Annotated in this window: 55 protein-coding genes (2 of these 55 running past the window's edge); 27 read left to right on the top strand and 28 right to left on the bottom strand. The window is 49.9% G+C overall.

Annotated features, from left to right (window positions below; translation table 11 throughout):
- On the bottom strand, positions 1-205 hold the start of the coding sequence (locus QWY82_RS17105) for an aminopeptidase P family protein (protein WP_290264820.1). It extends 1598 nt beyond the left edge of the window; the window shows 205 of its 1803 coding nt (coding positions 1-205); it begins with the start codon at positions 203-205; its stop codon lies off the left edge, out of view.
- Positions 206-363: 158 nt separating this feature from the next.
- On the opposite strand from QWY82_RS17105, the gene argS reads away from it, so the two are divergent.
- Positions 364-2097: an arginine--tRNA ligase gene (argS, locus tag QWY82_RS17110; protein WP_290264821.1), complete on the top strand. Its 1734-nt coding sequence runs from the start codon at positions 364-366 to the stop codon at positions 2095-2097.
- Positions 2098-2111: 14 nt separating this feature from the next.
- Here the strand turns inward: argS and QWY82_RS17115 are convergent, their stop codons facing one another.
- From QWY82_RS17115 to QWY82_RS17125, 3 genes are all read right to left on the bottom strand, one after another.
- Positions 2112-5465: an EAL domain-containing protein gene (locus tag QWY82_RS17115; protein WP_290264822.1), complete on the bottom strand. Its 3354-nt coding sequence runs from the start codon at positions 5463-5465 to the stop codon at positions 2112-2114.
- Between the two features lie 171 nt (positions 5466-5636).
- Positions 5637-5867, bottom strand: coding sequence for a SlyX family protein (locus QWY82_RS17120; RefSeq protein ID WP_290264823.1), 231 nt, complete (start codon positions 5865-5867; stop codon positions 5637-5639).
- Positions 5864-7036, bottom strand: a complete 1173-nt coding sequence (locus QWY82_RS17125) for a serine hydrolase domain-containing protein (RefSeq protein ID WP_290264824.1) — start codon at positions 7034-7036, stop codon at positions 5864-5866. Before QWY82_RS17125 ends, QWY82_RS17120 begins: the two co-directional genes overlap by 4 nt.
- Positions 7037-7118: 82 nt before the next feature.
- On the opposite strand from QWY82_RS17125, the gene QWY82_RS17130 reads away from it, so the two are divergent.
- Positions 7119-7739 carry a LysE family translocator gene (locus tag QWY82_RS17130; protein WP_290264825.1) on the top strand — a complete coding sequence of 207 codons (621 nt, stop codon included), beginning with the start codon at positions 7119-7121 and terminating at the stop codon, positions 7737-7739.
- A gap of 9 nt (positions 7740-7748) precedes the next feature.
- Here the strand turns inward: QWY82_RS17130 and QWY82_RS17135 are convergent, their stop codons facing one another.
- The gene (locus QWY82_RS17135; protein ID WP_290264826.1) at positions 7749-8594 is read right to left on the bottom strand and encodes an ion transporter; all 846 of its coding nucleotides are present in this window, start codon (positions 8592-8594) and stop codon (positions 7749-7751) included.
- 122 nt (positions 8595-8716) lie between these two features.
- On the opposite strand from QWY82_RS17135, the gene QWY82_RS17140 reads away from it, so the two are divergent.
- From QWY82_RS17140 to QWY82_RS17155, 4 genes are all read left to right on the top strand, one after another.
- Entirely contained in the window at positions 8717-9061 is a 345-nt protein-coding gene (locus tag QWY82_RS17140; protein ID WP_290264827.1) for a hypothetical protein, read from the top strand.
- Positions 9048-9371 carry a stress response translation initiation inhibitor YciH gene (gene yciH / locus QWY82_RS17145; RefSeq protein ID WP_290264828.1) on the top strand — a complete coding sequence of 108 codons (324 nt, stop codon included), beginning with the start codon at positions 9048-9050 and terminating at the stop codon, positions 9369-9371. The genes QWY82_RS17140 and yciH overlap by 14 nt, the downstream gene beginning before the upstream one ends.
- Positions 9372-9376: 5 nt before the next feature.
- On the top strand, positions 9377-9625 hold the full coding sequence (locus QWY82_RS17150; protein ID WP_290264829.1) for a DUF3820 family protein: 249 nt from the start codon (positions 9377-9379) through the stop codon (positions 9623-9625).
- Between the two features lie 117 nt (positions 9626-9742).
- Positions 9743-10285, top strand: a complete 543-nt coding sequence (locus tag QWY82_RS17155; RefSeq protein ID WP_290264830.1) for an energy transducer TonB — start codon at positions 9743-9745, stop codon at positions 10283-10285.
- Between the two features lie 122 nt (positions 10286-10407).
- Here QWY82_RS17155 and QWY82_RS17160 read toward each other — a convergent pair whose 3' ends face one another.
- Positions 10408-11667, bottom strand: coding sequence for a glycosyltransferase (locus QWY82_RS17160; RefSeq protein WP_290264831.1), 1260 nt, complete (start codon positions 11665-11667; stop codon positions 10408-10410).
- Positions 11668-11945: 278 nt separating this feature from the next.
- Between QWY82_RS17160 and QWY82_RS17165 the strand changes: the two genes are divergently transcribed.
- The 5 genes from QWY82_RS17165 (at position 11946) to QWY82_RS17185 (ending at position 17532) form a co-directional block, all read left to right on the top strand.
- Entirely contained in the window at positions 11946-12428 is a 483-nt protein-coding gene (locus QWY82_RS17165; protein ID WP_290264832.1) for an asparaginase domain-containing protein, read from the top strand.
- A gap of 339 nt (positions 12429-12767) precedes the next feature.
- Positions 12768-13694: a zeta toxin family protein gene (locus tag QWY82_RS17170; RefSeq protein ID WP_290264833.1), complete on the top strand. Its 927-nt coding sequence runs from the start codon at positions 12768-12770 to the stop codon at positions 13692-13694.
- Complete coding sequence (locus QWY82_RS17175; protein WP_290264834.1) at positions 13663-14523, top strand: HAD-IIB family hydrolase; 861 nt, start codon at positions 13663-13665, stop codon at positions 14521-14523. The genes QWY82_RS17170 and QWY82_RS17175 overlap by 32 nt, the downstream gene beginning before the upstream one ends.
- Positions 14524-14549: 26 nt before the next feature.
- Entirely contained in the window at positions 14550-15773 is a 1224-nt protein-coding gene (locus tag QWY82_RS17180) for a glycosyltransferase family protein (protein ID WP_290264835.1), read from the top strand.
- A gap of 16 nt (positions 15774-15789) precedes the next feature.
- Positions 15790-17532, top strand: a complete 1743-nt coding sequence (locus QWY82_RS17185) for an alpha-amylase family glycosyl hydrolase (protein ID WP_290264837.1) — start codon at positions 15790-15792, stop codon at positions 17530-17532.
- An 81-nt stretch (positions 17533-17613) separates the two neighbouring features.
- Here QWY82_RS17185 and QWY82_RS17190 read toward each other — a convergent pair whose 3' ends face one another.
- Complete coding sequence (locus QWY82_RS17190) at positions 17614-18393, bottom strand: hydratase (protein WP_290264838.1); 780 nt, start codon at positions 18391-18393, stop codon at positions 17614-17616.
- A 75-nt stretch (positions 18394-18468) separates the two neighbouring features.
- The gene (gene tal, locus QWY82_RS17195) at positions 18469-19401 is read right to left on the bottom strand and encodes a transaldolase (RefSeq protein WP_290264839.1); all 933 of its coding nucleotides are present in this window, start codon (positions 19399-19401) and stop codon (positions 18469-18471) included.
- 249 nt (positions 19402-19650) lie between these two features.
- Here tal and glpK point away from each other — a divergent pair, with 249 nt between their 5' ends.
- Positions 19651-21153 carry a glycerol kinase GlpK gene (gene glpK / locus QWY82_RS17200; protein ID WP_290264840.1) on the top strand — a complete coding sequence of 501 codons (1503 nt, stop codon included), beginning with the start codon at positions 19651-19653 and terminating at the stop codon, positions 21151-21153.
- 1 nt (position 21154) lies between these two features.
- Here the strand turns inward: glpK and QWY82_RS17205 are convergent, their stop codons facing one another.
- On the bottom strand, positions 21155-24382 hold the full coding sequence (locus QWY82_RS17205; RefSeq protein WP_290264841.1) for a hybrid sensor histidine kinase/response regulator: 3228 nt from the start codon (positions 24380-24382) through the stop codon (positions 21155-21157).
- Positions 24383-24614: 232 nt separating this feature from the next.
- On the opposite strand from QWY82_RS17205, the gene QWY82_RS17210 reads away from it, so the two are divergent.
- Together QWY82_RS17210 and QWY82_RS17215 are read left to right on the top strand one after the other, a co-directional pair.
- Positions 24615-26951, top strand: coding sequence for a TonB-dependent receptor plug domain-containing protein (locus QWY82_RS17210; protein WP_290264842.1), 2337 nt, complete (start codon positions 24615-24617; stop codon positions 26949-26951).
- Between the two features lie 2 nt (positions 26952-26953).
- Positions 26954-27475 carry a YfiR family protein gene (locus QWY82_RS17215; RefSeq protein ID WP_290264843.1) on the top strand — a complete coding sequence of 174 codons (522 nt, stop codon included), beginning with the start codon at positions 26954-26956 and terminating at the stop codon, positions 27473-27475.
- A 12-nt stretch (positions 27476-27487) separates the two neighbouring features.
- Here the strand turns inward: QWY82_RS17215 and QWY82_RS17220 are convergent, their stop codons facing one another.
- The 11 genes from QWY82_RS17220 to QWY82_RS17270 form a co-directional block, all read right to left on the bottom strand.
- The gene (locus QWY82_RS17220; protein ID WP_290264844.1) at positions 27488-28246 is read right to left on the bottom strand and encodes an RES family NAD+ phosphorylase; all 759 of its coding nucleotides are present in this window, start codon (positions 28244-28246) and stop codon (positions 27488-27490) included.
- Complete coding sequence (locus QWY82_RS17225) at positions 28246-28617, bottom strand: MbcA/ParS/Xre antitoxin family protein (protein ID WP_290264845.1); 372 nt, start codon at positions 28615-28617, stop codon at positions 28246-28248. Before QWY82_RS17225 ends, QWY82_RS17220 begins: the two co-directional genes overlap by 1 nt.
- A gap of 101 nt (positions 28618-28718) precedes the next feature.
- Entirely contained in the window at positions 28719-30017 is a 1299-nt protein-coding gene (locus tag QWY82_RS17230) for a M20/M25/M40 family metallo-hydrolase (RefSeq protein WP_290264846.1), read from the bottom strand.
- Between the two features lie 59 nt (positions 30018-30076).
- Entirely contained in the window at positions 30077-30526 is a 450-nt protein-coding gene (locus tag QWY82_RS17235) for a DUF4442 domain-containing protein (protein ID WP_290264847.1), read from the bottom strand.
- 59 nt (positions 30527-30585) lie between these two features.
- Complete coding sequence (locus QWY82_RS17240) at positions 30586-32148, bottom strand: SulP family inorganic anion transporter (RefSeq protein ID WP_290264848.1); 1563 nt, start codon at positions 32146-32148, stop codon at positions 30586-30588.
- 232 nt (positions 32149-32380) lie between these two features.
- Positions 32381-32920 carry a cyclic nucleotide-binding domain-containing protein gene (locus tag QWY82_RS17245; protein WP_290264849.1) on the bottom strand — a complete coding sequence of 180 codons (540 nt, stop codon included), beginning with the start codon at positions 32918-32920 and terminating at the stop codon, positions 32381-32383.
- A 140-nt stretch (positions 32921-33060) separates the two neighbouring features.
- Entirely contained in the window at positions 33061-33444 is a 384-nt protein-coding gene (gloA, locus tag QWY82_RS17250) for a lactoylglutathione lyase (protein WP_290264850.1), read from the bottom strand.
- A gap of 13 nt (positions 33445-33457) precedes the next feature.
- Positions 33458-34684 (bottom strand): glycosyltransferase family 9 protein, encoded by a 1227-nt coding sequence (locus QWY82_RS17255; protein ID WP_290264851.1) that lies wholly within the window; start codon positions 34682-34684, stop codon positions 33458-33460.
- Positions 34684-35979 carry a phosphatase PAP2 family protein gene (locus QWY82_RS17260; protein ID WP_290264852.1) on the bottom strand — a complete coding sequence of 432 codons (1296 nt, stop codon included), beginning with the start codon at positions 35977-35979 and terminating at the stop codon, positions 34684-34686. Before QWY82_RS17260 ends, QWY82_RS17255 begins: the two co-directional genes overlap by 1 nt.
- A gap of 22 nt (positions 35980-36001) precedes the next feature.
- Positions 36002-37441: a glycosyltransferase family 39 protein gene (locus QWY82_RS17265; protein ID WP_290264853.1), complete on the bottom strand. Its 1440-nt coding sequence runs from the start codon at positions 37439-37441 to the stop codon at positions 36002-36004.
- Positions 37442-37621: 180 nt separating this feature from the next.
- Entirely contained in the window at positions 37622-38044 is a 423-nt protein-coding gene (locus tag QWY82_RS17270) for a GNAT family N-acetyltransferase (protein WP_290264854.1), read from the bottom strand.
- A 219-nt stretch (positions 38045-38263) separates the two neighbouring features.
- Here QWY82_RS17270 and QWY82_RS17275 point away from each other — a divergent pair, with 219 nt between their 5' ends.
- The 10 genes from QWY82_RS17275 (at position 38264) to QWY82_RS17320 (ending at position 47537) form a co-directional block, all read left to right on the top strand.
- The gene (locus tag QWY82_RS17275; RefSeq protein WP_290264855.1) at positions 38264-38584 is read left to right on the top strand and encodes a hypothetical protein; all 321 of its coding nucleotides are present in this window, start codon (positions 38264-38266) and stop codon (positions 38582-38584) included.
- A 116-nt stretch (positions 38585-38700) separates the two neighbouring features.
- The gene (locus tag QWY82_RS17280; protein ID WP_290264856.1) at positions 38701-40671 is read left to right on the top strand and encodes a coiled-coil domain-containing protein; all 1971 of its coding nucleotides are present in this window, start codon (positions 38701-38703) and stop codon (positions 40669-40671) included.
- 306 nt (positions 40672-40977) lie between these two features.
- On the top strand, positions 40978-41310 hold the full coding sequence (locus QWY82_RS17285) for a hypothetical protein (RefSeq protein ID WP_290264857.1): 333 nt from the start codon (positions 40978-40980) through the stop codon (positions 41308-41310).
- 28 nt (positions 41311-41338) lie between these two features.
- Positions 41339-42259, top strand: a complete 921-nt coding sequence (locus tag QWY82_RS17290; RefSeq protein ID WP_290264858.1) for a GIN domain-containing protein — start codon at positions 41339-41341, stop codon at positions 42257-42259.
- A 36-nt stretch (positions 42260-42295) separates the two neighbouring features.
- Positions 42296-42667 carry a GntR family transcriptional regulator gene (locus QWY82_RS17295; RefSeq protein ID WP_290264860.1) on the top strand — a complete coding sequence of 124 codons (372 nt, stop codon included), beginning with the start codon at positions 42296-42298 and terminating at the stop codon, positions 42665-42667.
- Complete coding sequence (locus QWY82_RS17300) at positions 42667-43539, top strand: ABC transporter ATP-binding protein (protein WP_290264862.1); 873 nt, start codon at positions 42667-42669, stop codon at positions 43537-43539. Before QWY82_RS17295 ends, QWY82_RS17300 begins: the two co-directional genes overlap by 1 nt.
- Positions 43536-44909 carry a hypothetical protein gene (locus tag QWY82_RS17305; RefSeq protein ID WP_290264864.1) on the top strand — a complete coding sequence of 458 codons (1374 nt, stop codon included), beginning with the start codon at positions 43536-43538 and terminating at the stop codon, positions 44907-44909. The genes QWY82_RS17300 and QWY82_RS17305 overlap by 4 nt, the downstream gene beginning before the upstream one ends.
- Positions 44910-44949: 40 nt before the next feature.
- On the top strand, positions 44950-45798 hold the full coding sequence (locus tag QWY82_RS17310; protein ID WP_290264866.1) for a GIN domain-containing protein: 849 nt from the start codon (positions 44950-44952) through the stop codon (positions 45796-45798).
- 417 nt (positions 45799-46215) lie between these two features.
- Complete coding sequence (locus QWY82_RS17315) at positions 46216-46584, top strand: PadR family transcriptional regulator (protein ID WP_290264868.1); 369 nt, start codon at positions 46216-46218, stop codon at positions 46582-46584.
- Complete coding sequence (locus tag QWY82_RS17320; RefSeq protein ID WP_290264870.1) at positions 46581-47537, top strand: HAAS signaling domain-containing protein; 957 nt, start codon at positions 46581-46583, stop codon at positions 47535-47537. Before QWY82_RS17315 ends, QWY82_RS17320 begins: the two co-directional genes overlap by 4 nt.
- A gap of 258 nt (positions 47538-47795) precedes the next feature.
- Here the strand turns inward: QWY82_RS17320 and QWY82_RS17325 are convergent, their stop codons facing one another.
- Positions 47796-48116 (bottom strand): antibiotic biosynthesis monooxygenase family protein, encoded by a 321-nt coding sequence (locus tag QWY82_RS17325; protein ID WP_290264872.1) that lies wholly within the window; start codon positions 48114-48116, stop codon positions 47796-47798.
- A gap of 181 nt (positions 48117-48297) precedes the next feature.
- Between QWY82_RS17325 and QWY82_RS17330 the strand changes: the two genes are divergently transcribed.
- From QWY82_RS17330 to QWY82_RS17340, 3 genes are read left to right on the top strand one after another with little or no spacing between them, the layout of a single operon-like run.
- Positions 48298-49353, top strand: a complete 1056-nt coding sequence (locus QWY82_RS17330) for an efflux RND transporter periplasmic adaptor subunit (RefSeq protein ID WP_290264874.1) — start codon at positions 48298-48300, stop codon at positions 49351-49353.
- A complete protein-coding gene (locus QWY82_RS17335) occupies positions 49353-52475 on the top strand; it encodes an efflux RND transporter permease subunit (RefSeq protein ID WP_290264875.1) in 3123 nt (1040 codons plus the stop codon). Before QWY82_RS17330 ends, QWY82_RS17335 begins: the two co-directional genes overlap by 1 nt.
- Positions 52465-53412, top strand: a complete 948-nt coding sequence (locus QWY82_RS17340; RefSeq protein ID WP_290264877.1) for a patatin-like phospholipase family protein — start codon at positions 52465-52467, stop codon at positions 53410-53412. Before QWY82_RS17335 ends, QWY82_RS17340 begins: the two co-directional genes overlap by 11 nt.
- On the opposite strand, the gene QWY82_RS17345 is transcribed toward QWY82_RS17340, so the two are convergent.
- The 7 genes from QWY82_RS17345 to fabV form a co-directional block, all read right to left on the bottom strand.
- Positions 53396-53998 carry a glutathione S-transferase family protein gene (locus QWY82_RS17345; protein ID WP_290264879.1) on the bottom strand — a complete coding sequence of 201 codons (603 nt, stop codon included), beginning with the start codon at positions 53996-53998 and terminating at the stop codon, positions 53396-53398. The genes QWY82_RS17340 and QWY82_RS17345 overlap by 17 nt on opposite strands.
- Before the next feature lies 1 nt (position 53999).
- Positions 54000-54395, bottom strand: coding sequence for a hypothetical protein (locus QWY82_RS17350; RefSeq protein ID WP_290264881.1), 396 nt, complete (start codon positions 54393-54395; stop codon positions 54000-54002).
- Positions 54396-54448: 53 nt separating this feature from the next.
- Entirely contained in the window at positions 54449-54973 is a 525-nt protein-coding gene (locus QWY82_RS17355) for an outer membrane beta-barrel protein (protein ID WP_290264883.1), read from the bottom strand.
- 40 nt (positions 54974-55013) lie between these two features.
- Positions 55014-56057, bottom strand: a complete 1044-nt coding sequence (locus QWY82_RS17360; protein WP_290265728.1) for an NADP(H)-dependent aldo-keto reductase — start codon at positions 56055-56057, stop codon at positions 55014-55016.
- A gap of 27 nt (positions 56058-56084) precedes the next feature.
- Positions 56085-56993, bottom strand: a complete 909-nt coding sequence (locus QWY82_RS17365) for an MBL fold metallo-hydrolase (RefSeq protein WP_290264885.1) — start codon at positions 56991-56993, stop codon at positions 56085-56087.
- A 146-nt stretch (positions 56994-57139) separates the two neighbouring features.
- A complete protein-coding gene (locus QWY82_RS17370; protein ID WP_290264887.1) occupies positions 57140-57487 on the bottom strand; it encodes a hypothetical protein in 348 nt (115 codons plus the stop codon).
- A 60-nt stretch (positions 57488-57547) separates the two neighbouring features.
- Positions 57548-57671, bottom strand: the end of a protein-coding gene (fabV, locus tag QWY82_RS17375; RefSeq protein ID WP_290265733.1) for an enoyl-ACP reductase FabV. The gene runs 1067 nt beyond the window's last position; the window shows 124 of its 1191 coding nt (coding positions 1068-1191); its start codon lies beyond the right edge, outside the window; the stop codon is at positions 57548-57550.

Here is a 57671-nt window from a genome sequence, read left to right on the forward strand (position 1 = left end):
ATATCGCCGCCTTTTCGAGGCCCACCAAGGCAAATCCCGCTGAGCCGGTGAAACCGGTTAACCACCACAGGCGCTCGTTGTGTTCGGGCACGTACTCGCCCAAGTATTCATCGGCTCTGGGCTGAATAAACGCCTGCACACCTAGATCCTTCAAACATTGGCGCAGTGCGGTTAAACGAGACTCGGTGGCTAATAGCTGTGACATAATGACTCCAAAATACGGTCTAAGGCGTGCAGTGTAACCAACTGGGCAGGCCTTTACACAGCCAGACGCGAACATTGTGCCTTGCAACTGGGCCACAGGCCGTTAAAATCCGCAACCTTTGTAGTCACAACGAATCAGGCCCAAGAGCCACATACCCTATGAATATCCGTCAATTACTCACCGAAAAAGCCGAGGCCGCCATGCTGGCCGCTGGCATTCCCGCCGGCGCTAACGCCAGCGTCGCACCATCGAAAAAAGCCGGCTTCGGCGACTACCAAATTAACGGCGCCATGGCCGCAGCCAAGCAGCTAAAAACCAATCCGCGGGAACTGGCAGCGCGCATTGTTGAGTATTTGGATTTAACGGATATTGCCACCAAGGTAGAAGTGGCTGGGCCTGGCTTTATCAATATCGACCTCAACCCCGCCTGGCTAAGCGACCAGGTGACCCATCTATTGCACGACGCGCGTCTGGCTTTAGATAAAGTGGCCGAGCCGCTCAAGGTGGTGATCGATTACTCGGCGCCCAACCTCGCCAAAGAAATGCACGTGGGCCATATTCGCTCAACCATTATTGGCGACTCGCTGGCGCGCTTGCTGGAATTCCAGGGCCATAAGGTTATTCGGCAAAATCACGTGGGCGACTGGGGCACTCAGTTTGGAATGTTGATTGCGGAATTGGAAGAACATTTGGCGGGCAACGAGAGCGCCAATATCGCACTCAAAGATTTAGAAAAATTTTACCAACAATCTAAACAGCATTTTGATCAAGACGAAAATTTTGCCCAGAAAGCGCGCGACTATGTGGTAAAACTTCAAGGCGGCGACGCTAGAATTTTGGAGCTGTGGCAAGAATTTAAATCCATCTCCTTAGCGCACGGCGAAGAAAATTACCGCAAGCTCAATGTAACCCTTACGCCCAAAGATGTAATGGGCGAAAGTGCCTACAACGATGACCTCCCAGTTTTGGTTGCCGATCTGGTCAACAAAGGTATTGCGGTCGAGGACCAAGGCGCGAAAGTGGCATTCCTCGACGAAATGAAAGACAAGGAAGGCAACCCATCGGTGGTCATCATCCAGAAACAAGGCGGCGGTTTCCTCTATGCCACGACCGATTTAGCGGCGATGCGCCATCGCGTCAACACCCTCGGCGCCAACCGCATTATGTATTTCATCGATGCCCGTCAATCGCTGCACATGCAACAGGTATTCACCCTCGGCCGTAAAGCTGGCTACGCTGGCGACGCGGTTAGCCTCGAGCACCATGCCTTCGGCACCATGATGGGCACAGACGGAAAGCCCTTCAAAACCCGCTCTGGCGGTACGGTAAAACTGGCAGAACTATTAGATGAAGCCGTTGAGCGCGCGACTAAGGTCGTGGCCGAGAAAAACACCGAGCTTTCTAGCCAAGAGGTTAGCGAGATTGGCCGAAAAGTGGGCATTGGCGCGGTAAAATACGCAGACTTATCGAAAACCCGCACCAATGATTACGTGTTTAATTGGGACGCCATGCTGGCATTTGAAGGCAACACCGGGCCCTATTTGCAATACGCTTACACGCGCATTCAAAGCATTTTTCGCAAAGCCGGCGGCTTACCAACCACTGCCGTCATTAGCTTAGAGACCGAACAAGAAAAAGCACTGGCACTGCGCCTTTTACAATTAGCCGAAGCCTTCGAGCAAATGAGCACCGAGGCACTGCCCCACGTCTTGTGTAATTATTTATACGAATTGGCCAGTTTATACATGAGCTTTTACGAAGCCTGCCCCATGTTAAAAGAGGGTATAGATGAGCAGGTAAAAAATAGTCGCCTGATGTTAAGCCAGGCAACCGCTAAAACCCTAGCGCTGGGCTTAGATATGTTAGGCATTGAAGTGAGTGAAAAAATGTAAGCCGGCGTTGAGGTCTAATCCTTAGACAGCGAGGGGGGTATTTCATCCCCCTCTTGATCAATCAACCAATCCGTACTCGCATACCACTCGGCAATAGATGCTTCAGGCATAGGCCTACCTAAGAAATAACCCTGAGCTTGATTGCACCCCATCGCCTCCAAGCACGATAGTGTCTCTTGATTTTCTACCCCTTCGGCAACCACATGCAAACCCAAGTTGTGCGCCAAGTTTATGGTAGAGCGCACGATAATTTCGTCTTGCTTATCTTGCAACATATTTAGCACAAAAGAATAATCAATTTTCAGCGCCTGCACCGGCAGCTTTTTCAAATACGCCAACGACGAATAACCCGTACCGAAATCGTCAATGGACAACTTAATGCCCATCTCGCTCAGCTGCTGCAGAATTAACAAAGCGCGGGTTGGATCGCTCATAATCGCGCTTTCAGTAATTTCTAACTCCAGCGCCGTAGGCGGCAAGCCCGCATCGGCCAACAAACTGGCAATTTTACGCGGCAATTTTTCATCCATGAGATTTCGCGTTGACAAGTTAATCGCCACGCTAACAAAGAAATTTCGATCGTGCCAAAGTCGACACTGCTCGATTGATTGCTTTAGCACCCACTCCGTCAGCGGGTGAATTATATCTGTGGCCTCGGCCATGGGAATGAATTCCGCCGGCGAGACAAAACCCAAGGTTGGGTGATCCCAGCGCAACAAGGCCTCAAAACCGTGCAAGCGTTGGGTCGACAACTCAATCTTGGGTTGAAAATGTAAAAACAATTCATCTTCGCGAATCGCCCGGCGCAACTCACTCATCAGCGAAAACCGCTTGGGCGAATGCGGGTCTATGTCAGAACTGTATACGGATATGCCAGAGTACTGAGCCTTGGCGTTATACATAGCCACATCGGCGTAGCGCATCAGGGTACTAACGTCATTGGCCTTTTCCGAGCGGATAGAAATACCAATAGCCGCGCCTATTTCACTGTGGAAGCCATCCAAGTTATAAGGTTCTCGGATGGCATCTAAAACCCGGTGAGCCACAACAACGGCCTGCTGGGCATTGCGAATAGAGGGCAGAAAGACAGCGAATTCATCGCCACCAAGGCGCGCCACGGTAGAGTCGATATAAGACAGCTCATCTAATAAGCGCGGGCCAATTTGCTTGAGTAATTTATCACCGGTTTGATGGCCTAAGGTATCGTTGAGGTCTTTAAATCGATTCAAGTCGATGATCAATAAAGCCACCAGTTGATCCAATGATTTGGCACTCAACACTTTTTTGATCTTCTTATACAAGAAGTTTCTGTTGGGTAACCCGGTCAAAGCATCGTGGTTTGCCTGATACTCCATTTTGGCTAGATAACGGTGCCTCTCGGTAACATCTCGGGTAATACCCCACACATGGCATAAAAATCCATTATCGACGATACCTAAAGTACTCACAGTAAACTCTAAGCGCTCGCCGTTATTCTTATCGCGAAACGTTGGAATATCCAAAAGCCTATAGCCTGCAGCGATAAAACGTCTCATACCCTCGCGATGCGCTTCAATACCCCGATCAAACATTGGCACGCCGAGCATCGATTCAGGGCTTGCACAGTCTCGAAAATCGGCCATCACTTGGTTGCACTCGGAAAAAAGCGCTCGCTCGCCCAACTGATCCACTTGCTGCTCTACCGGTAAGCTTACATCGATGGGGGGCTCCAACCGGCAACACCAAATGCCATCCATACAATTGCTGATAAACGCGCGATAACGGCCTTCACTATCGAGCAGTTCTTGCTCAATAATTTTTTGCTTGGTGACGTCGTGTAAAACCAACATAACACCATCAACTTGACCACTGTCGCTGGAGGTTGGCACCTTATCCACTTCAAACCAGTACTGGCGATCGCCAAACCAAAGGCTTTCTGTAATACCTACCTCGGAGTAGTTTGTCCTCACCACCTGCATTATTTCACGCTGTAACTGCGGAATTTGCGGGCAATCCACAAATACTTCCACCAAGGTCAAACCATTCAAAGATTTGCCGTGAAAGAAGGCATCGGCACTGGCATTGCTATTTTTAACTCGGCCCCAGCGGTCCAGATATAAAATCATATCTTGAACGTTATCGAGCAGCAGGCGCAGCTCCTTGCGCTGCTTATTAATAACTTGTTGCTGCTGATGAATATGTGAAATATCGGTAAATATGTGGCCAACGGCAAAAATATTGCTGTTCTCGTCGCGCACGGGAAAACACGACCAAACATAATCTTTAGCTTGTTCCGCCATGAGCGGCAGCGATTGTTCTTCGGTAATAGTATCTTCCCGATTAATCGCCTCCTGCTCCCTTCGATGCAATAACGACACCGTCGACGCCTCGAGTAAATGCTCGTCGCGCAATCCGATAATATTGACGGGTTTAGTGAAAAAAAGATTTTGGTAGCGGTCATTGGCGAGAAGATAGGTGCCCTTTACATCCTTTACCGCTATCGGCGGAGCACCGCGATGGCTCAGTACACCGCTCATCAGATTGGTATTTCTAGCCAGGGCATTCCGAGCTTGAAGCTCGGCAGATCGATCTTCGTACTGCACAAGAATAAAACGCAAGCGCTTCTGCTCGTCCAACATCGGCGACATGCGAGCACGCAACTGCAATACCTGCGCCTCGCTAGGTTGGACACCCAACAAGTGACCGAGGTTACAGGCCAAGTTTAAAGTTAACGCTTTGCCGTCATTGAACGAGGCCATCATTTCGTGGTGTGTTAACGGCGCCTCGGAAAAAATGGAATCGGCGAGTAGATTGCTGCCATTATATCGCGTCAGCAGCGAGCCGGGCGTTAACTGAAATAGATGCTCGCAGGCGGCATTGGCCCGCAACATAGCGCCTTCGGCGGTCAATAACGCCGTGGCGACTTGGCTTGAGTCAAATAGGCCATCAAACAGCTGGCGGTTGGTCTCTAAACTCTCCGTGGTGCTACGATTGACCACGGAATTTGTCACAAAGCCAACCACCTCACGCGCGTTGTGCTCACAACCACCTAGGAAGTAAATCCAAACACCGTTGTTTAATTGAATATCACAGCCAAAGCGCACGCGCCGGTGTTTTACCGCACGCCCCACGGTACGCAACAATTTCTCTTGCTGCGCCGAAGAGAGCAAACCGAGTAACTGATCAAAACTATCGACGGGACAGGCGGGATCTAATTGCGAAAACGCGTAGAACTGCGAGGAGAGATACAAGCGGCCGGCCTTCATATCCCAGCGCCAAAGTGCTACATCCGTGAGATTTAATGCCTTCCAAAATAGGCCAACAGACACATCTGTGTCTATTGCAGGCCACTCCATAGGCAATAGTAAGTTCGTTTGAGATCCAATCATCCAGTGGTCGCCGGTGGCAGAGTTAGCAACTAGAGCCTGTTCAAGTCTAGTTGAGTTATAGGCAAAAGGAGTATTAGGCGACAAATGAGCGGCGACATACTAAGAAATAGGTACTTTAGAACCAACTAAAGGCGAAACCCTCCACTAAAAAGTGACACTCAGGCATCCAACTTAATAATGCGGCGGACGATCATTGGATACTTCGCCTCCTTGATCGATACGATACTGTAAATCCAAATGCTTGTCTGACAAGCTCCGCACTTGCGCAATCAACTTTAAAATTTCCGCGTCTTGACGCGCTAAAATTGCGTTTAATTCTGTGAGCGTATCCTCTTGAAATGCTTGTCGCATTTCCAGTTCATCTATTCGCCCTTGCAGCTGCTCGACCAATTCATCACTCATTTTTTTGCTTCCGTTTCAAGACAAGAATACACAGCATCAATTAAGCGCTGACCACGACTATCGATAAGTAAACTTTGCGCCATTTGATTCGAAACAAACCCGAAACCAATACCGTACTCGGGATCGGCGAAACCTAAACAACCACCAGCGCCGGCATGGCCAAAGGCCTTATCGCCTCGCCCCAAGCGACGATCCGCACCGGCTTGGGTCAACATGAAACCCAGCGAAAACCGCATCTCGGTTTGCAGAATACGATCCACAGCTCGGCTTTGTTGCTGCCAACACAGCGCTTTATGCGCTTGAGCCAATAAGCGCTCATCGCCAACCAGAGAGCTATACACCAAGGCCAAATCCCGGGCACTTGAAACCCCGTTCGCAGCCGGTATTTCCGCGCTACGCCAGGCCTCGCCGTTGGTGCCCACCATTAAACTCATGGGGTTGGTGAACGCTTTATTCACAACACCAGCTGGCTCGTCTTTCATCGCTCGCCCCAAGGCCAACACACTCGGTTCCGGTTTAGCGCCGCGCATGGCGCCAACCTCGGCCAAACTCGCTTGCTCCGCCGGCGCCAAACCAAAACTGATGGCTAGCCCCAAAGGCTGCGCAACGTGGCGTTGAAAATATTCGTTAAAACTGGCAGCGCCGCTCGCCCGTCGCACTATCTCAGCGAGAATCCAGCCATAGAGAATGGGCGAATAGCCCTGTTCGGTATCGGGTTGCCACCAGGGGGCTTCCTGTTCGATCAGCGCTAACACTTGTTGACCATCAAAAATCGCGTTATCGGCAACCTTGTGGTGAAAAGCATTCACACCAGAGCGATGACTCAACACCTGGCGCAGTGTAATAGCCGCTTTGCCCTCGGCGCCGAAGCCTGGCCAAATGTCGGCGATAGGTTGATCGAGCGACAACTTTCCCTGCGCCACTAATTGCAATACTGCCACTGCCACGAGCGCTTTGCCCGCTGAAAAAATATTCACCCGAGTATCGGCCTGCCAAGCAAGGCTTGCGGCCTTATCGCGCGCTCCGCCCCAGACATTAACTACCGGCTGCCCATGCCAATACACTGCAAGCGCGGCACCTTGTGGCGCCTCGGCGAGTAGGTCATTAAATACTTGAGCCACTGGCTCGAAACCCGACGCAACGGCACCGGCTGAGGGAAAAGCAGACATGGGCAGTCCTGTATGGGAGCAAAGCTGGCAATTGTACCTCGAAATATGCACACTCCACCGAACACTTTTTCTGAGGTTTGCTATGTTGCTGAGTAGTTGGCTGTCGGTTGCGGGTATTTGCGCCCTGGGCGCCATGTCGCCCGGGCCAAGTTTGGCAGTGGTCATGAACAACACCGTCAATCACGGTCGCAAGGCAGGCATTTTAACTGCCGTTGGCCACGGTTTGGGCGTCACAGCTTACGCGGCCGCCACGGCTTTGGGGTTAGCCGTCGTCATTGCCCAATCAGCGCTGATTTTTGATGTTATTCGCTACCTAGGCGCGGCCTTTTTGTTATTTATCGCCTACAAAACCTGGGTCAGCACTCAACAGGTCAAGCAACAGAGCGAGCCTTCAGCCGATCAAGACAAAGCAATTAAGACCCCAGGGTTTATCAGTGGGCTAATGATTGCCGCGCTCAACCCGAAAATGGCAATCTTTTTTTTAGCGCTGTTCAGTCAATTCGTGCAACTGGATGCAGGGCTGGGCGACAAACTGATTTTAGCCCTTACCGCAGGCACCATAGATACGCTCTGGTATCTTCTCGTGGCCTGGGGCTTAGCAACGCCGAAAGTTTTAAATTGGCTGAGCCTGCATCAGAAAAAAATCAACCAACTGTTTGCCTTGGTGATAGCGCTGCTGGCGGCAACCATTGTATTCAAGTAGGTGTCTTGGTCACTTGTGCTCTATCGCTTCCGGTAGGGCCGCACCGCAGGCGCGGCAATAGTCCGCGTCCACCTCATGATTGTTTTTCTGGCAATTGCTGCACTGCACATCCATGCGCTGACGGCTAACCTGCTGCACCAGTTCCGCGGTAAATATACCCGTTGGAATAGCGATAATGGAGTAGCCCGTCAGCATTACCAACGCCGCCAATACCTGCCCTAAGGGCGTGTGTGGGGTTATGTCGCCGTAGCCCACGGTGGTAATGCTCACGATGGCCCAATAAATACTTTTTGGGATACTGGTAAATCCATTGTGCGGGCCTTCTACCACATACATCAGTGAACCAAACACCGTGGTGAGCACCAACACTGAACTAAAAAACACCAATATTTTTCGCCTTGCCATAAGCATAGAGCGCACTAACACGTTAGCCTCTTGCAGATAGCGCGCTAGCTTTAGAATACGGAAGATTCTCAGTACCCGTAACAACCGGATGATCAACAGATAATTCAAGTCGCCAAAAAACAGCCCCAAATAAGAGGGCAGAATAGATAGCAAATCAACTAGACCGTAAAAACTTTTGATATAGGCCCAGCGGTTGGGCGCCACATAAACTCGCGTGATATATTCGGCCGTAAAAATTAGCGTAAATATCCACTCGGCCCAACTTAAGGTACCGCGCCAGGCGCCCCTCAAGCCCGCGATACTTTCTAACATCATGACCAAAACACTGGCGACTATCAGCGCTATCAACACCAAATCAAACGCCCTACCGGCGGGCGTATCGTAGCCAAAAATAATGTTTGCGACGCGGGCTTTCAATTCTATCGGTTCGACACTGCCGTTGCTGGGCATAAAGTAAGTTCCTACTCGCGGTTTGAGCGTTTTATCTGGGCGCCACAAGCATTACAATAGCGCCTACGTTTGCAAAGGTGGCAGGTTTGGCCACGGAAAACCTAAATGTTAAAGGTTAAGGCATGTCACTGATACTTTCACCCCTGCGCTGCCCTTGGTGCCAACAAGCCGTCACAAAAAGCGAGTTGCGCAAACAAGGGTTAATGAAAACCTACCTAGCGCGCCAGGCCTTTCCCTGCCCCCACTGCCAAAAGAGTGTCACCCTGCCGGAACGGGCCGAGACTTTGATCAGCAGTGGTCTGTTTATCGCGGTGATCTTGGCACCACTCTTCTATTACTACCAGTGGTTATTTGCCGACCCGCGCTTACTCTTTAGCTTGGGCCTTGCCCTGATCATCACCGGCGCCCTATTTCAAAAATTGCAAAAAGTCATCGAGCCCAATGAGTCAGACAATGAGCAAGAATAACCGCTTGGTGTATTCCACCGAAACCGGTCGTATCAAAGCCACCGAAACCCAGGCGACGGCGCCCTCATCGGACGGTATTGTGCGTATCGCCCGCTCAACCAAAGGCCGAGGAGGCAAAGCAGTGAGTGTCATAAGCGGCTTAGGGTTGCCTAGCGACGAACTGAAAACTTTGGCAAAAGCACTCAAGCAAGTGTGTGGCGTGGGCGGCGCGGTGAAAGAGTGGGATATTGAAATCCAAGGCGACATGCGCGACAAACTCAAAGCGGAGTTGGAAAAACGCGGCTTCACCGTAAAACTGGCCGGCGGCTAAGCGCCATGGACTTCCCCTTCCCGCCCGAATATCTAAAATTGCTGGTCAGCACCGACATGCCCTTCGGTAAATACCAAGGCCGCAAATTAGCCGATCTACCCGAACCCTACTTAGTTTGGTTTCACGGCCAAGGTTTTCCAAAGGGAAAGCTGGGTGAGCTGTTGGCACTGATCCATGAAATTAAAGTCAACGGCCTAGAACCCATTCTCGAACCCTTGCGCAACCGCCCAGCCAGCTTCAACCCCCACGCCTGATCAACTATTAATGCCACGGGTTTGGCCTAGGTTTTGCTCTAGCTCCTATGCAGTCAACAATTAACCTTAAACCGTCATTTTTTTGGCGGTTGACGCTGTATTAGTGAGGAACAAGCAATGGATCAGGCCATCATCTGGACACTGCTAGATACGCTGGCAAAAATTGCCATGGGCGCCTGTCTTCTAGGCTTTGGCCTGTGGATAGCGCGAAAAAAACACACCTCGCCGGCATCGCCAGACGCCATTGCGGCCAAGCGCAAGCTGAAAGTGTACGAGGAAGTGTCGCGTCAAATGGGCAATGTCAGCCATTGCTTCGCCAAATATTCGGCGCTAGTGATCGAATCGGTGCGCTTTGGCCCGCGCTGGCCCCAGGCGCGACGCGCCGAACTCGACAGCATTAATAGCGAACTAGTACAAGAATTCCGCCGCATGGCCGACGCCGAAGCCAACTTGCTACTCATTGGCGAGAAGGGGCTGGAGAAAAATCTACGCTTATACGGCGCACAAATTGCTGTGTTTAGAAAGCAGGTTTATGTCGGGCGACGCGACATCAGCAACCAAGAGATTGCCGACATCAAACAAGACATCTACAAATTACGCGAGCAATTTTACGATGTGCTGAGCAAAAAATACGACGATAATATTCGTAAAAGCGCCTAAAAAATTCACATGGTTTAAGCGAGTCAATTTAGCGAAGGGCAGCGCCCGCTTAAATCTTGCAGGCAAAGGTCACCTCAATCATCGGCTAAATATACGCCACTAAAATTTGCCAATCGCCCGCGCTAATCAACCTGCTCGAGGCGTTTTAATTTTGATTTCACTTCTATCCAACGGGACATAAACTCGGTGCTGCGGTACTGCTGCTGGAGCAACAAATTACCCATGAAGTTGTCTAGCCGGTGCCGACCCAGGTCTTGCAAAATACTGTCTACCCGTGCAGTTAAATCAGCTTCCAACCTAGCCCGATCAAACAGTACTGCAACATTCACCAAGCCCTGCGCCTGCGCCTCGAGCCACAACGCTTGATCGGTGTACAAGGCTACAGCCGCGGCGACCAGGTCATCGGGCGCATTGGCAATAACACCAGGCCAAGGCAACTGCTGCAGTTGATTCATACCCTCGGCACCAATATCGGTGGTAATGCTGGGCGTGCCACAGATCATTGCCTCGGCTAATTTGCCTTTGATACCGGCACCAAACCTAAGCGGCGCCAGACACACGCGGGCGCTCGCCATGACCTGCAACGCATCCTTAGCCCAGCCGAGCACGCGAAAACCGAGGCTCGGGTTATCCAACTGCATGGCTTTCTTCGGTGGGTAGGCGCCGTAGATGTGTAACTCAGCTTGCGGCAGTTGTTTGCGTATCGCCGGCCATAACTCACGAAGCCATAAAATCGCATCCCAATTAGGTGCATGCAGATAATTGCCGATAAAAATAAAGTGTTGTTTATCGGCATAGCTCGGCCACTGCTGCGCCGTGGGCGGCTGGTACATAAACGGGCAGTGCATCAGCAGAGCCGCCGGCACACGAAAACGCTGCTGCAGTAGCGCCACTTCGGCGTCGGAAATCACCAGCGTGAGATCGCAGCGATAAATAGCCGCTATTTCACGCTGTGCCATGTCGCTATAGAGAAATTCATTGGACGGGTTAAGCACTTCGGCTTGGGCTTTATGGGCGCGCTGGCGGGCGTCGCGCAAGCAGTGCAAATCCTCCGAATCCAACAGCCGCAACGCCGTCGGGCACACCTGCTGCACGCGCCAGCCAAACTGTTCCTCGGTGACAAAGCGATCGAATATCACCAGCGTCGGCTGTAGCTCGGCAAGGGCTTGATCAAAACTGGAACAGTTCAAGGCAATGGCAAGGCTCGCAATACCCAAGCCATCGAGTTCATCAAAATTGGCGCCTTTTTCTGCGGCACAGGCAAATGTCACGCGATAGCCCGCCGCCTGAGCCCAGCGAATAAGCTGAACAATGCGTGTGCCGGCCGCAGAGGATCTGGGCTCGGGCCACACGTAGCCTACAATAAGTAAGGTTTTTGCCATTTAATACGTCACACTGGCTCTATTGAGCCGGCATTGTACCGGCAAGCAGAGTATCTTTTCACCCTAAGGAACCCTGAGAAGCTATGCAGTGAGGGCCGGCTAGGTAAATGCAGCCGAACCAACGCAACGGCCAGACACAGATGCCCCGAACAGCGCCTATGGGTAGCTTACTTCTGGTCTGTGACCGTTAACGCAACCGGCAGGTTAAAACCCCCTGTAAGCGCAGCGGCGCGAGCACAAGGCTTTGTCAGTATTTCTTATTTTACCCAGAGGGCAATATGAGCGTAACGATCATCACCACCGGCGGCACCATCGATAAAATTTATTACGATGCCAAAAACGATTACCACATAGGCCAGCCCCAGGCGCCTAAAATTCTTGCCCGCGCGGGCGTTACCTTAGACACGCCACTCATCTCGCTGTTTCGCAAAGACAGCCTCGATATCACCGACGAAGATCGCGCCCTACTCAAAAAAACCATTGAGGCGCAAAGCGGCCAGAAAATAGTGATTACCCACGGCACCGACACCATGGCTAAAACCGGCGTCTATTTAAAGGGTATCCCCGGCAAAACCATCGTCTTGATGGGCGCCATGTACCCAGCGGAGTTTCGCGATTCTGATGCCGTATTTAATTTGGGCGCCGCCGTGATGGTTGCCCAAACCATGCCCGAGGGGGTTTACATCGCAATGAACGGCCGCGTCTTCGACCCAGCCCGCTGCGTAAAAAATGTTGCCGAAAATCGCTTCGAAGAAATTTAGGCGCGCTGAGACTTTCCCGAGTTAGCGCTGGATTTTTTCAGCGCTATTATCTTCCAGCTCACTATTCAGCGCCTAGATCTATTGCTAGAACCATCCCCTGGCCCTCATGTGAGCCGCCATTTGTTGTGCTGCTTAGCCTTGGTATAAATCCTGCTTTAATTGCTTTAGCTAGTAGCCGTCAATATTCGCAACTAGGGAACCTCTGAATAACTCTGGTCACGCAGAGCGGCACCAGAGTTATTCAGAGGTTCCCTAGGTACTATTGTCCCTACGCGTGAATCAGCGCCTCGGGTTATATTCCAAATAGCAGAATTTCTTCAACTTGTGGACACTTAATGTATGCCGGTAGATCACTTAGAAGTATTTGTGAATGCGCACCGCCTACCCAGCCACTATTTGGCTTGGGCCAATAAACATTTTGCCCCGGTCATCGAGCACATCAACATACAGCTACATAAACAGTCACCGGTATTTGTTTCCATTAATGGCAGCCAAGGCTCGGGTAAGTCAACCTTAGCCGCCTATCTTCAGGCCGCGCTTCAACAAACCCACAAGCGCTCAGCGGTCTGTTTATCACTCGACGATTTTTATCTCACCAAAGCCGAGCGCCATGCTTTGGCAAAAAAGGTTCACCCGCTTCTCGCCACCCGCGGTGTACCGGGCACACACGATGTTCAACTGGCACTAAAAACCCTCGAGGCACTAAAGCATGGGCAACCAACCACGCTCGTGCGTTTCGATAAAAGTATTGATGACCGGGCCAGCACCGATCAATGGGAAAATATTGATTCACCGATAGATGTGGTTATTTTAGAGGGCTGGTGCATGGGCGCCAGTGCCGAGTGCGATGCAAGTCTCGAGCAACCGGTGAATAGTCTAGAGAAAAATGAAGATAACAGCGGCGTATGGCGCCGTTACGTCAATGAACAACTCAAACAGCCCTATGCGGAATTTTTTACCTATGCAGACATCACAATAATGCTTAAAGCACCGTCCTTTGACAGTGTTTTCGCCTGGCGCTGGCAACAGGAGCAAAAACTGGCAGAGAAGTTGCACACAAATAATACGAGCCCAACCCAAAGTGCTCCATTCAGCGCGCAAAGTGGCGTGATGAATCAGGCACAAGTAGCGCGATTTATTCAGCACTACCAGCGGTTAACTGAGCATATGCTTAGGTCAATGCCGCCGCTTGTGTCTCATCTGTATGAACTCGATGAGCAACGTGGAATTAACCATGAGCAACACCAGCAATGTAGAAAGACTTAACGGCCGCAATAAATGGCTGGTATTCACTGATTTAGATGGCACTTTACTCGACCATCACAGCTACAGTTTTAGCGCCGCCGAAGATCAACTTAACCGGCTAAACCAACTAGAAATCCCCCTTATCTGCTGCACCAGTAAAACCTTTGCCGAAGTTATTGCACTGAGAAAGCAGTTAAAGAACCGGCACCCCTTTATCGTCGAAAACGGTGCAGCTGTGTACTTACCGCTGGCCTTTTTACCCGAGCGCGCCATTCAAGCCATCGGCGGTGCGCAACTACATGAGGGTTTCTGGCGCTTTGGCCTAACGGAGAGCCGGGCCCACTGGCTGACCTGCCTAGACCAGTTGGGCGATAGATTCAAAGGCCTGTACAGCACCTTTACCGCACTGGGTTCGCAAGGCATTGCCAATGCAACCGGGCTCAGCCTCGACCAAGCAGCACTCGCCAACCAGCGCGAATTCTCTGAGCCCCTGGTTTGGCTGGGTGATGAGCTAAGCAAAATAGCCTTTACTCAAGAAATGAACCAACTTGGTGCATCAATCTTAGAGGGTGGTCGATTTTTGCACATTGTCGGCAATAGCAATAAAGGCAAGGCCATGTTGTGGCTACAGCAAATTTTTACCTCTAAAACAAGACATGCCTTTCGCACTATCGCGGCCGGCGACGGCAAGAACGATGTACCCATGCTAGAACTCGCCGATTACGCACTGGTGATTAAGTCGCCCACCAATCCAAGGCTCCAATTAACCAGAACCGAGCGCATTATTTACAGCGAACACACGGGCCCGAAAGGCTGGGCCAGCGGCATTAAAACCATTTTATCGATGTAATTTTTTTAAACGTTAAGGACAGAACCATGGCTGATTTTTATCAAAACGGTATCGTCACAACCCTACACAACCTAACCCGTCGCCCTGTGGCAGAATTGGATGCGGAACTTCTCAGCTTTTCTAAAAAACGACCCCTCGGCCTCATCCTGCCCTCGCTCTATTCAGAGCTAGAAGGCACTGCGCTGCCCAACATTGTCGAAGAGCTAGCCCAAGTTCCCTACTTATCTGAGATTGTTATTGGACTCGATCGCGCCAATGAAGCGCAGTATCGCGACGCCTTGGCCTTTTTTAGCAATCTGCCCCAACACCACCGCGTACTATGGAACGACGGCCCAGCGCTGCGCGCACTCGATGCAGAGCTGATCAAAATGGGCATAGCGCCAACCGAGCCAGGTAAAGGCAGAAACGTTTGGTATTGTATCGGCTATATGTTGGCCACCGGGCGCTCTGAGTCCATCGCGCTGCACGATTGCGACATACTCACCTATACCCGTGAACTGCTGGCGCGACTCATCTATCCCGTTGCCAACCCACAATTCAATTATATGTTTTGCAAGGGCTATTACGCGCGCGTTGCCGACGGCAAGCTGAACGGCCGGGTATCGCGCCTACTGGTGACACCGCTGCTGCGCTCACTGAAGAAAATTTTCGGCGAAATGGATTATTTACAGTACATGGACACCTTTCGCTATGCCCTGGCAGGGGAGTTTTCCTTTCGTAAGGATGTCCTAAACGATATTCGCATACCCAGTGATTGGGGTTTGGAAATTGGCGTACTGTCGGAAATGTATCGCAACAACTCCACCAACCGATTGTGTCAAGTAGATATTGCCGACGTCTACGATCACAAACATCAAGACCTGTCGGCGCAAAACGATCAGGGCGGCCTGTCAAAAATGTCCATCGACATTTCCAAAGCACTGTTTAGAAAACTGGCCACCCAAGGCCAAACCTTCAACACCGAAACCTTTCGCTCAATCAAGGCGACTTATTATCGCATAGCCCTCGATCTAATCGAGACCTTCCGCAATGACGCAATTATCAATGGCCTAACACTCGATATTCATCACGAAGAAAAGGCCGTAGAACTTTTTGCCAGAAACATCATGAAAGCGGGCGAATCGTTTCTGGATAATCCCATGGAGGCACCGTTCATTCCAAGCTGGAACCGCGTCATAAGCGCCATGCCCAATGTGTTGGAACGGTTGAAGGCGGCAGTTGAAGAAGACAACAAACGATTTTCCAAGTGATCACTGAGGATTGACTATGACGCCCTACGAGCAACTTCAGCAACGAATCAAAGACCACTTGCAGCAAATTTATCACCAAGTGAGACCCAGCCTCGATGTGGATGCCACGGTGGCGTCGCTATTAGAAACCATGAATATTCACCAAGTCGATAAGGTTCCCGATCAATACGCCAATTTGTGGAGCGAGAAAGATGCCATTGCCATTACCTATGGCGACAGTCTACTCGCTGACCATGAGAAGCCGCTGAGCACGTTAAATAGATTTCTCGATTCACATTTAAAAGGCACCGTTAATAGCGTTCATATATTACCCTTCTTCCCCTACAGCTCCGACGACGGCTTTTCCGTTATCGATTACTCAACGGTAAACGAAGCCCTAGGCGATTGGACACACATTGCCAGCATTGCAAATAACTACAAGCTCATGTCTGATCTAGTGATTAACCATTGTTCCGCACGCAGCTATTGGTTTGATAATTTTATAAAACAAGAAGACCCAGGAAAGGACTATTTTTACACTGCCAGCCCGCAAGCTGACCTAAAAGACGTGGTGCGCCCGCGCACCAATCCACTCTTACAAGCTGTCGAGACCAAAGCGGGAACCCGCCATGTATGGTGTACTTTTAGCTTCGACCAAGTGGATCTCGATTTTAGAAACCCCGAGGTGCTACTGCAATTTGTCTCCATCGTGCGCTTGTATCTCGATCAAGGTATACGTATCTTCAGGCTCGATGCCATCGCTTTTCTTTGGAAAGTACCCGGCACCTCGAGCATCAACCTAGCAGAAACCCATGAAGTGGTTAGGTTACTGCGCACCCTCATTGAACATGCGCAATCAGATGCGATCATCATTACCGAAACCAATATTCCCAATCAGGAGAACCTCAGTTATTTTGGCAATAACAACGAAGCGCACTGGATCTATAATTTTTCCTTACCGCCACTCCTGGTACACGCGCTATTAACCGGCAATGCCCAACACCTCAAACGCTGGCTAATGACAATGCCACCAGCTCGCAATGGCACCACCTATTTTAATTTTATCGCTAGCCACGACGGCATCGGACTTAGACCCGTGGAAGGGCTGCTCTCGGACGAGGAATTGGCGCGCCTAACCAATACATTAGAATCTTTTGGCGGGAAAATTTCGCGGCGCGCACTCGAAAGCGGGGAAACCAAACCCTACGAAGCCAATATTGCGCTCTACGATGCACTCAAAGGCACAGTGAATGGCCCTGATGCCTATAACCACGAACGTTTTATTTGTGCACACGTGATTATGCTGGGTTTAGAAGGGGTTCCAGCCTTTTACATTCACAGCCTACTGGCTACTGGAAACGATTATCAGCGGCTCGAGCACAGCGGCCATAATCGAGCCATTAATCGCCATCAATGGTCTGTAACAGAATTGATGACTCAGCTAGAAGACCCTAACAGTCAACATCATCGAGTTTTTTTTGAGCTTAAACGCTTAATCGCCATTCGCGGTCGGCAGCCGGCTTTTCATCCCAATGCCACACAATTTACTCTGCATCTCGGTGATGAAATATTTGCCTTCTGGCGTCAGAGTATTGATCGGCAACAAAATATTTTTTGCATCAGCAACTTAAGCCACCTATCCATTAGTTTGCCGCTGTCGGCAATAAATTTAGTCTGCACCGATCACTGGCTAGACTTAATCACCGCCCAAACATTGGACTTAGAAGGCGAAACGCTAACCCTAGCGCCCTACCAAACCTATTGGCTCAGTAATCGCTAGCAGCTAATCAAGGCCGGCCATAACAGTAGTGCATTTGTCACTCCTATGGCCGACCCATTTAGCTCGCACTTGCCATATCGACTACAAGGAGACAAACCGTGTAGTCATGTCACCTAAACCGCGGTAGGTCATGGTAATTTCCGTATCCATTGGCGCTTCAATAATACCAGCGTAGGAGCCGGTGATAATAAACTGGCCACACTGCAACGGAATACCTTGGCCCCGCAAAAAATTCACCAACCAGTAGAGAGGCGCAATCGAATCTTGGTTCTGATGTTTGCCTTCGTAGCTCTGTGGCACGCCATCACCGTAACGCACGGATATATCGATAGTGGCAGCGGCATAGGCAAGCGCTCTATCAACCTCAGGCCCAACCACTAAGCCTTGATTAAATAACCCGTCGGCAAGCAATTCGGGAAACTCGCACTGGCTGGGGTCGATGTAACGCCCCTCGATCAACTCCAGTGCCATGCGAACCTTCGCTATATGTTGATCAATTTCCGCCGGACTATAATTCTCCGTACGCGCGGGAATATCCGCGCCCAGCTCAAATGCAAACTCTGGTTCAATTCGAGCCAAGCCATTTGAGGGCCATATTTTCGCTTGCTGGGTTGTATCAAATACCGTGGAGCCATAAATTGGCGCAACCACCCATTTGCCATCAGGAGGCAATAAACACTTCCAACCCGCCACTTTATCGTTGCGCATTGCACACCAATACTGCTGCACCTGTTGCTGTACAGCAAAACCTTCGGCAAGGGTTTTCGGCCGCAGGGCCTCTGCCAATCGATCGCCTTTGGTATTGCTCAGCCGACGCTCGGCTAAAACTTCTGCTGCAGGTATCGCATTAAATGATGTCATTGTATTTCTCACCGACAGAAAAAAGGCCTCTACAAAAGGCCTTTAAAGGAAACCAAACTTTGAGGTTATTTTAACTTAAACCTGCCATTCGCTAAGTAATTTTTCCAGCTTTTCTTGATCCTCGGCGAATTTGCGAATGCCTTCGGCCAATTTCTCCGTGGCCATGGCATCCTGATTATGGAGCCACCTAAATTCAGCTTCCGTTAAGGATATTTTAGCTTCCGCCACGGCCTTCTGCGGTGCGAGTTGCGCCAGCAACGGCTCGCTTTCAGCTGCCATCTCTTGCAGTAACGCAGGGCTAATGGTCAGGCGATCACAGCCCGCCAGCGCTTTAACTTGGCCAATATTCCGAAAGCTCGCCCCCATCACCACGGTATTGTAACCGTGGGTTTTGTAATAATCGTATATACGTTTTACCGACAATACACCTTGATCCTCAGCCGGTGACGCAGGAACTTCACCCCTTGCTTTATACCAGTCGAAAATTCGACCGACAAAAGGCGAGATTAAAAACACACCGGCTTCGGCACAGGCAACGGCTTGTGCAAAACTAAACAGCAAGGTCAGGTTACATTGAATACCTTCTCGCTCAAGCACTTCCGCAGCCTTAACACCTTCCCATGTGGCTGCAATTTTAATCAGTACCCGAGCGCGGCTCACGCCTTGTGCCTCATAGGCATCGATCAACTGCTTAGCTTTAACAATCATCGCCTGGGTATCAAAAGACAGGCGCGCATCCACCTCCGTGGAAATACGACCAGGAACCAAATCGACAATTTGTTTGCCGATGGCCACGGCCAAGGCATCCACAGCCTTACTCATATCACCCTTGGCTTCCAGCACAGCTGCGCTGACCACTGACCGGTAATTAGGCATTTGCGCCGCGGCCAATATTAAGCTGGGGTTTGTGGTAGCATCTTGAGGTTTAAATTTGGCAATAGCATCGATATCACCAGTATCGGCCACAACGTCAGTCAAGGCGCGTAGCTGTTGTAAAACGTTGGTCATGATTACACCCGTTGGTTGATGTCTTACTAGAATGCGATAGCCGATAATACCCTAATCCGGCGGCAGGATGTGACACGTGCTATCCTTTTTGCCGCTCAAAGTAAAAAAAATGCTGTCAAAAAGGTAGGGCTCAGGTCATTGTTTGAGACCGGAAAAAATCAAAAAAGATTTACCTGATTGTATTTCTGTGCCTCGCCCGCCTTTTGCTTATCCAGTAGACTGACACATAAGACAATAATAGAGGCCGTCATGAAACCGCAGTTTATTTTAGCTATAGACCAAGGTACAACCAGTTCACGCGCGGTTATTTTTGATCACAGGCTTAGCAAAATAGCGACGGCCCAGCAAGAATTCACGCAACACTTCCCTCGAGATGGCTGGGTTGAACACTGCCCATTAGACATTTGGCAATCGACTTTAAGTACCTGCAAAGCGGCACTCAGCCAGGCACAACTGACCGGTAAAGATATCGCCGCTATCGGCATTACCAACCAGCGCGAGACCACGGTGTTGTGGCACAGAAACACAGGCAAGCCACTGCACAATGCCATTGTGTGGCAAGATCGCCGCACCCATGATCAATGTAAAGCGCTAAAAGCCCAAGGGCACGAAGCCAAGGTACAAAGTAAAACTGGACTGGTTTTGGACCCCTACTTTTCTGCAACAAAATTACAGTGGCTACTCGACACTATTCCTAACGCACGGGCACTAGCGGAAAAAGGCGAGCTCGCCTTTGGCACTATCGACTCCTGGTTATTGTGGAACTTAACTGCTGGGCAAGTTCATAAAACCGATGCCACTAACGCCTCACGTACTCTATTGTTCAATATTCACAATCAAACCTGGGACAAAGAGCTACTGGAACTATTCAACATTCCCAGCAGCCTACTACCCGATGTGGCTAACAGCGCGGATAATTTTGGCCATACAGACGCAGCATTATTTGGTGCAAAAATTCCGCTGCGGGCGATGATCGGCGACCAACAAGCGGCTCTCGTGGGGCAGCAATGCTTTGCGGTGGGCGATGCAAAATGCACCTATGGCACCGGCGCATTTCTCATGATCAATACCGGTGCCCAGGCAGTTCAATCTCAACACCGGCTACTGACTACTATTGCCTATCGCCTAAACGATAACACCACTTACGCCATCGAGGGCTCAATATTCATCGCCGGCGCTGTCATTCAATGGCTCAGAGACGGCCTAGCCTTCTTTAGTCAGGCGCAAGAATCACAGGATCTCGCCAGAGCGCTCGATACATTGAGCCCAATCAGCTTTGTTCCCGCATTTACTGGCCTAGGTGCACCCTATTGGAATCCAGACGCGCGCGGCGCTATGTTTGGCCTCACGCGCGATACCGGCATTAAAGAAATTACCGCGGCGGCTCTACAATCTGTGGCACTGCAAACTTTCGACCTGATTCAGGCAATTGAAAACGACGGCATTACACTGCACAGACTACAGGTCGATGGTGGAATGACTCAAAACACCTGGCTTATGCAGCTAATAGCCGACATTATCGACAAAGACGTTCACGTACCACAGCAGGGGGAATTAACGGTATTCGGCGCAGCATGGCTGGCGTCTTTGCCAGACACACGCGACCCGAAAAGCAGCGATGAAGCGAGCCAAGTCGTTAAGGGTTATGCAATGGTTTACCATCCAGAAATGAAGCCAAGCCCGCGCGATCGACTCTTAAAGGATTGGAAAAAAGCCATTCAAGCGACGCAGGTTTTCAGTCAGGCAAATTAGCTTACAAACTGCTGATGTAGCTGTTTATTTCTGACTCAAGCGCGATCACCTTTGCTGGGAGCCCGTCGACAATCGCCTGCAATGCTGTTAAATCTTGCTCGTTTGACTCTGACGCCAATTTTTTTCCTAGGCGCTCTATTCCCGCCGAGGCTTGTTGCAATTGTAGAGCGCCAAGATTTGCCGCCGAACCTTTAAGCGTGTGCGCCGCAAAGATCAAGCCTTGGTAATTCTCATCGGCGAGCAACGCTTTAATTTTTTTAACCGCGTCCGGAAGGCCGCTTAAAAATGACGCTGCCAACTCCGCCACTCTATCGGTTCGGCCCCGCAATCGCCTGGATAAGGCATCGTGATCAAAAACATCAGACTCAGCTCCAACGCTTTCAATAATAGAGGTAGATGCCATTGACGCTGCAGGTTTGGCATCAACATCTACCACACTGAAATATGTCGATAAAACTTCGTGCAGATCGGACTCTTCAAAGGGTTTAGGTAGGTAGCCGTTCATGCCCGCCAGTACGATATCCTCTCTGGTCTCCACTAATACGTCAGCTGTCATCGCAACAATAGAGATAGGTGGCAAACACATAAGCCGTTCAATTTCCCGAATCCGACGCGTTGCATCAAGCCCATTCATCTCAGGCATATGCAAATCCATGAGAATTAGTTTAATTGGCAACTCACCCTTACCAGGCAGTTGATAGATGCCCTCCATAAAGTCCACCGCTTGCACACCGTTTTCAACGCACTCAACAACCAAACCAAAAGATTCCAATAACTCTCTAGCAATTATTCGATTGAAATCGACGTCTTCAACAAGTAGGACCCGGCCACTGTAGTATTGAGCCGGCGGAGCCGAACTGCCTCCCATCCAATTTTCGTGGCTACTGTTCGGGTCTTTATAAGCTCGCTTTATAGCCTGCCTTATCAACAAGCCTCTACTCAGCAACGGCATCTGAATATTGGCATCCAATGCCTGTAGCGCTTCGGCCACTTTTAAAGACTCGTCACAATCAATAGCATCCTGACTGGTCAACAGCACCCAAGGAAATTCCAGATGTTTTACATCGCGATGTGCAACCTCTTGAACCCATTGATCATGGTGATGTATTAATGCTGAGCTTTCTGCAACGATAACGATTCTCTTATTATTTTCATCATGCAACTCATCTAAATAGAGGACTAATTGATTAACATCCTCAAAAACCTGTAAATGACTACACCACTGACGGAGCTGGCGCTCGAGCTCGGGGTTGCCGCTCAATAAGAAAACTTCCACGCCTGTTAGCTGGTCAACAGCCACTGGCGCTCCAGATCGCTCCAACGGTAACGACAATAGAAAACTGGAACCTCGGCCCAATGCACTTTCTACCGAAATATCTCCGCCGTGTAAAACCGCCAAACGCTTACTAATAGACAAACCTAGACCGGTGCCGCCATACTTCCTTGTCGTCGAACTGTCACTTTGCACAAAGGCCTCAAACAAGTTCTTCAACTGATCAGACTTTACCCCGATACCGGTATCGTGAACACCAATCACTAGGTCACCGCTTTCGCTCAAAGAAACTTTGACACTAACGCCACCAATATGGGTAAACTTAATTGCATTACTTAATAAATTGATAACAATCTGCTTAATCCTTAGCGAATCACCAACCCACAAACCCTCAACTTTAGAATCAACGAATAAACGCAAGTAGATGTCTTTCTCTTTCGCTTTTAGCGAAAACATGGAAACCACATCAACAACACACAACTCGAGATCAAATGGAACTGATTCCAGATGCAGCTGATCGGCTTCGATTTTAGAGAAATCTAAGATTTCATTGATCAAATCCAATAATGTTTTGCCCGACTGAGATATCAAATTTAGGATGCTTCTCTGTCTTGGATTTAAGTCAGATTTCGCTAGAACATTTGCGCCACCTAGAACAGCATTGAGTGGCGTTCTTATTTCATGACTCATAGCTGCGAGGAAAAGGCTTTTGGCAGAATTGGCCATCTCAGCCTTTCTGGCCAGCTCACTGGATAACTGCGTTTGTTTACCAAGAATTTTATTAAGCTTTTCCGCTTCATTTTTCGCTGTTACAATTTCTTTGGTTCTGGATTTAACCGTTTCCTCAAGCGAGATATTTTGGCTGCCCAACTGCTCTTGAGCAATTCGAATATTCGTTATAATGTACGTGCCTAAGACAACGCCAAACGCAGTTAAAGATAGCGCTACCAACAACACTAAGGCGCGCCAATCCGATACCGAGTCTCGCTCTATATTTAACTCCTGCTCTAAAAGCCGCGCCAATTGAATTTGCACGCGGTTATGGCTATTAAACCTATCCCAAACTAAGCCTCTTAAGGTTTCCACCTCAACAGCCAAGCCCATATCGCTCATCTCGCTCTCTAGCGCGTCGATAAACACAAAGCGGCGTTTCTTTTCTAGCAACCGTTTAGACATTTCTAACAAATCATTAAACTGTAAATCTTGCACGACTGCCTCACCGGATAAAAATTCACTGTCACCTAGTGCCTGCATCGCACGCTGACTTAAGGGCACGCTATAGAGTTTCTCAATCGCGCTATCTAAGGCAAGAATTTCCTCGTCAATACTCTCTTTAGGCGGCAAAAATACTAACTGAGCTAGTTGTTCAGATACGTCAAACAAAGAAAATTTAGATTTTCCGATGCCCACGAACAACAGGTGCGCGGCCGTGCGTATCTGCTCAGAGCTGGACAGACCTAGATTAGATGCCATAAAGAGATCGTTGACGAAATCACTTATGGGCGCATCGATTATTTGTAGTTTTTTGAAACAACTGGGCCAAACTTCGTTTTCCCATGCCCTAGTCAACTGCGACCTAACAATCGGCCAGGCACTAAAATCCTCTTTGAAATGGCGATTTAGCTCCTGCTCAAGCTCGGTGAACTGGGTGGTCATGAGCGCGATGGGCTCGGCTCTCGATCGATCGGTATCAAGAGGTTCATCCGGTTCTGAAAATTGCTGTAGCGCTTCGTTGCTTGGGTAGAAGCGGCCATAGTATTCATCGGTTAGGTTAATTTGCAGTGCGACAAATTGCTGCATGACGCGAACGCTGGAGATTTGTCTATCAAGCAGCTTTATCTCCCGATTCAGTTCGGTGAGATAGAGATAGACAAGCACCATTAGCGGTACCACAAGCACCACAGCGGCAACAAATAGACCAAAGCTCATACGACTGATGCTGTGGCTACGCGTCAATTTTCCCCCCTTATCATCATCGCTTACCTCATGCCTCTATATAAAAATTCATAGAGGATAATGTACGTCTATTGTTTAATATGAACCCATACCCAAGCACTGCAACCCAATTGAATCCACTTGGCGATTAAAATTTGACCAGCGATTCTAAAGGGTTGACACTCTTAACGAGCTCAAAATGCTCACTTTGCGACTACACTACAGATTAGTTGAAGGCTAGACACTTTACCTGATGAAATCACAGCTCATTACGCCCCTGCCCCTCGCCTTAGCAACGTTCATCTGGGGAACAGCAGCACAGGCCCAGTCGAACAACGATTTGGATGACATGTCACTCGACGAGTTGCTAGGCCAGCGCACGGCCCTGCATGAGAGTACCAAAACAGGATCGGCCGTTTCTGAAACGCTCAGGGATGCACCCGCTGCTATGGTGGTAGTGACAGCCCAGCAAATTGACCGGAGCGGTTACGACAGTCTCGATGATTTAGTACTCGATTTACCGGGCTTCGACACAGTGGTGACAAATGGCACCATGCAGGTCGTCGCCTATCAACGGGGCTATCGCACGCCCTGGACCCAGCGAACCTTAGTCTTAATTAATGGTCGAGTCGACAACCACCTTTGGAATCAGTCTGCGCAACTGTCTCGTCAATATCCAATCAACAGTATTGAGCGAGTTGAAGTTCTGTATGGCCCGTCCGCTGCTGTATACGGCCCCAATGCCTTCCTCGGTGTTATCAATATCATCACAAAAAGCGCTGCCGATACTGAACCCAACAGTACGACAATGGCGGCAACTTTATATACCGGCAGCTTCGATAGCCGCGCACTGGATCTGAGTTTACGTGGCAATTATGGCGATATTGGCTTCAGCCTAGGGGGGCGCCTTTTTAGCAGCGACGAGCCAGATATTAGCGACTATAGCCAATGGGGTTACACAAACCCAGCTCTCCTATCAGACCCCGACATTTGGGGTAATGGTATAGGCCTAGGCACAGACCCAGCAACGGGCAACCTTAGCCCAGCCGGGGATGTCAATGTCGATGGTCAAGTACAAGATGGCGAAAAAGTCAGAGGCAAGGCCGTTGGCACCTACTATGACCCCTCAGACAATCGCAGTATTTTTGCTGAGATCAATATTAAAAACTGGACACTAGGCGGCACCTATTGGGCTACAGATGAAGCCTACGGCCCCTACTACTCCTTCGCCGATGGGCAGCCGAATGCCCATTGGGTGCACACCTCTGGGCAAGCATTTTTAAACAATAAAACCAATCTCAACGACCAGACCATGCTATCGACAGACCTCGTCTATCGCGAAAATCGCGTGGGCGGCGATTGGATTGAATCCTTCGATACCGACGTTAGCTTTTCCAAGTGGAATAACTTCAGCTCCGCATGGCGCTTCGAACAACAGATAGACCACGCTGTTGATGAAAACCTTTCCGTCAGCTTGGGCATTAAATATGAACAAAAACGACTCGCCAAGCTCTACCTTATTTGTAATTATTTTGATGGCCTTGGTCTCTGCCCAGCCCAGGCTGAAAATTCGAGCGATGGCATGTCCTCCGATGGCAGCGGCGTGGTTAACGCGGCAGATATTAGCTCACTCAACCCCAGCCCTATGTCACCCTCGGTCGGTGAGAGGACAACACCAAAGAGTAACCAAATCGACACCATCGACCAAGGTGTTTTTGGTCAATTCATTTACGATATAGGCAAATGGCGCGTCAATGCCGGTGTGCGCTGGGACAATAACAGCGAATATGGCAGTGACATTAATCCTCGTATCGCAGCCATTTACCACCATACCGCGGCCACGACATTTAAACTTATTTACGGCGAAGCATTTCAAGAACCCTCGCCCAAAGAACTTTATGGCGAGTACAACGGCCGCGACGCTAACCAAACATTGGCGCCGGAAAAGGCGCGCAACTTGGAGTTTATTACCATACATCAGGGCAAATATGCTCTGCACGATTTATCGCTCTATGCTGCGCAATACACTAATGTCATTGCCGGCTCGGAAAATGTCGGCGGCAGGGATATTCATGGCTTTGAATACCGTGGCGATATTCGCCTCGGAAACCCAATCAGCAATTCCGCCGATATCACCGGAAAATTCTATTACACCTATACCCGCGCATTAGCCGAGCAGCAATTCGACAATGGCCAAGGCATCTGGGTCGACGACTATGATACTCAGGGTGATATTGCCCCCCATAAGGTCACCCTTATCGTCAATCTTCCCATTCAGCAACATTGGAATTTTAACCTTCGCGGCAATTGGGTGTCGGCGCGCGAGCTCTATTCAGAAAACCCGTTGCGTGATCAAAATATTCAGGCGAAGGCTTTTTTTAAGCTAGACGGAAACCTAACATTGGCGATAAATCAATGGCGCTTAGGTTTGAAAGTCGAAAACATTTTGTCAGAAAATTATTTGATGCCGGGAGTGGAAAGCGCGTCAAGCGGCAATGATTTCAGTATCGATGCCGATGGCTTTGAGAATTCGATGCTTGTTCAGGTCAACAAGCCCATATTTACGTTTAGTATGGGCGCAGAATTCTAGTCATGAGTAAGTACTTTTACGCTAACGCAGTGCAAATACTGGCAGTCGCACTTATAAGTTTGCTATTGATACCCTTGGCCCATGCGAAACCCTTACCCACGCAAATGACTGGCGCGATTATACTTAAACTGATGCAGCTTGAGGCGAGTTCTGACACGTCTAATACACTCAATATTTTAGTTATTAATGACCCGAGTCTTGCGAAATACTTAAGCTCAAAAGTAGGCACTAAAGTCGGAAAAATGACATTGACACAGGTATGGCAAGATACCGCTCCCAGCCAAAAAACACCCAACATTATTTACATAAATACCAATAAGCAGCTAGAGAAAACAATGGCCTATGCCAAAGGAATCAAGGCATTAACCATCAGCAACGATCTTAATCTCGCAAAAAGCGGCGTGGTGTTATTTATTTACGACGATGAAGGCTTGCCCGGCATTGCCCTGAATATCGACGCGTCTAAACGCATGGGCTACAAATGGGATGCAAAAATTCTAGAAATTTCTAAAGCCATTCAATAAGTCAGCGCGGCCTTAAGGTGCCGGCGTAGGCAGTTTTCCATCCACGAGAAAATCTTGCCGAAAAAATTCATAGGACTGACGGCCTTGAACTAAACCTAGGCCGGCCAAATATCGCACCGAATCAGTTGACGCATGACAAGTCCAAGCTTGGAATTTTTGGGGTTGACTCGCCGCGAAAACCGCCGAGTCAAACACGCCGCCATTTAACGCACTCGGGCGATTATCACGAGCCGATAAATAAACAAATATCTGCACACCGTCTGCGCGCATGGCAGCGCCTAACTGTTGCGCAACCTTATAGCTATTGGCCGAGCGCAATGCGGCACTGTATTGCGAAAAGGGTGCTATGGCTAAATTAATACCGCGGTTGCCGTGTGCGCGCACGTTAAAACTTGTGTGCTGAGAAACAACAGCTTTGGCGAAGGGTTCGCTAAGACCGCTTAAAAAAACAAAACGATAAAAAGCACATTCGGCAAACGCCGTTTCAATGTTGAGCGAGCCATAGAATAATGAAGGCTCGTGTGTACCACCGAATCGGCTACCCCACTTTAACGGAGGATAGCGAAAGGGACTGGCCAATAAATAATGTAACTTCGAGTTCAGCTTGCCGGGTTTGGAATTCTCAAGTAACGCCTCAAGCACTTGCTGCTCCTCTAGCCCATCGACTAGAGACAGCGTTGCAATACTTTCTTGAGATTCAACAACCCTGATTAATTCCGCGGTCAGCGGGCCAACAGACTGTGCTCCTTGCACCAAATTCCATACATCCATTAAACACGCCCGCGCATAGCATCCAAATACGACACCACCGATACCAGCCCTTGCACACTGACCAGCATATCCCGCGGCTTATCATTTAAATGTAGGTTCACGGTATTGAGCCAATGTAGCATTTGACTATGGCTGCCGCCCACAAGGGCAAAAAGCCCTCGATACACGCGCACCAGCAATAAGGCCAGCTCACCCTCCTTAGTGGTAGGCGCCAGCACACCCTTATCAAAAATCCGGCCAATGGTGGTTCGGTCTTTCCCGATAACCCGCCCCAACTCTTCATTCGTTAAACCCAGCGCTTGCTGGGTATTCAACAAAGCTTTACACAGCACCGCGGAGGGGTCTGGCTGATTTTTCTGCAAAGCGGACATGGCAAGCTCCCATTAATCAGATGAGCCCTTAGCATAACGAAAACAAACGCACAAATAAAGACAAATTAGTGCGTTTGCACAAACCCACCCCGCTAACCTCTCTATTTAACGTCCGCTAGCCGAGCCATCAGTAACGCCGCCCTAGCGGCCTGACTCACCAAGGTGTTCATATCCGCCGTTTCCTGATCAGTATGGCCACCAGCGCCCATTAAACCCAAACCATCCAGCGCCATATCAACCCGCCCTGCTACAAATGAAATATCAGCTGCACCCGCCTTGCGCGGATCAACAGCGCGCACTGGCCCATAGCCAAGATCTTCGCTGGCCTGACTATATAGTGCCAACAATTGCTTGTTACCCTCAGTGGGCGCCATGGGCGGGTAGCGGTCTTCGTAGCTAAAGACGGTTTTAGTGTGAGGCAAGCTAGCGGCAGCAATCTTGGCCATAGCGGCCCAAGCCTGTTGTTGCTGCTCGGCCGAAATGGCCCGTAAATCGCCACTGACCTTAGCGCTGGCGGCGATGACATTGGCTTTGCCGAATGCCTTACCTCGTCCATCGTCCGCCAGATCAATATCGGTGCCGGCAACCACAACGCCGGGGTTGAAGGTCAGTAAAGCCTGACCAGACAGAGCCTCCCGAAAGGCATTCAACACCCGCGCCATTTCAAAAATGGCGCCGTCGCCCATGCCAGGCTGGAAGATTTGCGACGAGTGCGCGGGTCGCCCCTGCACGGAAAGACGCCAGTTTGCCGCGCTGCGACGCGCAATCACGGCCGTTTCCGGGTTGCTATCGCCATCTTCGAAACCCAAGGCTATATCCGCCCAATCACCAGCTTCAACTAGCGCCTGGGTCGCTAACACCATGGGCGTGCCGCGGCTTTCCTCATCGCCCGTTAATAGCACCCGTATCTGCAATTGATCGAGCAGGCCGGCGGTTTTCAAGGCCTTAAGCGCCAGCAACATCACCACATCACCGCCTTTCATGTCGGTGATGCCAGGGCCGCGAACATAGCGTTCATCGACCACCTGAAAACGTTGAAACTCGCTGTCTTGCGCAAATACCGTATCCAAGTGCCCGATTAGCAATATTTTCGGGCCAACCTTGCCGTATTCTGCAACTAAGTGCCCGGCTCGATTAAAACCACTGCCATCCAACCATGTAACCTGAAAGCCGAGTGCTTCAAATTCCGGCGCGAACACATCGGCCACGGCTTTCACGCCAGCGAGGTTATCGGTACCGCTATTGATGTTAACCGCTCGCTCTAACAACTGAATGCCATAGGCTTTATCCGCAGCCACGGAGGTGGCAATTTGCCTGACTACATCTTGCTCGGCATCAACGGCGCAGCTCGCACAAGAAAACAGCAACAGGAAAAAACACCATTTAGCATTCATAGACATGCTGACTCCAACGGAAAATTGATCGGCAAGGTTGGTCGCTAAGGTCTATCGCAATCACTTCACTTAGCTGGCTTGCGTCGAACATATAACGTCTTCAAAACCTTGGCAACCAGCACTCCCTGCTCATCGATCACATCGATTGAAAACTGGGGAAGATATTTATCACCACTGTCTGTTTGCCGGCGTATTTCAGCGAGGGCCTCATCGCTTACCAACATCTTGGCACGCACTCGAGATCGGCCAGGTTTCACGTACTCAATGTGTGCCGCCTTATCCCAAACAATATAATCCGGCCCCAGCAGTTTGATCAGCATTAACATATATTGCGGATCGACCATGGAGTACAAGCTACCACCGAAATGTGAGCCCATATAATTTTTGTTATACCAACGCAGCTTCAACTCGACATGACACTCGCGCCAGTCTTTCGCCATATAGGTGACTTTTACCCCGGCGCCCAAATAAGGCCCGTACCAATTCAATAAGCGCCTTAAAACATCTGGCTTCACATTCAACACCCTTAAAAACTGACAATAAAAAAGCCAGCGAGCCGGCTTTTTTTAAAACATTACACGTCGTTGGTAGCAACCTTATAGTTAGGATCTTCCAATACATTGACCTCGCAGAGGTTCCCAGCCTGATGCAAGAGCGAGATGCAATCTTTGCTGAGATGCCTTAAATGCAAGGTTTTACCGGCTGCGCGGTATTTTTCCGCCAACGAATCAATGGCCTCAATGGCTGAGTGATCTGCAACACGAGAGCGCTGAAATTCAATCACCACATGCTCTGGGTCTGCCGCCGGATTGAATAACTCTTTGAAGTTTGCCACCGAACCGAAAAAGATAGGCCCGCGCAACTCATAGACCTTGTAGCCCTGTTGATCAATATATGTATGTACGTGAATGTGTTTGGCATGCTGCCAAGCGAATACCAGTGCCGAAACGATTACGCCAGCCACAACGGCAATAGCCAAGTCGAATACCACGGTAATTGCGGACACTAAAATTAAAATTAACGCGTCTGAGCGCGGAATTTTCCGAATAATACGCAGTGACGACCACTCAAAGGTACCGAGCACGACCATAAACATAATGCCCACCAAAGCGGCCAATGGAATCATTTCGATGTATTGCGCACCAAATAAAATAAACAATAACAATACAACGGCAGCGGTAATACCGGAGAGTCGGCCACGGCCGCCGGAATTAATGTTAATCATACTCTGACCGATCATCGCACAACCGCCCATGCCACCGAAAAAGCCATTAACGGTGTTAGCAATGCCTTGGCCTAAGCACTCGCGATTACCACTGCCTCGGGTATCGGTAATTTCATCAATCAGTGACAAGGTCAGCAATGACTCAATCAAGCCAATAGCGGCAATAATAATGGCGTAGGGAAAAATGATCACCAAGGTATCCCAGGTGAAGGGAACAGACGGAATGGCGAAGCTAGGCAATTCGCCTTTCAAGGTCGCCGTTGCAGCCTCTTCCGCGGGCAGCATGTCGCGAACAAAATCAATGACCGTGCGGGCTTCCAAATCCAACCCCAGCACCGCGAGCGTTACGGCAATAATGGCGACCAAACCCGCCGGCACCGCTTGGGTCAGTTTCGGCAGGAAGTGCATAATTGCCATGGTCAGCGCAATCAAAATGCCCATGGTGTAAAGCATCTCACCTTGCAGCCAATGCATGTTGCCATCGTCGCCTTTAAGCATGAATTGCCCCATTTGCGCGAGGAAAATCACAATGGCCAAGCCATTAACGAAGCCCAACATAACCGGGTATGGCACCATGCGAATAAACTTACCCAGTTTCAGCACCCCAGCTAATATTTGCAGCAAGCCTGCCAACACCACCATGGCAAATAAATATTGAACGCCATGCTCGGCCACCAGCGACACCATCACCACGGCAGTGGCACCGGTCGCGCCCGAGATCATACCTGGCCGGCCACCAAACACGGCGGTCAAAAGCCCCATCATAAACGCCGCATAGAGTCCGACCATGGGCTCGACACCGGCAACGAAGGCAAAGGCCACGGCCTCCGGCACCAACGCCAACGCGACTGTCATGCCAGACAACAGGTCGTTCTTGACGTTCGACTGAGCGCCATTAATAAGATTGAACATGGATTACCCCAAATAACGTAAGTTGTAGCCTAGCAGCAGATCAATGGCACTAAGTTTAATAAAAGGATTAATAAGCGCGCACTTCAATGAAATAACGGAAACCAGCTAAATGACTAAACCAGTAAAATGATCTAAAAAGCAAACCGCACCCGCTGAAAGGGCGCAGATTCTACCAGAAAGGGAGACCTTAGACCACGCTGAGACCTAGAGACCGGGGCAAAAGCCACTCAGACTAAGGCGCTAAATGGCCGGTAAACTCGCGGTATAGATGGTCGTGCTGGATAAGCCGACGGCTAATATCGCGCGACATATTTAAAAGTAAAATCGTAAAGAGTGCAGGGTTCTGAGTTTGGAGCTCAGTAAAGGTGTGGCTCGATAACGCGAGGACCTCAGCCATTTCCAGGCAGGTTGCCGTGTCACTGTGCGGCTGAATACCGAGCAGCGCGGTATCGCCAAAAGTTGCCCCCGCACCGAGATCTTCCTTAACCGTGGATGATAAAGCCGTGGCAACAGAAAGGCGCACCCTGCCGGAAATTAATAAATAGACCGCGTCGGGCAAATCGCCACTACGGTAGACGCATTCACCCGGGCGCAGGACTTTCAAATAACAACGATGCAGTAAACCAGATATGCTCGCTGCATCAACGCCGCCAAATAACGCCGACAACTTTGCCGTCGGTAGTACAATACGCTCTAGATAATCATCGCCTTGGCTCTGACTACCACTATCATTAAACCAACGACTAAAATTCGCCGCACTATAACAAGTCATAGGCATCTCCAATGGCGGAGCGATGCAACCGCCTCAACACTTAGACACAGCAGTGGGCAAAAGTTTCAACCATTCATCGCAGAAACCCTTGCGATAAAAAAGCCGAGCATAAAAGCTCGGCGTTTAACAGGCAGATGCATTTACTTAGGTGAAAGTAATTCTAATTTATAGCCATCCGGATCTTCGACAAAAGCCAAAATAGTAGAGCCATGTTTCATTGGCCCAGGCTCGCGCACAACTTTGCCACCTGCAGCGCGGATGCGCTCGCAGGCGGCGTAGACATCGGGCACCTCGATGGCTAAATGACCAAAGCCAGTACCCAGCTCATAGCTTTCAGTATCCCAATTATGGGTTAGCTCCAGCACGGTATTTGATTTCTCGTCGCCGTAGCCCAGAAAAGCCAAGGTAAACTTACCATCGGGATAATCGTGCTGACGGATCAGCGTCATGCCCATAACATCAGTATAAAAGGCAATTGACTTGTTTAAGTTACCCACCCGCAACATGGTATGTAAAAGACGCATAGATTTCCCCTATTTATTGGGCTGAAACAATTTTATCTAAATGCGGGTAAATATCCGCAAGTGCTAGCTCTGGTAGCAAATCTTTAACACAGCGGTTATCCACGCAATCGGTTTTACGGTGATTCGCCGCGCTCACACAGGGCGAGCACGCCAAACCTAAATATAAGGCTGAGGAGTTACCCAACGAGCTGTACAGCGCCGGGGTTTCCGGGCCGAAGATAACAAAACTGCGCAGCGGTGTTACTGCAGAAAAATGACCAGGGCCAGAATCATTTGTCAGCATCATATCGGCGACAAAATACAGCGGCACCAAGTCTTTAAAAGCAAATTTACCCGCCGAGTTTACACAGCGTGAATTGGCGACAGATTGACACAGAGCCTGTGCACCAGGAAATTCAGCTGGCGCACCGGTGATTACCACTAGAATGTCGTCATAGCGAGCTAAGAGGTTATCAATTACGACTTTAAAATGCTCCGCTGGCCAGCGGCGCTGAGGTAGTAGGTCGCTGGCATTGGGATTAATCAACACCACGCGCTGACCGACGCGATAATCGCCATAGAGTGCCGTTAGGGTAGCGTGTACGCGCGCAATAGCCGACTCATCCCGAGGCGCCTGAGCAAGTACAATATCCTCATCTTTAATTAATGATTTGCAGAAAGGCAGCTGCTCCTCTTGCGACATAGCAGTATGAGACAGCGCCATGAAATTTTTTGCAATGTGATGATGAGCGTTATACACGACTGGGCGGGTTAAAAAATTACCGCGGTACAAGCCTTCACTGTGATAAGCCACAAAACCAATTAAATTAACCGCGCCGGAAATACGAGACAGGAGCGCAGACACCCTAGAAAACATTTCCATATCCACAACGGTATCAATCTTATTTTTCCGGCACCACAACATGAATCTGAAAGTATCCACAACCAAGGTAAACAAGTTATCTTCGCAAAAGGTGAATAAGTTTTTTTCATCGATAGTATTCAGGAGATGTAAGCTACCCACGTTTTTTTTGAAAATCGCAAAGAAAACCTGCGCACCTTCTTGCTCTTTCACGTAACGCAAAGCGGGGTCTGCAATAATTGCACTGCCCATTTCAGAGAGCTCCAGAAACAACACATTCTTTGCTGGCACAGCTTTTGGCTTAAATAACAACTGCCACAATTTAAACCAAAGAGACAGAAGAAAGCACAGCGGGACACCGGCCCAGCGGTCAATTTTTCGCATCGTATCTACTTTCATTATGCTCTACTCTCTTCGTTTTCTTGACCGTACACCTTAAATATTAAAAAGCCCGCCACCACGTAATTAAACAGCGCGCCTGCAACCACACCGGCAATCAGTGCGATCTGGCTATGCTCCATAAAAAATGCGAAATAGTGGGTCAAGCCGTAAAACGTACCCATGCTTGGCACAAAACTAATCAAACACATAATCAAATATTTCGCCCACTGATCGCGTTTGCGGCCATTGTCAGCATCCTTGAAGGTGAAAATGCGATTCAAATACCAATTCCAGCTAGAGGTTAGCCAGTAAGCAATAGAGCGTGCGACCAACAGGTTCAAACCAAATACTGAATGGAACAGCGCATAAAGACTCATATCCACCACGAAGCCACTGCCGCCAACCATGCCAAATTTAAACACGCGGGTTAAGGATTTACCCGCCGATTCCTTAAATAGTTTTTGTGTTAACCATTCAGCCAGCGGCCAAGCAAGTATGGAGAGCCAATACAAACCGACACCGGCCACTAAACCCGAGGAAACCCAGCGAATCGCGGTTACGCCAACAAATTGCTCGTAACTGGTATCGTGTAAAAAACCATTGATGCTGACTGCTGCCAGGCCGATGATCAACAACGCCTGGCCCCAGCGAGGAATCTGTACACGCTCATAACCAATTAAACGAACAATAAAAACACCAATAAAAAGGCCAATGGCGCTGCCCACTAACACATCGGCTGGCCAATGTACGCCAACGGCAATACGCGATAATGCCGCCGCAAACCCTACACCAAGTACGATTAACGACAACCACAAGCGCTGGCAAAATAACGCCACCACGGTCGCCGCCAACACTGCCGAGGCACTGTGCCCGGAGGGAAAGCTATGCGCTTTAATCCCCTTGCCCACAATAGAGAAAGTCTGCAAATCCAACACCGCCGGTGGCCGCGCTGCATCGAATAAAAACTTTGGCGCCTGAACAAAAATACCGGCGAGTAGCGCTGCTAAAAAAATGTAAGCCAGTGCCCGAGGGTTGCGGATAAAAACCGCAAGCGCCAAACACGCGGCAATCGACCCGTCGCCTAGCACGGTGAGAAAGGCCCGGCCATCTGCAGGAATCACCCTAAACCCGTGGTTCAGTTGCAAAAAAACAATTTGATTCCACGCTTGGACACTGAAAAGTGCAAAACCCAAGGCTATAAAAATGAGGGCGCACACAAGCAGTGCATTTTCCAATTTCACCTGACGGGGCAAAGGCCTAGGTGGTGCAAGCAACCCGAACAAATTCTCGGGACTCAATGAGTAAGTATTCAAAAGCGAACCTTCTTATTTGATTTTATTGGCATTGGTAAAACATAAAATAATTAACCGTTACACCATCCATAGTAAAATCGAGCGTATCCAACAAACTACAGCTCACGCCTGCCGGCGCATTCACCAGCGCTGATGAGGGTGCACGCTTTTCAACCCGAACCAACAGTGCCGGTGCTTTCGGCTCGCCCCACCAAAGTAAAAATTGGCTCGGCTTGCTACTCAGCACTTGCACAGGCTCTTGTGTATACCAGGCGATTCGACTGGCGATCGTCCAATTCGTCACCCACAACTGCGCACCTTCAGGCATCGCACCTTTAAGCGCCAAAGCTCGTGCCGAAACCTCGGGCCAACCGTGCAGATCGCGAACCGCTTGGGCCAGTTGCGGTGCACTTGACAGGGGTGGCGCAATTAATAACAGCCACAGCAAGAAAGTCGTCAAGGCTGAAATCAGCCCGCTAACGCCGAGTAAACACTTCATGGGCCAGCGCGATACAGCCCAACGGGTCAGCAACCAGCTAGCGGCAAAGGGGCTCAAGAGCACCCAACTCATCACCGTCCAGTGGGGTAGATCTTCACCGTTGCCGGCAGACCACAAAGCGATAACGAGCAACAGCGCTGCCGTTAGCAACACGACCTTTTGCGCCACCGTAAAAACGCCTACGGCCTTCGCGCGCCAAGTACTCAAAGTAGCAGCCAATACCAACAGAGGGCCAAAACTCAGCAATAAAATGAACGCGTAGCGCAGGGAGTCGAGCGCAGACCAATCGCCTTTAGCACCATGGTTAAACTGATAGGTGAAAGATAACCAGTCGTTGCTCCAGTTCCAGTAAAACACCGGAAATACAACCGCGGCGGCCAGCACTACCGCCAGCCATGGACCGGGCCGGGCCAACCAATACAAGCGCTGATGCCAAATCAACACGACCAACAAGGCGAGAGCTAAAAAAACAGCCGTGTATTTGCTTAACCCGGCCAAACCTAACAACACGCCTAATCCGAGCCAGTGACCTAGCTCCTTGCCATCGGCACGCTCAATGCGGGCAACCAGCTGAGCCAAGAGCAGCGACACCAAAATTAATGGCGTATCGGGCACCAAGCCAAAACCTAAGACTACAACGAGCGGAGAGAACACCAATAAAGCGACGGCAATATTGGCAACCCGGGTATCGCCATACCAAGCCCGGCTCAATAGCCAAACTTGCAACAAGATGAGCGGCCACAACAGCATCGCCGGCAAACGCACAAAGAACTCGGATTGGCCAAACTGCAAACCCAGCCAATGTAACCAACCCACCATGGGCGGGTGATCAAAGTAACTCCAGTCAGGACGTTGACCATAGAGCGCATAATGCGCCTCATCGACGCCAAGGCCGATAAAGGGCGCCAGCATCAAATGCGCGCACAGGAAAAATACAATCAGGCCCAAGCCGACCAGGGGTAACGCTAACCAATTAGTCTTCACCTGCACCTTGGCACAACCTTAGATTTTAACAAAAGGGCGCATTATCCCAGCCGGCCACAGGCGCGGCAACAATAAATACCCGCCGCGCGAGGGAAAGCCCCGCCAGCTGCCGGAAACGCGGGGGTCAAGCCGCGGTCTAGCCCTGTCTGCTCGGATAAACATGGAAAAAACGCTATAAAATCAATCAACTAGTGGCTTAGAAAAATGAAAGCTGGTAATTGGAAAGCCTTGGGCAAAATAGAATTTATGGGCCTGTTGACGCTGGGTCCCACTGTCGAGGTGCAACACCAGGCAGCCCTGAACCCGAGCAAAAGCCTCTAGCCAAGCAATCATCTCCTCGCCATAGCCCTTGGACCGATGCTCGGCATCGGTAATCAAGTCGTCCACGTATAAGTTCTTACCCATAAAAAGATTGCTCGACACCCGAAAGCCGGCCACCGCAACAACGCGCCCTTCATCCTGCAGGAAGGCCATCTGAAAGCCCTCGGTCTGCATCTGACGCACCTGCTTAAGAAATCGCCCCCGCACGAGTTTCGGCCGCAACTGCACCAATACCGGAAAACACGACAAGATTTCTGCATCCGTTACCGCTAGCTTTATCACACTGAACACCCTCTCCATTTCAGGTCAGCGGCTAATTTAGCAATACTCATCCCCCCCTTGCCACTGCTAAAGACCCAGCCTTACCAAAGAAAGTCATTTTCAAAAAAGCATTGACCCGAGCTACACCCCTCGATTCAAGCTAAACCTATCGGCCGGCGTTGTATCAGACCCCCTAGCTGTACTACCCTAACCCGTTGAATGCCTTTAATTGAAAGCACCATGAAGCCACTGAAAACCAAAGCCCAGATACGGGATGAGATTAACGAGCAAATTAACGCCTTTATCGGCGAGGGTGGCGCCGTTAACAGCATTCCTAGAGGCATCAGCGGCCGCGAGCCAACCACCACCCCGCCCCTGCCCATTAACTTCGATAGAGAACAACAGACTCGCACCCCTGTACAAAACGTGGTCACCGCAATCGAAGCAAGGCGCCATGCCAAATCACCGAGCAAACCTCACAAGCGCGCCACAAAACCGCGCAAAAAAATGATATACGACGACTTCGGCCAACCTCTGCGCTGGCAATGGGTAGAAGACTAAGCGCCAAACTGGCGCAAGACGGATGCAAGCACTAGACTTTGGAACATGCTCATCAAGTTGAGCTGTCACGCTCAAACTCACTGACGAACAAGCCCACACGGACTGCGGACGGTTAGATGTCTGAAACCATCTACATCATTATCATTGCCGAACTCGTGTTTGTGAGTTGCTTTTGCGGCTATATGATTTACCGCCTCAAGCAACGCCTCACGCGCCTTGCAAAGCGATTAAACCCCGCAGCCTCGGATACCGGCGCCGAAACCGCCGTTGATCTCAATGTTATCGCCTATTTCGTCGGTCAACTCAAACGCACGCGCTCACTGTCCGAAACAGAGCTGGGCACCGAACTCGCCCTGACACCACTGGTTACCAGCGTGCGCTGTGCCTATCTAAACGCCGAGCGAAGAGCGCTCAAACAACCGATCAATAGCAAGGACTATTGGCAAATACTGAACGAGGAAATTACCAAGCTAGTTGGCATGCTCTCAACCGAGGCCAAGCGCACCGGCATGGAAAATCTAGAGCTACGCGAAAAGGAAAAATTACTCAGAGAGCGGCTGGAAAAGCTGGGCGACAAAGATTGGCTAAAAAGCCAACCCCGTGCAATCGCCAGCGCGACAAAAAATCAGCCTGGCTACATGCTAAAGTTTTCCCGCGGCGTGGATCTCAGCCACCAAACAGCCAGCAAAGCTGCCAGCAGTAGCGACAACCTATTCAGACACATAGAACAGCAAAGACAACACACCCAGAAGCTCACCTCTATATTAAAAGAGGAGAAGAACACAACTAACCTAGAAGCTCGCGTGGCGGAGTACGAGCGCATGCTCTATAAGATGGAACACGAATCCGCCAAACTGCAAAAGGACCTGAACGACGCAAAAAAACGGCTCGCCTACGTAGATGATGCCATCAATGCCGGCAACCCCAATGACAAGCAAAGCCAAACGCTACTTAGCGTTATCCGCGCGTCGAAAGACGACGCCAACTCCAAGGACAACATATTTGAGGATTTAATAGCCGACACACAAAACATAGGAACACAGAGCAGAAAGAATATCGACGGCCTGCAAAAAACCATATTCGATCAGCGTAAGTCTATTCTCTCGATGGAGACTACTATCGCAGCACTTGAAGCAGAATTAACTGGCGATTCAGCAGCCGATAGTAATAAACGAGCAGAGTTAGAAAAACTTAAACGCGCCCTTATGGAGTCAGAAGGCTGCATAAAAATACTTGAGAGCGAAGTGGAAACCCTGTATTCAGACTTAAAAAAACTACAAGATCAACGCGAAGAATTGCAAAAACATTATAAAGATAAACCCGATGAGGAAATATTAGAAAACATTAAAGACCAAAATACCCAACGCGAGATTGAATCCGGCGTTAAATTGCAGAAACATAACAACCTAAGCTCGGAGTTTTTGAGTCAGTTCATGACCAACGCCATTGAATCGGGATCGCTCGAGGATTTAATTACTGTATTGCAACACGCCATATCGGAACTCGGTTTTGAATCCCTCATTCGCCTGACGGTAAAAGGCAATAATGTCGACATCGCCGCCATGGGCAAACTCACCAAAGAGGATAAACAATTCATCGAGCGGATGGAATTTGAACCGGGCGACGAGGTGCAAGTTAAAAAGCAGCACATAGCCATCCACTTCAGAAACGCACGAGCCATTCTTAAACAAAAAGGCAACAGCCAAACCATCGACGACCTACAGCAACAGTATTTACACACAATCTTTGGCTTCAGCTCAAACCTCGCCGCCAAGGTCTCTGCGCAAAAGAACATGAGCAAACAATTAGACAACTACGAATACTTTAATGAAATGCTACAAACCATTAGCGCTAACCTCGAAGCACAGTACCGATACCAGCGCGAGGAGACTCAGTCCATCATTCAAAACATCGTCGATCAGTCGCACATGCTAGTGGGCGAAAAAGCCACGCCGGGCCAACAATCAGTGCTTAAAGCGATGAGCGATGAAGCCAATCAACGTACCCAGCTGCTCGAAGCCAATCGCGCCATAGTGCGCAAGCAGTTCACCAAAATTATGGAGAAGCTCAAAAGCGTTAAAAGCTAAGCTTGGCATCCCTACAATAGGGGTGCTAGACGCCCCGAAGTCGTCAACTCCCGCCTCAGTACCGGCTCTGTATAACACCCATCAGCACACCCTCGCCTCGCTTTTTGCCCGCAAGGCCAGCGAAGCATAAACCTATAACCAATTGTTTTTTATAGAGAAATCTAAAAATCGGTTAAAAAATGTAAAAAATATTTACATCACCTATTGCGATATAGAAAACTAGTGATATAGTTACGTATAACACCGGATCAGCAAGGACGTCGTCTGTAGATCCAATGTCAATCAATCTGAACATAGGACAAGACAATGAACACTTTTCAAAACCTGTTAATCGCAAGCTTAATGATCGCCAGCACCAGCACCATCGCCGCCGACGAAGCGCCCGCCATTCAGGCCCCGGCCCCAGCCGTAGATACAACCTGGGCGCTAGCGCAAATTGAGGCTCAAGTAGATGCCGATATCGCGGTACAGGTTTCACCGCTAACCGCACAAGCGTCGAAAGAAGGTAATACCTGGACCTATCGCCAGCTGATCAACGGTCAAGAAATCGAAATTCAAATAACTGAACTGGCCATGGCCAGCGCCAAGAAGGTAGCTAAGCGCGCGGTAGAAGTTGCCATGAACATGGCCGGCTTTTAACTCATAAAACAGCAATAGGATGAGTCACATGAATACATTCAAACACGTTAAAAAATTAGGTTTAGTGCTAGGCGCAGCATTACTCTGCCTAGCCGCCAACCTACAAGCTGATGATCTGCTTAAGAAGACGGTCGAAATTTCAAATATTGATCGTTTGGAAGTGGCAGGACCCGGTTTACTTACCCTTAGCCAAGGCGATACCGAGAGTTTAGAAATTGTCGCCAGCGAAAAAATGATGGAGCGCATCGAAGTCGATGCGCGTGGTAGCACACTTCGTTTGCGCTTGAAAGATGGCAGCAACTGGGGTTTCTTTAAAATTGACAGCAAAATTCACTACCAGCTGACGCTGAAATCGCTCAATAAAATATCCACAGCCGGTTCTATTGATCTAGAACTCGCAACGGATTTAAACCTGGATGATTTCAAGCTTGAACGGGCCGGCTCCGGCGATAGCGCTTTCTTAAATATTAACGCCCAAGAAATGGAAGTGAGCAATGCCGGCTCCGGTGACTTCAACGCCAAAATCATCAGTGCCAAAAATTTAGAATTAAGCACCGCAGGTTCTGGAGATGTAAGGGTTACAGAAATCCGTGTTAACGAAAAAGTAGAGTTTGATACAGCAGGGTCCGGTGACATCGACATCGACCAACTCACCGCAAATGAACTCGAGGTGAATATGGCCGGTTCTGGCGACACATCCATTGGTCAGGGTAGTGTACAGCGCCAATCGGTGGATATCGGCGGCTCGGGTAACTACTCTGCCGCAAAATTAAAAAGTGCCAGTGCAGAATTAGATTTGAGCGGCTCTGCCGATGCAGTGGTCTGGGTAACCGATGAGTTAGTCGTCGACGCCAGTGGCGCATCTGATGTGAAATATTACGGCCAACCAAAAGTAGAAGCCGATACAAGTGGTGCAAGCAGTGTGAAATCACAAGGTATGAAGCCCTAGTCATTTCATAAGTTCCCACGTTATAAGGTACGCATTATGCAACAGTGGAATGATGATCAACCCATCTATCGCCAATTACGGGATCGTATGGTGGGTTTAATAATGGAAGGCGCTTATCTCGAAGGCGATGCAATCCCTTCGGTGCGAGCAGTATCTTCCGAATACCAAATTAATCACCTCACCGTATCAAAAGCCTATCAGGAATTGGTAGATGAAGGTTTAGTGGAAAAAAGAAGGGGATTGGGCATGTTTGTTATCGAAGGCGCCAGGGAACATATTTCAAAAGCAGAGCGCGAGAAGTTTTTAAGCATTGAACTTCCCCAGCTTCTACAACGAATCGCTCAACTCGGTATCAGCAAGAAAGAGCTCGTTGAACACATAAACACCGCCTTGGAAGGAGCTGAATAATGGACGCTGTTATCCAAGCAAAAGGTTTAACCAAACGCTACGGCAAACACAAAGCCTTGAATCAGGTCAGCTTTGACATTGCGCCCGGGCGCATCGTTGGGCTAATAGGCCCGAACGGCGCGGGTAAAACCACCGCATTGAAAGGCATATTAGGGCTGGCGGAAGTTGAAGGCGAACTCAGCGTGCTCGGCATGAACCCAGTACAACAGCGCACACAACTCCTTGAACAAGTCAGTTTCATCGCCGACACCGCTATTCTGCCACGCTGGATTAAAGTCAACGAAGCGATTGATTATGTCGCTGGCGTACACCCACGGTTTAATCGAACCAAGGCGGAAGCCTTTTTAACCAAAACGAAAATAAAGAGCGATGCCAAAGTTAGCAGCCTATCGAAAGGCATGATTACCCAATTACACCTTGCATTAATAATGGCGATCGACAGTAAACTTCTCGTGCTCGACGAACCGACGCTAGGGCTGGACATCATCTATCGCAAGCAGTTTTATACCGCCTTATTAAATGACTATTTTGACGAAGAGAAAACCATTCTCATCACCACCCACCAAGTTGAAGAAATTGAAACTATTCTAACGGATTTAATTTTTATCAATGACGGCGAAGTCTCATTAAATATGGCCATGGAAGATATCGGCGAAACCTTCACCGAGGTGCAGATCAGTAACAAAGATAGAGAAGCCGCCGCCGCCTTAAATCCCATTCATATAACACCAAGGCTGGGTGGCTACAGCGTACTCTACGAAAATCAAGATCGCGCGGCACTGGAAGGCCTTGGCAGCCTACACACACCAAGTATTACCGATCTATTCATAGCAAAAATTCAACCACAATTAAGTTGGGGCCAAGCAAAATGAATCGTTATTTACTTCCATTCAAACGCGAATTCTGGGAATACCGCGGCTCTTTTATCCGTCTACCCTTTTTTGGCGCTGCGATAATCGCATTATTAATGACGGCCGCACTAACCCTATACGCCACCAATGTTATCGAGTACGTGTTCGAAGACGATGACTTCCGCTTTACCACGAGCAAAGAGTTTGTCAACGGCAAAATGCACCTTGATATCGATTTCAATGAGCAGGAAGTGCATAGAGAAGCTCTCGAAGCTGCACGTGAAAGTTTAATTCAGGCCCGAGACGACCTACAACAACACGGCGCCGATTTTGATCCAGAAGAAATTGAACAAGATCTTGAAGCTGCGCGCCAAGACCTTGCTCAGGCCCAACAAGCGCTTGCCCGTATCGGCATTAATATCGACCTAAGTAACGCTACCACTGGCATCGACCACAGCAAGATAAAAGCTGACGTTCAACGCCAAGTGAACCGTGAAATAGCCAAGATTGATCAAGAAATTGCACAACTCGAGCGCGAACTAACGAATGCAATCATAGCACCGCCCAAGGCGCCAGCGGCTCCGGTAGCACCAGCCGCACCGTCGACACCGCCAGAAGCGGAGGATATTCGTCAGTTTCCATCGCAAGTTATTGTGATCAAAGGCGATCAAGCGCTCGGCTTTAGCGACGACAACATCGAATCCATCAACGATGTTATACGGGTCTTTTTTGTCATCTTTAGCGGGCTGATGATGATTGTCGGCATTTTTTACTTGCTGTCATGTCTGTACACAGACAGAAAGGACAACAGCGTTCTGTTTTGGAAGTCTATGCCCATTTCAGAAATGCAAAACACGCTAACAAAATTTTCAACCGGCATATTTATTCTGCCAACTATCGCCGTTTTGGCCGGTCTCTTAGTGGGGCTAGCATTTACTATGTTAAGTATGATTTATGTGGCCAGTTATTCCTCCAGCACGACGCCTTGGGAATTATTAGCAGGTATCAATCTGTTTAGTTTTGCCATTCAACATTGGATTACCGCCATTGGCGTCGCCTTGTGGTGCCTGCCACTGTTTGCATGGTTAATATTTGCATCTGCCGCAGCTCGCCGTTCACCCTTTATGCTTGCGTTATTACCGCCGGCGGCCCTAATCATTGCCGAGCAAGTTGTGTTCAGCAGCACCTGGATTGTTGAAGCCATTTCGCGCCGTATTCCTGGTGTAGCCATACAAGAAAACGGCGAGGCGGGGTTTTTGCTGTTTGAAAAAGCAGGACTAAACCATATTGGCGCTTTTTTAACGAACCCAGGTCTTTGGACCGGCTTAATCATCGGCGCGGGCTTACTCTACGCTACCGTTTGGTTACGCAACAATCGCTACGAAGTTTAAGGGCTTATCTGACATGAAGATCTTTGCTGCATGCCTGTTCATGTCAGCTCTATTTAGCGCTTGGGTTTATGGTGACGGTCGGTATCAACAAAACTACCAACTGTCACCCGCCCAAGATATAGTCATAAATGCCTTTGGCAAGGTAGTGATACAGAACGGAAAACAGAATCAGCTAACCTTGATCGCTGAACAAGATGTCAGCCCGTTTATTGAATTAACCCTAGATCAGGAACAGTTAATTATCACTGACACTCGAGTAAATTCATTCTGGTTTCAAGCGCAGCAGTTGTGGTGGCGTCTTATGGATAAACGTCTCGATGTACAACCCGTCACTTACCAATTGACTCTCTCAGCACCGGAGAAAATTACTCTGAATGGCCACTTAACAACACAGGTCAAACAGCTCAGTACAACAAGTTTAACAGTAAACGCAAATGGCCTAGGCCAACTATTGCTGGAAGATTTACAGCTCGGCCAATTAGCCATCGCGCTAAATGGAAAATTTGATACCCGTGTGAACAATGTCAACGCTGAGACGTTAGACCTATCCTTCAATGGCACAGGCAGCGTAAAAACTCATAACCTATTGACCGATGAACTACGCGCATCAATTAATGGCTCAATCGATAGCCATTTAGCTGGGCGCACGGATGAGCTTCACTTGCAAATGAAGGGTTCCGGCAAGTGTCAAGGACATGGCTTTGCAACTGAGCGCGCCTTTATTTTACTGTCGGGTACCAGTCAGCTCACGTTAAAGGTTAACCAACAACTAACCGCAACATCCGAAGATGACAGTCAGCTCTTTTACTACGGCAACCCAGAAACCCGGGTGGAGGGCAATGCAAGCACACACCTTGTTGGCGGCTATCAGGCCAAGATCTACTACTAATTTCATCGCTTCAACACCTTAATCGCCAGCCGATCCTTCGACAAGATGCCTGCATTTATTGAGTGAAATCGCTCCGACATAGCCAATCTGCTTTTTCGCCGCTCGAGCCAAATACTTTATCTAGGGGCAAAAAAAAAGCCGCGAATTCGCAGCTTAAGAAAACATCAATGAGGAGACATATGAAAAACACACTTGAGCATTCATATGGGTCTTTGACGATAGGCAGCCTCATTAGTTCCCTGAATTTACAAATTTCATAAAATTATCGACTAACCCCCTCTAGAACAGCTCCAGCCCCTACTCAATGCTGCGTTATCCACCCATGGTTAACCCCGCTTGACAGACATACTGTGTGGCGCCTAGCATACCAATACTGTGTAACGCACAGCATATACACTAAACCCGGTATCAAGGCCCATGGATTCAGACTCATTGCTGCAAAAAATGACTCACGAGCTAAGGCGGGGCTCACTAACCCTCGCCGTGCTGCAGGCACTAAGACGCGAACACTACGCCTATTCACTGCGTAAGTATCTAGCCGATCGCGGCCTGGATGTGGACGAAGGCACCCTCTACCCACTCGTGAGGCGGCTCGAAAAAGACGGTGTGCTCACCAGTGAGTGGCGCGAGGAGAGCGCGCGCAAGCGTCGATTCTATCGGCTTTCAGCCATGGGGCAGGCGCTGCTACCGCGCCTGCAACAAGAATGGCAACAACTTGCCAATGCACTCAACCGAATAGAAGACCTGCAGCAAACCCAGGCCGACAACACTCAGGAGCAAGTATGATGAACTGGACTACACGTTACCTACAGGCGCTAGCGCCCTACCTGCCTCAGCAACAGCGGCAAGACATTTGCGATGAACTGGAGGCGAACTTACTGGATCGTTTGGAGGAGCGCGCTCGAGAAAATGGCAGCGAAGACACGGAGAGCGACGCCAAAGCGCTCATCGCCGAACTGGGGCATCCAGCTCGCTATGCCAGCGAGTTTCACACTCGCCAGGCCTTAATTAGCCAGCCACTTCTGGAAATTTACAAGCAAACACTGCGCTGGCTAGTCTGGATACTGGTGGGCTTATTCAGTGCTATTGAACTTGTCGCTAGCCTTTACAGCGGTGACATTCACCCAATTGCCATGGCGTTCAGCATAGCCAACAACATCGTTGAGCACTTGGTGTGGGGCTTTAGCATTATTACCTTGGTGTTTTATTTTGCCGAAGCCCAAATTAACAAACTGAGCCTGCTAGAGCGCTGGCAACCGGAAGACTTACCCTTGCTGCAACCCGCTTGGAATAAAGTATCGGCCAGTGAATCGGCCTTCGGCGTGGTGACTTACACCTTATTTGCCGCCTGGATGTTCGGTTGGATCGCTCCTTTTAACACTTGGCGCCTGGCGCTAGGCAACACGCTCGCCGCCGACCTCTACGCTTGGCTGATACCAGCCATCGGCTTGCTCGCCATCGCCTTTGCGCTACACCGCCTCTACCTCTGTTTCCTACCCTATTGGCAGCGGTCGAGCCTAGCCTGCAATATAGCACTCAATGTTGCGACCTTAGCGGCCGTCGCACTCTTGATTACGCTGCCCAGCGATCAGCTGCCAATTTTTATCAGTGACAAGGTGGAAGTCCAAGCGTTGCTCGACCATCTGTCTTACTCGGTAAAATGGATGCTGCTGGTGATTGCCGGATTTTCCCTGTACGAAATCACGCGCGATGGATTGCGCTGGCGGCAAGTGCCCTAGCCCGAGGGTAAAAAAAAGCCGCTCAAAGGAGCGGCTTAAAAACATCATCGGGGAGATATGAATGCCAGTAAGCACTTCATGTCTGTTTGAGCACCCAGAGGAGGAAAAGTTCCAATAAATCTGCATTAACTTCGCCGCCCTTCCTTTTTGCCCTCGACCCCTGCCGTTGCTAATCGATCGCCTCTAAAACGACCGAGCCTAAAACAATAGCTCCTAAAAAGACTGCTCCTAAAATGACTGCCCTTAAAATGACTGCCCTTAAAATGAATAGTCTCGTTCCACCTTGGCAATACGTGTTACATAGTTACCGTACCACCGCTCTTTACCCAGTTGCTGGGCCATCTGGTGATCGGCTTGCTGCTTCCAGGCCCTGATGGCGTCCAAATCTGCCCAATAAGACACTGTGATACCCAAGTCCGAGTCTCTGACTGACTCAACCCCCAAAAAGCCCGGTTGCTGATGCGCCAGCTCAACCATCGCGTCGGCGGTTTCACCATAGCCCTGCTCCACAGGCGTGCGGGTAGAGCTAAATATGACGGCGTAGTAAGGGGGCGGCGGCGTATTGGCAAATGGCGACATGAAATAGTCCTTTAATCGACGGGATAGGGAGTTGGTCGCAAAAATAACGACTTTAGTAGCAAAAAGCTGTCGTTTTGTCGCAGACAACAGATAGGCTACAGGTTTTTACCCGTATCGGGGAAACCAGCTACATTATTTTAACGCCTTATTGATTTTCATTTGACTCATGACGGATTCATTTATGCGCCTCGCCATTCTTATCTTCTGTAGTATTCTGCCCCATCTCAGCCAAGCCGCCGCGACGGGTGTTTACGCCCAAACCGTAGCGCTAACCGAGTTTGCCGATACCCTAGAAGCACTCGGTACGCTCAGGGCCAACGAGTCTATCGACCTCTCGGCCAATGTGACAGAGCGCATTACGGCTCTGCACTTTAACGACGGCGAGCGCGTTAAGGCCGGGCAGAAACTCGTATCCTTTAACGCCGCCGAAGAAATCGCCCAGCGCCAAGAGCAGTTTTTAGTGGTGGATGAGGCGTCGCGTCAATATGAGCGTGTTAAAACCCTCGCTAAAGATGGCTTGGCGCCACAATCGCAGTTAGATGAAAAGCGGCGCGAGTTTCTCGCCGCCCAAGCCCGACTCGATGGCCTGGACGCAAAGATGCAAGACTTGTTCATCATTGCGCCCTTCAACGGCAAGGTTGGCATTCGCAACGTCAGCGTAGGCGCACTGCTCACACCCGGCGATATCATCACCTCACTGGATGACGACGAGTTAATGAAACTCGACTTCTCCGTGCCCTCGACCTATCTACCGGCGCTAAATGAAGGCTTGCGCATACAAGCCACCGCCAAAGCCCTGAACAACCTCGTGGTTGAAGGCACAATCGCCAGCATAGACTCCCGCGTCGACCCGATTACCCGCTCCATTCGCGTGCGCGCCATCATTGAAAACCCCGACCACCGGCTGCGCCCTGGGTTATTGATGAGTGTTAGGTTGTTTAAGGATTCACGCCAAACTTTGGTGATTGCCGAAGACGCTCTCATTCCAGAGGGCCGCCAACACTATGTGATGAAAATTGCGCCTGGCTCCCCCAGCACCGTCAGTAAAACCTTGGTAACCGTCGGTAGTCGCATCCCCGGCGCCGTGGAAATTTTAACCGGTTTAGCCGCCGGCGACAGAGTTGTCACCCACGGCACGGTCAAGGTTCGGCATGGCTCTGAAGTGGAGGTGCTCGCTGAGCAGGCCTTAGGCGAAAGACTACCCAGCCTCTTGAACAAAACAGCAGGGCAAAAATAATGGTACTGTCAGACCTCTCCATTCGCCGCCCGGTACTCGCCACCGTATTCTCATTGCTGTTAGTGGCCTTTGGCCTAGTGGCCTTCGACCGTTTGCCACTGCGCGAATATCCCGATATCGATCCACCCGTTGTGTCCATCGAAACAAATTACGCCGGCGCCAGCGCCAGTGTCGTTGAAACTCGCATTACGAAAGTGATTGAAGATCGTATCTCTGGGGTTGAAGGCATTAAATACATTCAGTCCTCAAGCGAAGACGGGCGCTCCAATGTCACCGTGGAATTTGATGTGTCGCGCGACATTGACGCCGCCGCCAACGACATTCGCGACCGCGTATCGCGCGTGCGGGATTCGCTGCCACGCGAAGCGGACGCGCCAGACATTCAAAAGGTCGACGCCGATGATCAGGCCATCGTCTGGCTCAACTTAGTCAGCACCAACCTAACCCTACCTGAGCTTACCGATTACGCCGAGCGCTACTTGGTCGACCGCTTCAGTGTGTTGCCCGGCGTTGCCCGAGTTAGAGTCGGCGGCGCGCAGAGTTTTGCCATGCGCGTCTGGATTAATCGCCAGGCGCTTGCAGCACAGGGTTTAACCGTGAGCGACGTGGAAAATGCCCTGCGCTCTGAAAACGTTGAACTGCCCGCTGGCTCCATTGAGTCAATCGAGCGCCAATTTACCGTGCGCGTCGAGCGCACCTTTCGCACCGAGGACGACTTTAAAAATCTGGTGCTGCGCCAAGGTAAAGACGGCTACCTCGTACGCCTTGCGGATGTCGCCCGAGTCGAGCGCGGCACGGTAGAAAACCGAACCCTGTTTCGCGGTAACGGCCAGCCCATGGTTGGCTTGGGTATTTCCAAACAAAGCACGGCCAACACCATTGATGTTGCACGCAATGCCCAGCGCGAAATGGAGCGCTTAAACCCAACCCTGCCCGAGGGCATGGAAATCAAACCCAGCTATGACTCCTCGGTGTTTATTGAGGCATCTATCGACGAGGTGTACAAAACCTTGGCGATTGCTATCGCCCTGGTGGTGCTGGTTATCTATTTGTTTTTGGGTAGCGTGCGCGCCATGTTAATCCCCGCGGTCACCGTTCCGGTATCGCTCATCGCCACCTCCATCATCTTATTCGCGCTGGGCTTTACCATTAACCTGCTCACCCTATTGGCCTTCGTGTTGGCCATTGGCTTGGTGGTGGATGACTCCATTGTGGTATTAGAGAATATCCACCGCCGCATTGAAGAGAAACACGAAACACCTTTAGTGGCTGCGTTCAAGGGCACCCGCCAAGTAGGTTTTGCCGTGGTGGCAACCACACTGTTGCTGGTGTCTGTGTTCGTGCCTATCACCTTTCTCGAGGGCGACATAGGCCAACTATTTACCGAGTTTGCGCTCACCCTATCCGCCGCAGTTATTTTTTCGAGCTTCGTCGCCTTAACCCTGTCACCGGTGATGGCGACTAAGTTATTGAAGAAAAATACCAAGCCAACGGCGCTAGTTCGCTTCATGGATGAGCTGTTTGCCAAGATAAAAGCCAGATATTCAACCCTGCTGCAGAAATTGTTGCCCAGAACCGGTATTGCCGCGCTATTGATTCTGTTCATGTTTGGTGCCGGTGCCTGGATGCTAAACAGCATTCCGAGCGAATACGTACCGAAAGAAGATCGCGGCTCATTTTTTATCATGGTCAATGGTCCTGAAGGCGCAAGTTATAAATACAGCGTCGACTACATGAACGAAATTGAATCGCGCCTGCAGTACTTTATTGAAAACGGCGAGGCGCTGCGGGTGCTCATTCGCGCGCCGAGAAGCTTTGGCAACGCCACCGATTTCTCGGGCGGTTTCGTGATTGTAACCTTAAACGATTGGAGCGAGCGCCGCTCGGCCTGGGAAATCATGGACGACATGCGCCAACGCATGAGTGACCTGCCCGGTGTGCGCGCTTTCCCGGTGATGCGCCAAGGCATCAGGGGCGGAAATAACAAGCCAGTGCAATTCGTCTTGGGCGGCTCAACCTATGAAGAACTAGCCGGCTGGCGCGATCAAATCATGACGCTAATTAATGAAAACAACCCTGGCTTCACCGATATAGATTGGGACTACAAGGAAACGAAACCGCAGTTTAAAGTAGTCATCGACTACAACCGCGCCGCCGAGTTAGGCGTTACTGTTAACGCCATCGGCACCAGTTTAGAGAGTTTACTGGGCTCGCGCCGCGTCACAACCTATCTCGATAACGGCGAAGAGTACGACGTCATTATTGAGGGTGAGCGGGATGACAAGCGCTCTATTACCGACACGCAAAACATCTATGTGCGCTCAGCCCGCAGCGGCGAATTGATTCCGTTATCAAACTTGGTAACGCTCGAAGCCTTCGCCGACTCCGGCACGTTAAATCGCTACAATCGAATCCGCTCTATTACCATGGAGGCGAACTTAGACGGCCTAGCCCTCGGCGAAGGTTTAGACTTTTTAGACAAGCTGGTGGCCGATAACCTGCCCGAGTATGCGCAAATTGATTACAAAGGCGATTCGCTCGACTATAAGTTTGCCGGTCAATCGATCATCTTTGTGTTTGTACTTGGCTTGGTTGTGGTGTTCCTTGTGTTGGCGGCGCAGTTTGAAAGTTTCATTCATCCCATGATCATCATGCTGACGGTGCCGCTGGCTATTGCCGGCGGGCTCTTTGGTTTGTGGTCAACGGATAACTCGCTCAACATTTACAGTCAAATTGCACTGCTTATGTTGATTGGTTTAGCAGCGAAGAATGGCATCTTGATTGTCGAATTTGCCAATCAATTACGCGAGACTGGCAAAGATATTCAAGCCGCCATTATGGAGGCCTCGGCCGTGCGCTTAAGACCCATAGTGATGACCAGTATTACCACCATGGCCGGCGCACTACCGCTAATTTTCTCTTTCGGCGCCGGCGCAGAAACCCGCATTATGATTGGTATCACGCTGTTTTATGGAGTGTTAGCCGCCACCATCTTCACGCTGTTTATCATTCCTGTGGCCTATTCAGTGTTTGCTAAATTCGCTGGTACGCCGGGCTATGTGGCTAAACAACTCGATAGTGAACTCGATGAGGATGTGAAGGAACGAAGCCTTGGTCATTGAGCCAGGAAATTCGATTTCCTTGGTGCTAGGCAGCGGCGGCGCCCGCGGCCTAGCGCATATTGGCGTTATTCGCTGGCTTAAGGAAAATGACCTTCACATTCACGCCATCAGCGGCTGCTCCATGGGCGCGTTGATTGGTGGTGTCTATGCTTGCGGCAAATTGCCCGACTTTGAAGAGTGGGTTTGCACGCTCAGTAAAGTCGACATAGTCGCACTACTGGATTTTTCCTGGCAAAAAAGCGGCCTCATTAAGGGCGATAAAATTATTGCCGAGCTGATTAATTTGGTTGGCGACCACCGAATAGAAGACTTATCGATTAAATTCACCGCCGTCGCCGCCGATATACAAGGCGAGAAAGAAATTTGGATTCAGAAGGGGAAAATTTTCGATGCCATAAGAGCATCCATTTCACTGCCGCTATTTTTTACCCCCCACGTGATGAATGGCGTTGCCCTAATTGACGGCGGGGTCCTCAACCCCGTGCCCATCGCGCCCACCTTTGGCGACGGCACCGACCTAACTATTGCGGTTAACCTGGGAGGCACACCAGAGGGAAAGATGCCTAGGCAAGACACTGCCCCAAGCAAAATAAATAACTCCCTGACGGCCATACTGCACCCAAAAATTCAGCATTTTCTGAAAAAGTTCACCCCAGTTCCCAGCCAGCCAAACACTAATCAATCCAACGCCCGCCCATCACACACCAGCGCATGGGGCATGTACGACATTGCCAACCAGGCTTTCGATGCCATGCAAAGCACCATCGCCCGACAAAAATTAGCGGCCTACCCACCGGACATTTGCATCAATATCCCACGCGATGCCTGCGCGACGTTGGAGTTTGAACGGGCCAAAGAAATTATTCAGCTAGGCTACGATAGCGCCAAAGCCAATATCGTTATGGGCACAAAAGTGAAGGCTAGCTCGACGCCATAGGTATAAAACCTGGCAGCGCCTGCACCCGCATAATCCATTGCTGAATGGCAGGGTATTTATCTAAATCGAAACCGCCTTCGTGTGCAACAGGTGTGTAACCAAACAAGGCGATATCCGCCGTTGTACAGTGATCCGCCGCCAAAAAAGCTGTTTTTTGTAGCTGCGTTTCCATTATCGCCAAGGCTTTATGGCCACCGGCCTGCTTAGCCACGTAATCGGCTTTTCGATCTTCCGGCAAACCTAAATACTTATTGATGAAGCGCGCGACGGCAATATAGGGCTCATGGCTGTACTGCTCGAAAAACTGCCACTGCTGAAGTTTAGCCAAAGCAAAAGTGTCGCTGGGTAAATAGGCGCTACCCGCCGCCAAGTAATTGATAATGGCATTAGACTCAGACAGATAGCGCCCGTCGTCGAGTTCTAACAGGGGTATTTTGCCAGTCGGGTTCTTCGCTAAAAAATCCGCGGTTTGGGTTTCACCCTTCATAATATCCACCGGCACCCAAGTATAGGGGCGATCGAGCAGGGCCAGTATTAATTGTATTTTGTAACAGTTTCCCGAGCGGGCATCGCCGTATAACTTCATATCACAATCCCTTTTTACCTTTGGTTAAATGCAGTAACACCCGAAACACAGACGCGAGAATGAGCAAGATTAATGCAATCTGCGTATAGGTTCTTTCGTCCATGCGATTCGCAGGCTCAACCCAATAGGCCAGCACCAATAGCACACTGGCCACCATTAAACCCACATTAGGCGCAACATATAACAGAGTTTTTTGACTTGGCAATGGCGCAGCGTGCGACCAAGCTAAATGCACAAGGGCGGCAAACAGCAGGTAAATATGGCTAGCGCGATACATAAATCGCATCACCTGATCGCCCTGATACAGCGCTGGGAATTGGTTTTGCATGTACAAGCCAGTCAGCAAAAATAACGCGAGCAGTACACAGCCAAAGTACAGATGAACTTTGTTCCACATCGGCACATCCTATTGCCACGAGAGACGTTACGGAAACCTAAAAAGTAGCCACGTTAAAACTTGCCGATAACAGACAGCCCCCACTGCGCCACATCTTTATCCACATAGGCATACTCACCTTCGAGCAGCACGCGACCAAAATCATAACCGATGCCGGCGCCGCCACCGAAGGTGGTTCTCGTGGAACTCTCATCGCCAATAGCAAGGCGTTTCCACACAACACCACCGCGCACTTTTACATAAAATGCACCGGGCGAGCGATAGACGCCGTACAAACCTGCAGCATCGAGGGTGTAGTCTTCGGCGAGATCCAGTAAGTTAACATCGGCTTTACTGCGGCTCACTTCCGCTTCCATGCCAAATCCATTGTGATAATGATCGGCAATCATAATCCCAACACCGCCGGCATTGTCGGTACCCTCGGGTTTAAGTTCATTAAAAATCGCCTTCACCCCCAAATACAAACCGCCTTTACTGGTACTGGCTTTAGGCTCATCGGCCACGCTGTTAACAGAAACAAGCAGTGCCACAAGGCTAATTATCGCCAGCAGCTTCACGGAAAAACACTGATATATCATCCACTTCACCTTTCGCTGTTAGTTTTATAAGTGCCGCCTGCTAGGGCGCAGGAATAGTATAGCGCTTATGAATATCGGCGATGGCCTGATTAACAGCGTCGGACAAAGTCACATTGGTGCTATCAATATTTTCCTTTAATTGCGCTAAGGTGGTAGCACCAATAATGTTACTGCCAACAAATTGTTGTTGGTTGATATAGGCTAAGGCCATTTGCACTAGTGACAAATTGTTGGCTTTAGCGAGATCGGCGTAGGCCTGTGTGGCGGCCTCAACTTCATCATTCTTATAGCGGGTAAACCGGTTGAACAGCGTAAGGCGCGCCGCCGCTGGACTAGCACCGCGTAAATACTTGCCGCTCAACACACCAAATGCGAGTGGTGAATAGGCCAATAAATCAACCTTTTCGCGTATCGCCACTTCGGCCAGCCCTACTTCGAAACTGCGATTCAATAAATTGTAAGGGTTTTGAATAGACACAATACGGGGCATATTGTGCTCGCGCGCTAGGCGTAAATATTCCATCGTGCCCCAAGGGGTTTCGTTGGAAATACCGATGTGGCGCACCATGCCCCACTCAACAAGCTCCTCGAGCACCGCTAATGTGTCTTCAATGGCAACGCCATCGTCGTCGCTGTGACTGTAGCCGAACTGGCCAAAAAAATTGGCGCGCCGCTCGGGCCAATGCACTTGATACAAATCGATGTAATCGGTTTTCAAACGCTCTAGAGACGTTTCGATAGCGCGTCGAATATGGTCGCCATTAAGTCTAGGCCCTTGGCGAATGTGGCTCACCCCGGAGTTGGCATCGCCGCGCCCGGTAACTTTGGTGGCTAAAATAATCTTGTCGCGCCGGCCAGTTTGCGCCAACCAATTGCCCACAATGGCTTCGGTTGCACCCTGGGTATTCGGCTTCGGCGGCACCGGGTAGAGCTCCGCAGTATCGAAAAAATTAATACCTTGTGCAACCGCGTAATCCATTTGTTCGAAGGCCTGATCTTGGTTATTTTGTTCGCCAAAGGTCATGGTACCTAAACAAATGTTACTTACCTTTAAATCTGAGCTACCTAAGTTTTTATAGCTAATGGCCACGCTGAATTACTCCACAATAGGTTAAGCTTTCGTATCAAATTTGACCACACTCTCAGCCAGCTGCCAATGCGCTTGATCAAACAACCAATGTTTTTCCTTATGCTGTACCGCGCGACCTTCTTTTTCCAACTTAATCAGATGCGCCCACAATGAATACGCGGCGATCGCATGCAAACTCCCATCCACATCGTCGTAGGCTAAGGGCGTTAACTCAGCTAGCGTCAGAGGTTGCGGTATATTTTCCATAGCCGACATTATTTTCGCCTCCCGCGCCAATCGGTGCGCTACTAATGCGGCTAAATATTCCTGGGCCTTGGCCATCAAGTGGCCATGGCCCGGCGCCAAAGCGACGATGGGAAATTGAGCTAACTTTTCAACACTGGCAATATAATCTTTCATGTCTCCGCTGGGTGGAACAATAACCACCGTAGCGCCCTGCATAACGTGATCACCGGTAAACATAAACCCGCTGCGCTCGTGCCAAAAACAAAAATGGTTGGCCACGTGCCCCGGTGTATGCACCGCCTGCAAGGTAAATTCCGCTGTGGTCAATTGATAGCCATCGACCAGTACGACATCTGGTGCAAAACTTTCATCTTGATGGCCATCATCAGGGCCCGGCATACCGAGCAACTGAGCGCCGGTAACATCGGCCAAGGCCTTGGCATTGGGCGAGTGATCTGGGTGAGTGTGAGTTACGACGACCCAACAAATATTTCCCGCGCCCATCAAGGTTTGCACATGCGCGGCGTCGAGCGGGCCTGGGTCTATCACGGCCAACTGCTCGGTACCGATAATGTAAGTATTGGTGCCAGGCCCCGTCATTGGCCCCTGATTGGTGGCAACCAACCGACGAATACCCGGCCCGATATCAACGATAAGGTGGTGCGTTAACGGGTGTTCAATAAGTTGCTGCGGTAGATTTGCCATCTAAACATCCTTAGGGCGAGGGCAGGTAATTGAAATTTGCTATGCAGTTGAAACTTGACTGATAGTTGGAGCTTGGCTAATAGCTGACTATTAGTAGCTGGTTAAACCTTGCTGATGCCTATATTGCAATGTACAAAAAACGAATACTAATGCAGCGTCAAACCCAATTGCCCAGCCTGGTCTATTAAGGTCGCACAGGCTGCCGTTTGTCGATCAGCGGCGAGATGATCACAGCTCAATTGCAACAAGCTCTCGGCACATATCAACGCTGGAGCCTCTAAGTCTGGATAACTTTCCAAGGTTTCAATCGACTGGTACACACCGGCGCATAAACTGTTCAAAGCTGCATTTAAAACCGCACTGTGTTCAGTCGGAATTTGACTGAGGGAAAACTCGATGCGCGCGCAGGATTGTATTTTTTCGCACACCGCTACATAGGCCGCCGGCACAGAATCGCGCGATGGCGCTTCTGCAACTGCGAGACTACTGACCAATATAACCATCGAAAGAATAATTAAAAAAGGCGGCCATTAGCCGCCTTACAGTGTCAGTATTTACTCCTGAAAAGGAGCCGCTACTAAGGGGTCGGTTTCAGCTTCGTAATCGACGCCCGCTAGACCAAAGCCAAACAAGCGCAAGAAGTCATCGTTGTAACCTTTGTAGTCAGTAATTTCAAAC

This window comes from Simiduia curdlanivorans (assembly GCF_030409605.1).
Taxonomy (GTDB): Bacteria; Pseudomonadota; Gammaproteobacteria; order Pseudomonadales; family Cellvibrionaceae; genus Simiduia; species Simiduia curdlanivorans.

What these genes read in the sequence shown, in the direction of transcription:
- argS (WP_290264821.1), top strand. Translation starts at nt 364, where the DNA reads ATGAATATCCGTCAATTACTCACCGAAAAAGCCGAGGCCGCCATGCTG.
- QWY82_RS17115 (WP_290264822.1), bottom strand. Translation starts at nt 5,465, where the DNA reads ATGATTGGATCTCAAACGAACTTACTATTGCCTATGGAGTGGCCTGCA.
- QWY82_RS17120 (WP_290264823.1), bottom strand. Translation starts at nt 5,867, where the DNA reads ATGAGTGATGAATTGGTCGAGCAGCTGCAAGGGCGAATAGATGAACTG.
- QWY82_RS17125 (WP_290264824.1), bottom strand. Translation starts at nt 7,036, where the DNA reads ATGTCTGCTTTTCCCTCAGCCGGTGCCGTTGCGTCGGGTTTCGAGCCA.
- QWY82_RS17130 (WP_290264825.1), top strand. Translation starts at nt 7,119, where the DNA reads ATGTTGCTGAGTAGTTGGCTGTCGGTTGCGGGTATTTGCGCCCTGGGC.
- QWY82_RS17135 (WP_290264826.1), bottom strand. Translation starts at nt 8,594, where the DNA reads ATGCCCAGCAACGGCAGTGTCGAACCGATAGAATTGAAAGCCCGCGTC.
- QWY82_RS17140 (WP_290264827.1), top strand. Translation starts at nt 8,717, where the DNA reads ATGTCACTGATACTTTCACCCCTGCGCTGCCCTTGGTGCCAACAAGCC.
- yciH (WP_290264828.1), top strand. Translation starts at nt 9,048, where the DNA reads ATGAGCAAGAATAACCGCTTGGTGTATTCCACCGAAACCGGTCGTATC.
- QWY82_RS17150 (WP_290264829.1), top strand. Translation starts at nt 9,377, where the DNA reads ATGGACTTCCCCTTCCCGCCCGAATATCTAAAATTGCTGGTCAGCACC.
- QWY82_RS17155 (WP_290264830.1), top strand. Translation starts at nt 9,743, where the DNA reads ATGGATCAGGCCATCATCTGGACACTGCTAGATACGCTGGCAAAAATT.
- QWY82_RS17160 (WP_290264831.1), bottom strand. Translation starts at nt 11,667, where the DNA reads ATGGCAAAAACCTTACTTATTGTAGGCTACGTGTGGCCCGAGCCCAGA.
- QWY82_RS17165 (WP_290264832.1), top strand. Translation starts at nt 11,946, where the DNA reads ATGAGCGTAACGATCATCACCACCGGCGGCACCATCGATAAAATTTAT.
- QWY82_RS17170 (WP_290264833.1), top strand. Translation starts at nt 12,768, where the DNA reads ATGCCGGTAGATCACTTAGAAGTATTTGTGAATGCGCACCGCCTACCC.
- QWY82_RS17175 (WP_290264834.1), top strand. Translation starts at nt 13,663, where the DNA reads ATGAGCAACACCAGCAATGTAGAAAGACTTAACGGCCGCAATAAATGG.
- QWY82_RS17180 (WP_290264835.1), top strand. Translation starts at nt 14,550, where the DNA reads ATGGCTGATTTTTATCAAAACGGTATCGTCACAACCCTACACAACCTA.
- QWY82_RS17185 (WP_290264837.1), top strand. Translation starts at nt 15,790, where the DNA reads ATGACGCCCTACGAGCAACTTCAGCAACGAATCAAAGACCACTTGCAG.
- QWY82_RS17190 (WP_290264838.1), bottom strand. Translation starts at nt 18,393, where the DNA reads ATGACATCATTTAATGCGATACCTGCAGCAGAAGTTTTAGCCGAGCGT.
- tal (WP_290264839.1), bottom strand. Translation starts at nt 19,401, where the DNA reads ATGACCAACGTTTTACAACAGCTACGCGCCTTGACTGACGTTGTGGCC.
- glpK (WP_290264840.1), top strand. Translation starts at nt 19,651, where the DNA reads ATGAAACCGCAGTTTATTTTAGCTATAGACCAAGGTACAACCAGTTCA.
- QWY82_RS17210 (WP_290264842.1), top strand. Translation starts at nt 24,615, where the DNA reads ATGAAATCACAGCTCATTACGCCCCTGCCCCTCGCCTTAGCAACGTTC.
- QWY82_RS17215 (WP_290264843.1), top strand. Translation starts at nt 26,954, where the DNA reads ATGAGTAAGTACTTTTACGCTAACGCAGTGCAAATACTGGCAGTCGCA.
- QWY82_RS17220 (WP_290264844.1), bottom strand. Translation starts at nt 28,246, where the DNA reads ATGGATGTATGGAATTTGGTGCAAGGAGCACAGTCTGTTGGCCCGCTG.
- QWY82_RS17225 (WP_290264845.1), bottom strand. Translation starts at nt 28,617, where the DNA reads ATGTCCGCTTTGCAGAAAAATCAGCCAGACCCCTCCGCGGTGCTGTGT.
- QWY82_RS17230 (WP_290264846.1), bottom strand. Translation starts at nt 30,017, where the DNA reads ATGTCTATGAATGCTAAATGGTGTTTTTTCCTGTTGCTGTTTTCTTGT.
- QWY82_RS17240 (WP_290264848.1), bottom strand. Translation starts at nt 32,148, where the DNA reads ATGTTCAATCTTATTAATGGCGCTCAGTCGAACGTCAAGAACGACCTG.
- QWY82_RS17245 (WP_290264849.1), bottom strand. Translation starts at nt 32,920, where the DNA reads ATGACTTGTTATAGTGCGGCGAATTTTAGTCGTTGGTTTAATGATAGT.
- gloA (WP_290264850.1), bottom strand. Translation starts at nt 33,444, where the DNA reads ATGCGTCTTTTACATACCATGTTGCGGGTGGGTAACTTAAACAAGTCA.
- QWY82_RS17255 (WP_290264851.1), bottom strand. Translation starts at nt 34,684, where the DNA reads ATGAAAGTAGATACGATGCGAAAAATTGACCGCTGGGCCGGTGTCCCG.
- QWY82_RS17275 (WP_290264855.1), top strand. Translation starts at nt 38,264, where the DNA reads ATGAAGCCACTGAAAACCAAAGCCCAGATACGGGATGAGATTAACGAG.
- QWY82_RS17280 (WP_290264856.1), top strand. Translation starts at nt 38,701, where the DNA reads ATGTCTGAAACCATCTACATCATTATCATTGCCGAACTCGTGTTTGTG.
- QWY82_RS17285 (WP_290264857.1), top strand. Translation starts at nt 40,978, where the DNA reads ATGAACACTTTTCAAAACCTGTTAATCGCAAGCTTAATGATCGCCAGC.
- QWY82_RS17290 (WP_290264858.1), top strand. Translation starts at nt 41,339, where the DNA reads ATGAATACATTCAAACACGTTAAAAAATTAGGTTTAGTGCTAGGCGCA.
- QWY82_RS17295 (WP_290264860.1), top strand. Translation starts at nt 42,296, where the DNA reads ATGCAACAGTGGAATGATGATCAACCCATCTATCGCCAATTACGGGAT.
- QWY82_RS17300 (WP_290264862.1), top strand. Translation starts at nt 42,667, where the DNA reads ATGGACGCTGTTATCCAAGCAAAAGGTTTAACCAAACGCTACGGCAAA.
- QWY82_RS17305 (WP_290264864.1), top strand. Translation starts at nt 43,536, where the DNA reads ATGAATCGTTATTTACTTCCATTCAAACGCGAATTCTGGGAATACCGC.
- QWY82_RS17310 (WP_290264866.1), top strand. Translation starts at nt 44,950, where the DNA reads ATGTCAGCTCTATTTAGCGCTTGGGTTTATGGTGACGGTCGGTATCAA.
- QWY82_RS17315 (WP_290264868.1), top strand. Translation starts at nt 46,216, where the DNA reads ATGGATTCAGACTCATTGCTGCAAAAAATGACTCACGAGCTAAGGCGG.
- QWY82_RS17320 (WP_290264870.1), top strand. Translation starts at nt 46,581, where the DNA reads ATGATGAACTGGACTACACGTTACCTACAGGCGCTAGCGCCCTACCTG.
- QWY82_RS17325 (WP_290264872.1), bottom strand. Translation starts at nt 48,116, where the DNA reads ATGTCGCCATTTGCCAATACGCCGCCGCCCCCTTACTACGCCGTCATA.
- QWY82_RS17330 (WP_290264874.1), top strand. Translation starts at nt 48,298, where the DNA reads ATGCGCCTCGCCATTCTTATCTTCTGTAGTATTCTGCCCCATCTCAGC.
- QWY82_RS17335 (WP_290264875.1), top strand. Translation starts at nt 49,353, where the DNA reads ATGGTACTGTCAGACCTCTCCATTCGCCGCCCGGTACTCGCCACCGTA.
- QWY82_RS17345 (WP_290264879.1), bottom strand. Translation starts at nt 53,998, where the DNA reads ATGAAGTTATACGGCGATGCCCGCTCGGGAAACTGTTACAAAATACAA.
- QWY82_RS17350 (WP_290264881.1), bottom strand. Translation starts at nt 54,395, where the DNA reads ATGTGGAACAAAGTTCATCTGTACTTTGGCTGTGTACTGCTCGCGTTA.
- QWY82_RS17355 (WP_290264883.1), bottom strand. Translation starts at nt 54,973, where the DNA reads ATGATATATCAGTGTTTTTCCGTGAAGCTGCTGGCGATAATTAGCCTT.
- QWY82_RS17365 (WP_290264885.1), bottom strand. Translation starts at nt 56,993, where the DNA reads ATGGCAAATCTACCGCAGCAACTTATTGAACACCCGTTAACGCACCAC.